At 70.9% G+C, this 56388-nt stretch carries 56 protein-coding genes (1 of these 56 cut by a window edge); 31 read left to right on the top strand and 25 right to left on the bottom strand.

Annotated elements, in window-relative coordinates; translation table 11 throughout:
• Nucleotides 1-41: 41 nt before the first annotated feature.
• Nucleotides 42-1286, bottom strand: a complete 1245-nt coding sequence (locus IH68_RS0128690) for a histidine kinase (protein ID WP_420719012.1) — start codon at nt 1284-1286, stop codon at nt 42-44.
• 177 nt (nt 1287-1463) lie between these two features.
• Here IH68_RS0128690 and IH68_RS0128685 point away from each other — a divergent pair, with 177 nt between their 5' ends.
• Complete coding sequence (locus IH68_RS0128685; RefSeq protein WP_030940591.1) at nt 1464-1664, top strand: hypothetical protein; 201 nt, start codon at nt 1464-1466, stop codon at nt 1662-1664.
• A 63-nt stretch (nt 1665-1727) separates the two neighbouring features.
• On the opposite strand, the gene IH68_RS0128680 is transcribed toward IH68_RS0128685, so the two are convergent.
• From IH68_RS0128680 to IH68_RS0128665, 4 genes are all read right to left on the bottom strand, one after another.
• Complete coding sequence (locus IH68_RS0128680; protein WP_030940590.1) at nt 1728-2123, bottom strand: ribonuclease domain-containing protein; 396 nt, start codon at nt 2121-2123, stop codon at nt 1728-1730.
• An 85-nt stretch (nt 2124-2208) separates the two neighbouring features.
• The gene (locus IH68_RS0128675) at nt 2209-3114 is read right to left on the bottom strand and encodes a DMT family transporter (protein ID WP_030940586.1); all 906 of its coding nucleotides are present in this window, start codon (nt 3112-3114) and stop codon (nt 2209-2211) included.
• A 91-nt stretch (nt 3115-3205) separates the two neighbouring features.
• Nucleotides 3206-3832: a dihydrofolate reductase family protein gene (locus IH68_RS0128670; protein WP_030940584.1), complete on the bottom strand. Its 627-nt coding sequence runs from the start codon at nt 3830-3832 to the stop codon at nt 3206-3208.
• A gap of 94 nt (nt 3833-3926) precedes the next feature.
• A complete protein-coding gene (locus IH68_RS0128665) occupies nt 3927-4742 on the bottom strand; it encodes an AIM24 family protein (protein WP_030940582.1) in 816 nt (271 codons plus the stop codon).
• A 113-nt stretch (nt 4743-4855) separates the two neighbouring features.
• Between IH68_RS0128665 and IH68_RS0128660 the strand changes: the two genes are divergently transcribed.
• The gene (locus IH68_RS0128660) at nt 4856-5602 is read left to right on the top strand and encodes an SDR family oxidoreductase (RefSeq protein WP_030940579.1); all 747 of its coding nucleotides are present in this window, start codon (nt 4856-4858) and stop codon (nt 5600-5602) included.
• A gap of 3 nt (nt 5603-5605) precedes the next feature.
• Here the strand turns inward: IH68_RS0128660 and IH68_RS0128655 are convergent, their stop codons facing one another.
• Genes IH68_RS0128655 through allB form a run of 3 tightly spaced genes read right to left on the bottom strand, consistent with a single transcriptional unit; the run spans nt 5606 to nt 9205 of the window.
• The gene (locus IH68_RS0128655; RefSeq protein WP_159403732.1) at nt 5606-6631 is read right to left on the bottom strand and encodes a hypothetical protein; all 1026 of its coding nucleotides are present in this window, start codon (nt 6629-6631) and stop codon (nt 5606-5608) included.
• A 50-nt stretch (nt 6632-6681) separates the two neighbouring features.
• Complete coding sequence (gene alc / locus IH68_RS0128650; protein ID WP_030940575.1) at nt 6682-7812, bottom strand: allantoicase; 1131 nt, start codon at nt 7810-7812, stop codon at nt 6682-6684.
• A gap of 52 nt (nt 7813-7864) precedes the next feature.
• A complete protein-coding gene (allB, locus tag IH68_RS0128645) occupies nt 7865-9205 on the bottom strand; it encodes an allantoinase AllB (protein ID WP_030940574.1) in 1341 nt (446 codons plus the stop codon).
• Nucleotides 9206-9458: 253 nt separating this feature from the next.
• Between allB and IH68_RS0128640 the strand changes: the two genes are divergently transcribed.
• A complete protein-coding gene (locus IH68_RS0128640) occupies nt 9459-10253 on the top strand; it encodes an IclR family transcriptional regulator (RefSeq protein ID WP_030940573.1) in 795 nt (264 codons plus the stop codon).
• 187 nt (nt 10254-10440) lie between these two features.
• On the opposite strand, the gene IH68_RS0128635 is transcribed toward IH68_RS0128640, so the two are convergent.
• Nucleotides 10441-10725, bottom strand: coding sequence for a DUF5955 family protein (locus IH68_RS0128635; RefSeq protein WP_030940572.1), 285 nt, complete (start codon nt 10723-10725; stop codon nt 10441-10443).
• 213 nt (nt 10726-10938) lie between these two features.
• On the opposite strand from IH68_RS0128635, the gene IH68_RS0128630 reads away from it, so the two are divergent.
• Both IH68_RS0128630 and aceB read left to right on the top strand, forming a co-directional pair.
• Complete coding sequence (locus IH68_RS0128630) at nt 10939-11538, top strand: nucleotidyltransferase family protein (RefSeq protein ID WP_030940570.1); 600 nt, start codon at nt 10939-10941, stop codon at nt 11536-11538.
• A 195-nt stretch (nt 11539-11733) separates the two neighbouring features.
• A complete protein-coding gene (aceB, locus tag IH68_RS0128625; protein ID WP_030940569.1) occupies nt 11734-13359 on the top strand; it encodes a malate synthase A in 1626 nt (541 codons plus the stop codon).
• A 1-nt stretch (nt 13360) separates the two neighbouring features.
• Here the strand turns inward: aceB and IH68_RS0128620 are convergent, their stop codons facing one another.
• Genes IH68_RS0128620 through IH68_RS0128610 form a run of 3 tightly spaced genes read right to left on the bottom strand, consistent with a single transcriptional unit; the run spans nt 13361 to nt 16085 of the window.
• Nucleotides 13361-13642: a SelT/SelW/SelH family protein gene (locus IH68_RS0128620; RefSeq protein WP_199931934.1), complete on the bottom strand. Its 282-nt coding sequence runs from the start codon at nt 13640-13642 to the stop codon at nt 13361-13363.
• 5 nt (nt 13643-13647) lie between these two features.
• Complete coding sequence (locus IH68_RS0128615; protein ID WP_030940567.1) at nt 13648-14562, bottom strand: HipA family kinase; 915 nt, start codon at nt 14560-14562, stop codon at nt 13648-13650.
• Nucleotides 14563-14588: 26 nt separating this feature from the next.
• Nucleotides 14589-16085 (bottom strand): IucA/IucC family protein, encoded by a 1497-nt coding sequence (locus IH68_RS0128610; protein ID WP_078912637.1) that lies wholly within the window; start codon nt 16083-16085, stop codon nt 14589-14591.
• 564 nt (nt 16086-16649) lie between these two features.
• Between IH68_RS0128610 and IH68_RS0128605 the strand changes: the two genes are divergently transcribed.
• From IH68_RS0128605 to IH68_RS0128595, 3 genes are read left to right on the top strand one after another with little or no spacing between them, the layout of a single operon-like run.
• Nucleotides 16650-18161 carry an IucA/IucC family protein gene (locus IH68_RS0128605; protein WP_030940563.1) on the top strand — a complete coding sequence of 504 codons (1512 nt, stop codon included), beginning with the start codon at nt 16650-16652 and terminating at the stop codon, nt 18159-18161.
• Between the two features lie 44 nt (nt 18162-18205).
• The gene (locus IH68_RS0128600) at nt 18206-19480 is read left to right on the top strand and encodes a VWA domain-containing protein (protein ID WP_030940560.1); all 1275 of its coding nucleotides are present in this window, start codon (nt 18206-18208) and stop codon (nt 19478-19480) included.
• Nucleotides 19480-20289: a hypothetical protein gene (locus tag IH68_RS0128595; protein WP_030940557.1), complete on the top strand. Its 810-nt coding sequence runs from the start codon at nt 19480-19482 to the stop codon at nt 20287-20289. The genes IH68_RS0128600 and IH68_RS0128595 overlap by 1 nt, the downstream gene beginning before the upstream one ends.
• Nucleotides 20290-20331: 42 nt before the next feature.
• Here IH68_RS0128595 and IH68_RS0128590 read toward each other — a convergent pair whose 3' ends face one another.
• Complete coding sequence (locus tag IH68_RS0128590; protein WP_030940555.1) at nt 20332-20958, bottom strand: winged helix-turn-helix transcriptional regulator; 627 nt, start codon at nt 20956-20958, stop codon at nt 20332-20334.
• 87 nt (nt 20959-21045) lie between these two features.
• Between IH68_RS0128590 and IH68_RS0128585 the strand changes: the two genes are divergently transcribed.
• The 5 genes from IH68_RS0128585 to IH68_RS0128565 all read left to right on the top strand — a co-directional run bounded on the left by IH68_RS0128585 (nt 21046) and on the right by IH68_RS0128565 (nt 25496).
• Nucleotides 21046-22254 carry a pyridoxal phosphate-dependent aminotransferase gene (locus IH68_RS0128585; RefSeq protein ID WP_030940553.1) on the top strand — a complete coding sequence of 403 codons (1209 nt, stop codon included), beginning with the start codon at nt 21046-21048 and terminating at the stop codon, nt 22252-22254.
• A 67-nt stretch (nt 22255-22321) separates the two neighbouring features.
• Nucleotides 22322-23479 carry an EstA family serine hydrolase gene (locus IH68_RS0128580; protein WP_030940551.1) on the top strand — a complete coding sequence of 386 codons (1158 nt, stop codon included), beginning with the start codon at nt 22322-22324 and terminating at the stop codon, nt 23477-23479.
• A gap of 187 nt (nt 23480-23666) precedes the next feature.
• Nucleotides 23667-24266, top strand: coding sequence for a histidine phosphatase family protein (locus tag IH68_RS0128575; protein ID WP_030940549.1), 600 nt, complete (start codon nt 23667-23669; stop codon nt 24264-24266).
• Nucleotides 24267-24359: 93 nt separating this feature from the next.
• Complete coding sequence (locus tag IH68_RS0128570) at nt 24360-24995, top strand: hypothetical protein (RefSeq protein ID WP_030940547.1); 636 nt, start codon at nt 24360-24362, stop codon at nt 24993-24995.
• A 78-nt stretch (nt 24996-25073) separates the two neighbouring features.
• Entirely contained in the window at nt 25074-25496 is a 423-nt protein-coding gene (locus IH68_RS0128565; RefSeq protein WP_030940544.1) for an acyl-CoA thioesterase, read from the top strand.
• Nucleotides 25497-25508: 12 nt separating this feature from the next.
• On the opposite strand, the gene IH68_RS0128560 is transcribed toward IH68_RS0128565, so the two are convergent.
• On the bottom strand, nt 25509-26363 hold the full coding sequence (locus tag IH68_RS0128560) for an NAD(P)H-binding protein (protein WP_030940541.1): 855 nt from the start codon (nt 26361-26363) through the stop codon (nt 25509-25511).
• Between the two features lie 96 nt (nt 26364-26459).
• On the opposite strand from IH68_RS0128560, the gene IH68_RS0128555 reads away from it, so the two are divergent.
• The gene (locus IH68_RS0128555) at nt 26460-27257 is read left to right on the top strand and encodes a helix-turn-helix domain-containing protein (RefSeq protein WP_030940539.1); all 798 of its coding nucleotides are present in this window, start codon (nt 26460-26462) and stop codon (nt 27255-27257) included.
• Between the two features lie 44 nt (nt 27258-27301).
• The gene (locus IH68_RS0128550) at nt 27302-27916 is read left to right on the top strand and encodes a 3'-5' exoribonuclease domain-containing protein (protein ID WP_030940537.1); all 615 of its coding nucleotides are present in this window, start codon (nt 27302-27304) and stop codon (nt 27914-27916) included.
• Here the strand turns inward: IH68_RS0128550 and IH68_RS0128545 are convergent.
• The 11 genes from IH68_RS0128545 to polX form a co-directional block, all read right to left on the bottom strand.
• Nucleotides 27870-28490 (bottom strand): TMEM175 family protein, encoded by a 621-nt coding sequence (locus tag IH68_RS0128545; protein ID WP_037885281.1) that lies wholly within the window; start codon nt 28488-28490, stop codon nt 27870-27872. The two genes, IH68_RS0128550 and IH68_RS0128545, sit on opposite strands and share 47 nt — an antisense overlap.
• A gap of 63 nt (nt 28491-28553) precedes the next feature.
• A complete protein-coding gene (locus IH68_RS0128540) occupies nt 28554-29921 on the bottom strand; it encodes a nucleobase:cation symporter-2 family protein (protein ID WP_030940532.1) in 1368 nt (455 codons plus the stop codon).
• Nucleotides 29922-30166: 245 nt separating this feature from the next.
• Nucleotides 30167-31546 carry an 8-oxoguanine deaminase gene (locus tag IH68_RS0128535; protein ID WP_030940529.1) on the bottom strand — a complete coding sequence of 460 codons (1380 nt, stop codon included), beginning with the start codon at nt 31544-31546 and terminating at the stop codon, nt 30167-30169.
• A gap of 129 nt (nt 31547-31675) precedes the next feature.
• Nucleotides 31676-32599: a factor-independent urate hydroxylase gene (pucL, locus tag IH68_RS0128530; RefSeq protein WP_030940526.1), complete on the bottom strand. Its 924-nt coding sequence runs from the start codon at nt 32597-32599 to the stop codon at nt 31676-31678.
• 5 nt (nt 32600-32604) lie between these two features.
• Complete coding sequence (uraH, locus tag IH68_RS0128525; protein WP_030940524.1) at nt 32605-32994, bottom strand: hydroxyisourate hydrolase; 390 nt, start codon at nt 32992-32994, stop codon at nt 32605-32607.
• A 4-nt stretch (nt 32995-32998) separates the two neighbouring features.
• Nucleotides 32999-33511, bottom strand: coding sequence for a 2-oxo-4-hydroxy-4-carboxy-5-ureidoimidazoline decarboxylase (gene uraD / locus IH68_RS0128520; RefSeq protein WP_030940521.1), 513 nt, complete (start codon nt 33509-33511; stop codon nt 32999-33001).
• 141 nt (nt 33512-33652) lie between these two features.
• The gene (locus tag IH68_RS0128515; protein WP_030940519.1) at nt 33653-34021 is read right to left on the bottom strand and encodes a helix-turn-helix domain-containing protein; all 369 of its coding nucleotides are present in this window, start codon (nt 34019-34021) and stop codon (nt 33653-33655) included.
• Nucleotides 34018-34278 carry a thiamine-binding protein gene (locus IH68_RS0128510; protein ID WP_037885278.1) on the bottom strand — a complete coding sequence of 87 codons (261 nt, stop codon included), beginning with the start codon at nt 34276-34278 and terminating at the stop codon, nt 34018-34020. Before IH68_RS0128510 ends, IH68_RS0128515 begins: the two co-directional genes overlap by 4 nt.
• A gap of 59 nt (nt 34279-34337) precedes the next feature.
• Nucleotides 34338-34778 carry a hypothetical protein gene (locus IH68_RS0128505; RefSeq protein WP_063763551.1) on the bottom strand — a complete coding sequence of 147 codons (441 nt, stop codon included), beginning with the start codon at nt 34776-34778 and terminating at the stop codon, nt 34338-34340.
• A gap of 217 nt (nt 34779-34995) precedes the next feature.
• Entirely contained in the window at nt 34996-37635 is a 2640-nt protein-coding gene (locus IH68_RS0128500) for a hypothetical protein (protein ID WP_030940510.1), read from the bottom strand.
• Nucleotides 37636-37749: 114 nt separating this feature from the next.
• Nucleotides 37750-39498, bottom strand: a complete 1749-nt coding sequence (polX, locus tag IH68_RS0128495) for a DNA polymerase/3'-5' exonuclease PolX (protein ID WP_030940507.1) — start codon at nt 39496-39498, stop codon at nt 37750-37752.
• 124 nt (nt 39499-39622) lie between these two features.
• Here polX and IH68_RS50270 point away from each other — a divergent pair, with 124 nt between their 5' ends.
• The 16 genes from IH68_RS50270 to IH68_RS0128415 form a co-directional block, all read left to right on the top strand.
• Complete coding sequence (locus IH68_RS50270; RefSeq protein ID WP_234341631.1) at nt 39623-40600, top strand: lytic transglycosylase domain-containing protein; 978 nt, start codon at nt 39623-39625, stop codon at nt 40598-40600.
• Nucleotides 40601-40717: 117 nt separating this feature from the next.
• Nucleotides 40718-41737 (top strand): RNA polymerase sigma factor, encoded by a 1020-nt coding sequence (locus tag IH68_RS0128485; RefSeq protein ID WP_030940505.1) that lies wholly within the window; start codon nt 40718-40720, stop codon nt 41735-41737.
• 347 nt (nt 41738-42084) lie between these two features.
• Nucleotides 42085-43026 (top strand): ABC transporter ATP-binding protein, encoded by a 942-nt coding sequence (locus tag IH68_RS0128480; protein WP_030940502.1) that lies wholly within the window; start codon nt 42085-42087, stop codon nt 43024-43026.
• Nucleotides 43023-43793 (top strand): MlaE family ABC transporter permease, encoded by a 771-nt coding sequence (locus tag IH68_RS0128475; protein ID WP_030940500.1) that lies wholly within the window; start codon nt 43023-43025, stop codon nt 43791-43793. Before IH68_RS0128480 ends, IH68_RS0128475 begins: the two co-directional genes overlap by 4 nt.
• Before the next feature lie 9 nt (nt 43794-43802).
• Nucleotides 43803-44606: an MlaE family ABC transporter permease gene (locus IH68_RS0128470; RefSeq protein ID WP_030940498.1), complete on the top strand. Its 804-nt coding sequence runs from the start codon at nt 43803-43805 to the stop codon at nt 44604-44606.
• A 5-nt stretch (nt 44607-44611) separates the two neighbouring features.
• Nucleotides 44612-45847 (top strand): MCE family protein, encoded by a 1236-nt coding sequence (locus IH68_RS0128465; protein WP_030940496.1) that lies wholly within the window; start codon nt 44612-44614, stop codon nt 45845-45847.
• Nucleotides 45844-46881, top strand: a complete 1038-nt coding sequence (locus IH68_RS0128460) for an MCE family protein (RefSeq protein WP_030940494.1) — start codon at nt 45844-45846, stop codon at nt 46879-46881. Before IH68_RS0128465 ends, IH68_RS0128460 begins: the two co-directional genes overlap by 4 nt.
• 254 nt (nt 46882-47135) lie before the next feature.
• A complete protein-coding gene (locus IH68_RS0128455; protein ID WP_030940492.1) occupies nt 47136-48116 on the top strand; it encodes an MCE family protein in 981 nt (326 codons plus the stop codon).
• Nucleotides 48113-49240: an MCE family protein gene (locus IH68_RS0128450; RefSeq protein WP_234341629.1), complete on the top strand. Its 1128-nt coding sequence runs from the start codon at nt 48113-48115 to the stop codon at nt 49238-49240. The genes IH68_RS0128455 and IH68_RS0128450 overlap by 4 nt, the downstream gene beginning before the upstream one ends.
• Entirely contained in the window at nt 49237-50508 is a 1272-nt protein-coding gene (locus tag IH68_RS0128445) for an MCE family protein (protein ID WP_030940488.1), read from the top strand. The genes IH68_RS0128450 and IH68_RS0128445 overlap by 4 nt, the downstream gene beginning before the upstream one ends.
• Nucleotides 50505-51776 (top strand): MCE family protein, encoded by a 1272-nt coding sequence (locus IH68_RS0128440; protein WP_030940485.1) that lies wholly within the window; start codon nt 50505-50507, stop codon nt 51774-51776. Before IH68_RS0128445 ends, IH68_RS0128440 begins: the two co-directional genes overlap by 4 nt.
• On the top strand, nt 51749-52249 hold the full coding sequence (locus IH68_RS0128435; RefSeq protein ID WP_051833767.1) for a hypothetical protein: 501 nt from the start codon (nt 51749-51751) through the stop codon (nt 52247-52249). Before IH68_RS0128440 ends, IH68_RS0128435 begins: the two co-directional genes overlap by 28 nt.
• Nucleotides 52250-52273: 24 nt before the next feature.
• A complete protein-coding gene (locus IH68_RS0128430; protein WP_030940480.1) occupies nt 52274-52957 on the top strand; it encodes a hypothetical protein in 684 nt (227 codons plus the stop codon).
• Nucleotides 52958-53136: 179 nt separating this feature from the next.
• Nucleotides 53137-53976, top strand: a complete 840-nt coding sequence (locus IH68_RS0128425) for a TIM barrel protein (RefSeq protein WP_030940478.1) — start codon at nt 53137-53139, stop codon at nt 53974-53976.
• Nucleotides 53977-54119: 143 nt separating this feature from the next.
• Nucleotides 54120-55010 carry a 2-hydroxy-3-oxopropionate reductase gene (locus tag IH68_RS0128420; protein WP_030940475.1) on the top strand — a complete coding sequence of 297 codons (891 nt, stop codon included), beginning with the start codon at nt 54120-54122 and terminating at the stop codon, nt 55008-55010.
• A gap of 177 nt (nt 55011-55187) precedes the next feature.
• Nucleotides 55188-56388 carry the 5' portion of a catalase gene (locus IH68_RS0128415; protein WP_030940472.1) on the top strand. The gene runs 257 nt beyond the window's last position, so 1201 of the gene's 1458 nt are visible here — the first part of the coding sequence; its start codon is at nt 55188-55190; the stop codon falls past the right edge of the window.

The following is a 56388-nucleotide window of genomic DNA, read 5'->3' as shown; positions in this document are numbered from 1 at the left end:
TACGTAATCACGGCGGGCGGGGCCGCCGCGCCCGGGTCGCCTCATCCCCAGGGCAGCCAGGCCCGCACCCGGAACCCGCCGTCCGATTCCGGCCCGTGCTCGAGCCGGCCGCCGGTCAGGGTGGCCCGTTCCGTCAGCCCGATCAGGCCCTGCCCGGAGCCAGGCACGGCGGGCACCTCCCCCTCCGGGGCGGGGTTGCGCACGTCCACGACGAGCCCCTCGCCCGGGGTGCCCGTGACGGAGACGGTGACCTCCGTGCCGGGAGCGTGTTTGCGGGCGTTGGTCAGGGCCTCCTGAGCGATGCGGTAAGCGGTGCGGCCGACGGAGGACGGGACGGCGGCGGGGTCGGTGACGCGGCTTGCGAGGGTGACCTTCATGCCGGCCTCGCGGCACTCGGTGACCAGCGCGTCCAGCGCGGCGAGCGTCGGCTGCGGACGGCCCGCGTCGTCGGGCTCGCCCGCGCGCAGGACACCGATGATCTCCCGCAGGTCCTGGAGTGCCTCGTGCGCACTCTCACGGATGACACCGGCCGCCCGCGCGACCTCCTCCCGAGGTGCGTCGGGCCGGAACTCCAGAGCGCCCGCGTGCACGCTCAGCAGCGTCAGCCGGTGCGCGAGGACGTCGTGCATCTCGCGGGCGATGGCCTCGCGGGCGAGCCGCTGCGCCTGCTCGGCGCGCAGCTGCGCCTCCGTCTCGGCCCGCCGGGCGCGGTCGCGCAGGCTCACCATGAGCTGGCGCTTGGACCGTACGAACATGCCCCAGCCGATGACGGCGAGACTGAACAGCTCCGCGAACGCGACCGCCCCCGCGTACGGCAGGTCCGGGTCCGGGCGCAGCCAGAAGAACAACGGGATCAGCGCGACGGAGATGCCACCGATCCAGGCGACGTACCGGAAGGGCCGGTGCACGGCGAGGGTGAAGATCGCGATCATGCCGGCGCCGCCCGCCGTGTTCGACAGCAGGCCGACGGGGATCATCGCGACGGCGAGCCCGAGCGGCCAGCGGCGGCGCGCCCACACCGCGGCGCAGGCCAGCGCACCGAGCAACTGGTCGACGACGGCGAGGGCGTGCGGGGTGTGCGTGTCGCTGTTCAGGGTGTCGGCGGCCGCCAGACCGATGGCCACGGCGAGCAGGAAGCAGGTGAAATCGACGACCCAGTCCCGCACGGTGCGCCGGGGCCGCCCGGACCGCCCGGCGTCGGGGTCGATCTCGTGCAGTACGGCCGACGGGAACAGCCATCTGCGGCCGATGACCCTTGCGGCCGGTGTCGGCTTGTCATCCCTCACGGTCGCCAAATCTACGCAGTGAGGCGTGCCGCCACCCCTCCATGCGGAGGATCCCCGACCAAAGTCGCACCACTGGAGACTTTCGGCGCGCGCCGCCGCCGGACGGTGGACTTCCGGCGGGGACGACTCGCCCCGCGGCCGATGTCTGTGGGGGGTCCGCGGGGCGAGGGTCGGAGCATGAAGCAGCTGCTGGAGCTACTCGGATTCATCGCCCTGGTGCAGGGCGTGCTGGGCCTGGTGCACGAGTTCACCGACTGGCATGTGGGCCTCGTGCAACGGCTCGGCCTCCTCGACGGCTACGGGGTCTACACGAGCGTCGCGCTGCTGGTGCTGGCGTTCGCGCTGTTCGCCGCCGCGGAGAGCCGGAAGTCCGGATGAGCGCCGACCGGACTTCCGGCTGGTCGCACTGTTCCCTCGGAGTGACTGAGCGGGGGAAGTCGCTCAGCAGCCGAAGTCGATCAGGTCGAACGTGGCGTAGTGGTCCGAGGTGTAGTAGTCCTCCTGGGACTGCTCGCCGGTCACGATGCGGCGAGCTCCGCGCGTGGACGAACCGGGCGTGATGACCGTGTACTCGTGGTAGTACCCGGACGACTGGCTGGGCAGGACGCCTTCACGGTTCGAGAAGACGGTGCCGTCCTGCGAGTACGGGTAGGGCCCGCCCTGCGCGATCAGGTCGAGGGTGTCGTGGGCCTGGGAGGGCAGGGAGTTGTAGCAGATGCTGCCGACGGAGTCGGCGGCGGCGTCCGCAGTGGTGGCGGTGACGGCGCCGCCCACGAGGAGGGCGGACAGAAGAACGGCTGCGGCACCGATGCGAGTGGTGCGTGTGGGGGATGTCATGCCGTCATGATGACGCGCGTAGACAGTGGCATGTCAATGTCAAGTCCGGAGAATTTCCCGTCAAGTCCGATGAGTTTTCCGCACGTTAACTTGCAGCCCTTCGTCCCCACGCGGTCCCCACAAGCACCAGCGCGCCACCCGCCAGTCCGACCACCCCGAGCCGTTCCCCGCCGAGCGCGATGCCGGCCCCGGCGGCCCACAGGGGTTCGGTGCCGAGCAGCAGGCTGACGCGCGAGGGGGACGTCCGGCGCACGGCCCACATCTGCACGAAGAACGCGAACAACGTGCAGCACACGGACAGGAAGAGCAGCCCGGCCCACTCCCGCGCCCCGAAGCCGGCCGCCGCGCCCCACGGCGTGGTGTCGGCGCCCGCGGACAGGACCGCGAACACCACGACGGCGGCGCCCAGTTGGACCGTGGTGAGCGACAGCGCGTCGGCGCCCCGGACGGCCCTGATGCGGGACATGGCGAGGACGTGCACGGTACGGGCGAGGGCGGCGAACAGCATCAGCAGGTCGCCGAGGGAGGGGCGGGTGAAGCCGCCGCCCTGGGTGAGCAGCACGACGCCGAGCACGGAGAGACCGGCCGCAGTAAGGAATGCCCGCGGGGGCCGGACGCGCGTGACGGCGGCCTCGGCGAGCGGGGTGAAGATCATCGTGAGGCTGATGACGAGGCCGGCGTTGGTCGCCGAGGTGTGGACGACGCCGTACGTCTCCAGCAGGAAGATCCCGCCGAGGATCAGCCCGAGCAGAGCGGCGCCGCGCCACTGGGCGGCGGTGAGGGCACGCAGGGAGCGCCGTGCGACGACGGCGAGCACGGGCAGGACGACGGCGAAACGCAGCACCAGGACGGCGAGCACCGTCCGCGCGGTGGTGATGTCCTTGGCGGCGAGGTAGCTCGAGCCCCACACGACCGCGACGAGAAGCACGGGCAGGTCGGTGAGCCAGGCCCGGCGGGGGGCGAACGGGCGTGGTACGGCGATCGACGACATGGGGGCGGCTCTCCCGGTCTCCGGCGGGTGTGCGGAGACCTCGGCGGCTCCCACGGGGAGCGATCACCGTACCGGCGCGGGTGATCTTCGGCTAGGCGTTTTCCGGGAGCTCGTACGAGCCGTAGTCGGGTCGTCCGGCCACGTCGTACGACTGGATGGAGACCCCGGCAGGGGTGGTGCGGCCGCCCGTGTGGCGGAACTTGGTCGGTACGGCGCCCTCCCTGAAGAGACGGAGGCCCGTGCCGAGCACCACCGGGAACGTCACCAGGTGGAGGGTGTCGACGAGGCCGAGGTCCAGCAGGGACTGGACGAGGGCGCCACTGCCGTGCACCTGGAGCTCGCCCTCGGTGCGCTCCTTGAGGGCGGTGACCTCCTTGGCGAGGTCGCCGCTGATCACCGTCGTGCCGGACCAGGCGGGGTCGCTGAGGGTGGACGACGGGACGTACTTCGGCAGCGCGTTCAGCTGGGAGGCGATGCGGTTGGCGGGGTCGGTCACCTTCGGCCAGTACGAGGCGAAGATGTCGTACGTGCGGCGGCCGAGGAGGAACGCGGCGGGGCGCTCGAAGACCTCGCCGACGAACCGGCCGAAGTCGTCGTCGCCGTAGACGAAACTCCAGCCGCCGTGCTCGAAGCCGCCCCGGGTGTCCTCCTGGGGGCCGCCGGGTGCCTGGTAGACGCCGTCGAGGGTGACGAAGATCGTGGAGACGAGCTTGCCCATGGCGGGTGCCTGCTTCCTGGTGTGGGGTCTGTTGTCATCACCTCAGACCCCACCGGCGCCCGCAACTCATCGGTCGGTCGTACGGCGCTCCGGCCTACCCGGCGTGCGTCGAGAACAGACCGCCCGTCGGGCCCTGCTTGTCGCCGCCCTGGGCCTTCTTCAGGGCATTCGCCAGGCTCTCGATGGTGAGGGACTGCAGGATCACCCGGCCGTTGCCCTCCAGGGTGGCCAGGGACAGGCCCTCGCCGCCGAAGACGGCGTTCATCATGCCCTGGCGGTTGAGCCCGCCGATGCGCTGGACGCCGTACTGGATGCCCTCCTCGAAGGCGACGACGCAGCCCGTGTCGACCTCGATGCGGCCGCCGAAGTCGGCGGGGTTCAGGTCGATGAAGTTGCCGGCGCCCGCGATGATCACCGTGCCGTGCCCGGTGAACTTCTCCAGGATGAAGCCCTCGCCGCCGCTCATGCCGGTGCGGCCGCCCTGGAAGGCGATGCCGAAGTCGACGGTGGACTCGGCGGCGACGAAGGCGTCCTTCTCGGCGAACCACGCGCGCGTGCCGTCGAGTTCCAGGGCGCGCATCTCGCCCGGGAGCACGCCCGCGAAGCCGACGGTGCCCTCGCCGCCCTGCGCGCTGAAGTACTGGAACGCCATCGACTCGCCCGCGAGCATGCGCTGGCCGACCTGCATGGCCGTGCCCATGGCCTGGCGCAGCATGCCGCCCATGCCGCCGCCTGAGCCGCCTTGGGACTGCCCGCCGCCGTTCGACGGACCGGACAGGCGGGTCTCCATGGTCACGTTCGTGGTCTTGAACAGGAACTTTCCGGCTTCGCAGTACACGGTCTGGCCGGGGTGCAGGTTGACGACCGCCATCTGCATGGCGTTGCCGACGATCTCTTGCTGAAGTGTCACGTGGGCAGAACGTCGGAGGTGGAGGAAAGAGTTCCGGCCACTCGATCCGGTCACTCGATCTCGGTGTCCGTTCGCCGCCAGCACCCTGGTGCGGGCGGCGCTGGGATGGACCCATGACAACGACTTACGGAACCCTGAACGGCAAGGCGGCTCTGGTGACCGGCGGCAGCCGCGGCATCGGCGCGGCGACCGCACTTCGGCTCGCCCGGGACGGCGCGGACGTGGCCGTCACCTACGTGAACGGCAAGGAGGCGGCCGAAGACGTCGTACGGCGGATCGAAGCGCTGGGGCGCCGGGCGGTGGCCCTGCGTGCGGACTCCGGGGACGCGGAGGAGGCTGCGAGGGCGGCGGAACATACCGCTCAGGCGCTGGGCCGGCTCGACGTGCTGGTGAACAACGCCGGGGTGGGCGTGCTGGGTCCACTGGAGGGCCTGACCCTCGCCGACGTCGACCGCGTGCTGGCGGTGAACGTGCGCGGGGTGTTTCTGACCTCGCAGGCGGCGGCCGCACGGATGCCGTCCGGCGGGCGGATCATCACGATCGGTACGTGCATGACCCAGCGTGTGCCGGGGCCGGGCGGAACGCTGTACGCGACCAGCAAGGCCGCGCTGATCGGCCTGACAAAGGCACTGGCCCGGGAGTTGGGCGGGCGCGGGATCACGGCGAACATCGTGCATCCGGGTCCGGTCGACACGGACATGAATCCGGCGGACGGACCGTCCGCCGCCGACCAGGCGGCGATGACGGCGATGGGGCGTTTCGGGGCGGCCCACGAGGTGGCCTCGACGGTCGCGTATCTGGCGGCGGCGGATTACGTCACCGGAGCGGAGTTCGCGGTGGACGGTGGCTTCGCGGCGTGACGGTCAGGTGAATGTCTCTCTCGCCCGGTGCAGGTAGCTGAAGTCGTGGCCCTCGCGGGCCCTGGCAAGGGGGCGTATCTCGCGGGTGGCCACGTTCAGTGCGATGCCGCCCACGGCCGACAGGGCCCAGCCCAGACCGGGCTGCGCCACTTCACCGGCCCCGGCGGCCAGACCCACGGTCACCATCACCGACCGTTCCACCCAGGCCATACGGCTGCTCTTCGCCGCCTTGCGGTAGTCATCGACGGACTGCTCGATCTCGCGGCGCAGCTGGGCCAGGACGTCGGCCGGGTGCTCGTAGTCGCGGCGGAGGTTGCCGAGCAGTCGGTGCAGGGCGCGCATCAGCCGGTCGCGTTCGTCGCTGTGGCTTTCGCGGAAGGCGAGGACGTTGGCGGTCTCCGTGCCCGGAGCGGGAACGGGCAGGAGACGGCCGAGTTCCACCTCCCAGGCGGCCACGGACAGCTCGGGCGCGCTCAAGGACAGGCGGTAGGCGTCCGCACGATCGGTGTACGGGGTGTACGAGACGTCGGCGTGCCGGGCCAGTTCACGCGCCATGGCGCCTACGACGATTTCCTGGACCCGGTTCGGCACACCCACCGTCCAACGACGCTCGTCGCGCGATGTGGCCAGACCGAGCCGCTGCAGCTCCCAGGGCAGCCAACTGCTCATCTTCGACTCGTAGAGAAAGGATTGCGGTGGAAACGACAAGCGAGGCCGGTCCGGACTGGCCGCCAGACGCCGCAGCTCGCGTCTCAGCGCCAGGGAGGCCGCACACCGCTGTTCCTCGGCATCCAGCCAAGGGAGGATGTCGTCGGGATCCCTGAGGATGTCCATGTACTGCCCGGTCAGCCCCAACGGCGTGTAGAGGCCACGATCCTTCAGGTCCTTCAACTCCCGAGGCACGGCGGCCTCGTAGACCTGCGGATCCGCGGGTACGACCGAACCGATGCCGTCCCAGTACAGCAGCGCCTGATGCAGCACCTCCGTCGGTGGCTTCACCAACGGGTAGTAGAGCAGAACCGCCAACACGCCTCCCCGTGAACACCCCGTTCGCCATGGGGTGTTCACGGTAGCGCAGGTCAGCCGCCCAGCTCCTGGTGGCGGGCGGAGAGACGGTTCGCCCCCTCCTCCGTCAGTGAGCCGTGCAGCCGCAGGCGCGAGATGCCCCCGTCGGGGTAGATGTCCACGCGCGCGTGCGTGCCGACTGCCGGGGCCGGCAGGACGAAGCGGTGGTTGGTGTCGGGCTGCAGACGGGTGCGCGGGAGGATCTCGCGCCAGTCACCGTCCTCGCCGTCCTTCACCGACACCGACGCCCAGCCCGCGCTGTTGCCCTTCAGATACGCCGTGTCGATCTCGATCGCGCGGATCTGGGACTGGGCCGCCAGGCGGTAGCGGATCCAGTCGTTGCCCTGGTCGCGCCGGCGGCGGGTCTCCCAGCCGTCGTCCATCTTGCGGGAGCGGCCCGGCTGGATGGTGTTCGTGGCCGGGGAGTAGAAGAGGTTGGAGGCGTCCTCGGCCTGGCCGCCGTTCTCCAGGGCGACGACGTCGAAGGTGCCCAGGGTCGCCAGCCACTCGGGGTCCGGGACGACCTCGCCGTACACGCGCAGGCGCGCGATGCCGCCGTCGGGGTGCTGGTTGACGCGCAGGTGGGTGAAACGCTGTTCGGCCGAGACGGCGAAGCCGTTGGCCGCGTGGCCGCCGACCGGGGTGCGCGGGACGAGGGTCGTCCACTTCACGTCGTCGCCCAGGAGCTCCTCCGGGGACGGGGAACCGGGTACCGAGGTGCCCTCGACCGACACCGCCTGCGGGTAGTTGCCGCGGAAGTGGGCCGTGTCGACCACGATCCCCCGTACGACACCCGGCGCTCCCAGCCGGACCAGCGCCCAGTCGTGGTCCTCGGCCGTCGGCCACGGGTGGTCGGCGGAGGCTCCACGGCGGCGGCGCGTCTCCCAGCCGTCCATGATCTTGCCCTTGTGCCCGAAGTGCTCGGGGTCGAACTCGGCCTGCTCGGGCACCAGCAGGTTCTCGCGCTGGGCGAAGAACTCGTCGTTGGCGGCGATCACTCCGGCGCCGAGGCGCCGGTCGGCGAGGTTGGCGTACTGGGTGAAGGGGAAGTCGGCGGTGCGGTAGTCGGCGTACGGGTCACCGCCTCCGTACGGGTTCGCGTCGCCGGTGAAACTGGCCAAACGGGATGGATGCTGCGCCGTCACGGTGATCAGATCGTCCTTTCGGGGTCGGCCGCTGCGGGTGCGGGAGGTTCGGTCAGTGGTCGCGGGTGAGCAGCTGCCCCTTCGGCTCGGTGAACTCGCCGTCCGCGACGACGCGCTCGCCGCGCAGCCAGGTCGACTTCACGACGCCGTACAGGGTCTTGCCCGCGTACGCCGTCACGCGGTTGCGGTGCTGGAGGGCCGCCGGGTCCACGGTGAACGTCTCGTCGGGTGCGAGGACCGCGAAATCGGCGTCGCGGCCCGCTTTGATGGCGCCCTTGCGTGCGTCCAGGCCCACCAGTTCCGCCGTGCGCGAGGACATCCAGCGGACCACGTCCTCCAGGCCGTGCCCGCGTCTGCGCGCCTCGGTCCACACCGCGGCCAGGCTCAGCTGGAGTCCGGAGATGCCGCCCCAGGCGGTCGCGAAGTCGTCCGTCTTGAGGTCGGCCGTGGACGGGGAGTGGTCGGTGACCACGCAGTCGATGGTGCCCTCCGCCAGCGCCTGCCACAGCCGGTCCTGGTTGGCGGCCTCGCGGATGGGCGGGCAGCACTTGAACTCGCTTGCGCCGTCCGGTACTTCCTCGGCGGTGAGGGTGAGGTAGTGGGGGCAGGTCTCGACCGTGATGCGCACGCCCTCGGCCTTCGCCTCGGCGATCAGCGGGAGCGCGTCGCTCGACGACAGGTGCAGTACGTGCACGCGCGCGCCCAGGCGTTTCGCCTGGGCGATGAGCTGGGCGATCGCCGTGTCCTCGGCGTCGCGCGGGCGGGAGGCCAGGAAGTCGGCGTACTTGGGGCCGCCGTGCTGCGGGGCCGCGTCCAGGTGGTGCGGGTCCTCGGCGTGCACGATCAGCAGGCCGCCGAAGGAGGCGATCTCGGCCAGGGACTGGGCGAGCCGCTCCTGGTCGAGGTGCGGGAACTCGTCCACCCCGGACGGCGACAGGAACGCCTTGAAGCCGAAGACGCCGGCCTCGTGCAGCGGGCGCAGGTCCTTGACGTTGTCGGGCAGGGCGCCGCCCCAGAAGCCGACGTCGATGTGCGCCTTGTCGGCGGCGACGTCCTTCTTCGTACGGAGGTTGTCGACCGTCGTCGTCGGCGGGAGGGAGTTGAGCGGCATGTCGACGAGGGTGGTGATGCCGCCGGCCGCCGCCGCGCGGGTCGCGGTCCAAAAGCCTTCCCACTCGGTGCGGCCGGGGTCGTTGACATGCACGTGCGTGTCGACCAGGCCGGGCAGCAGGACGTCGTCGCCGAAGTCCTCGAACCGGACGCCCGAGGGTACGGCGGCGACGTACGGCAGTACGGCCGTGATCCTGCCGCCCGCGACCGTGACCGTGGCGGGACGCGTTCCCTCGGGTGTGATGACGCGCGTCGAGCGCAGCACCAGCTCTGTGTCGGACACCCGGACCCCTCTCAGCCGCCGCGATTTACTTCCACGTAACGGAATTCAACTTTCTGTTGAAGGAGTCTTCACTCCCGCTTCCGCGCCGTCAAGGGCACACTTCTCCACAGTGCACCCCCCGAGCCCACTCTGGACGTTTCCACAAAGCGGAATTAGAATTCCAGCAAGCAGAACGGAGCTACGCACAAGCGGGGAGTCAACCGACCGGCGGGTAGGCTTCTGCCCTTCCCGCCAGTCCCGAAAGGAACGCGCCGTGCCGACGTCCAGCGCCAGCACCACCGACGCCGCCAAATCCAACGGCGGCGGCGTCCAGTCCCTCGAGCGCGCCTTCGATCTGCTGGAACGGATGGCGGACGCGGGCGGCGAGGTCGGGCTGAGCGAGCTCTCCGCGAGCAGCGGACTGCCGCTGCCCACCATTCACCGACTGATGCGCACACTCGTGGCCTGCGGATACGTCCGCCAGCAGGCCAACCGCCGGTATGCACTCGGCCCGCGCCTGATCCGTCTCGGCGAGTCCGCCGCCCGGCTGCTCGGCACCTGGGCGCGCCCCTATCTGGCCCGCCTGGTCGAGGAGACCGGCGAGACGGCGAACATGGCGCTGCTCGACGGCGACGAGATCGTCTACGTCGCCCAGGTGCCGTCCAAGCACTCGATGCGGATGTTCACCGAGGTCGGCCGCCGGGTCCTCCCGCACTCCACGGGCGTCGGCAAGGCCCTGCTCGCGAACACCCCGGACGACGAGGTCCGCGCCCTGCTCTCCCGCACCGGCATGCCCGCCGCGACGGACAGGACGATCACCACGCCGGAGGGCTTCCTCGCCGCCCTGGAGGACGTGCGCCGGGACGGCTACGCGGTCGACGACAACGAGCAGGAGATGGGGGTGCGCTGCCTCGCCGTCTCCGTGCCCAACTCCCCCACCGCCGCCGCCATTTCGATCTCGGGACCCGCGGGCCGGGTCACGGAGGCGGCGACGGACAAGATCGTGCCGGTGCTGCAGCAGGTGGCGGCGGAGCTGTCGGAGGCACTGGTCAGCCAGAATCCGGCGTGAGGGCGCCGCGACGCCGGCGCGGCCCCCGGCGGGGGCCCTTGCAGCACGTCGTGTTCGACGGGTGGCCGGGGCCCGGCGATGAAGACATCCGCCCTCGGTCCGGCGGCAGCTGACACTTGATCAGCCAAGGGCAACCCCGCACCAGCCTGCAGCCGCCGCACACCTGATCCGGCACCCCGCGCAGCACTCAGCGCGGTGGTTCCCCGAACAGGTCCACTGCGTTGCGTACGTCCGACAACCCCCTGGCCAGCGCGCTCACGGAGCCGATCGCCCCGGCGATCAGCAGCAGGGACCGGCGCAGGCGGGGGATTTCGGGGGCGCCGTCGATCGTCATCGCGGCGAGGGCGGCGAGTTCGTCCTCGGCTATGCCACGGTCGGGGAACTCGGCGGGGTGCGCGGCGAGTTCGCGGCGCAGCCGGGACACCGCGGTCCGCAGTTCCGCCACTCTCGGGTCCTCGTCGCTGCCGGTCACTGGCCTCTGCCCCAAGCTCCGCAACACAGCTCTCCCCCTTGCACGCCCTCGTGCGCAGTCTCCTCGTGCACCCGCAAAAGCCCCGTGGCGCTGGTCGGGCGCCGGGGGACGCGGGTCAGTAAACGCCACCCGATACCCGGTGCGCCACTGTGCGGACGGAAATTCAGCCCCCGGAAACCGGGCACTCGCCCTGGCGTCAGGTATGCAGGACCCATGACGGAGAACGAACAGCAGGTGGCCGGGCTGGTCCTCGCCGCCGGCGGCGGGCGGCGGCTCGGCGGACGCCCCAAGGCGCTGCTTCAGCACCATGGACGGCCGCTGGTCGAGCACGCCGTCGGCGTGCTGCTCGCGGCCGGCTGCACCCGCGTCCACGTGGTCCTGGGGGCGCGGGCCGAGGCCGTACGGGAGCAGGCGGAACTGGAGGGGTGCGTGCTCGTGGAGAACCCGCAGTGGGAGCAGGGCATGGGGACCTCGCTGCGGGCCGGGCTGGACTCGCTCGCCGGGACGGGGGCCCGGGCCGCCCTCGTCTCGCTCGTCGACCAGCCGGGGATCGGACCCGAGGCAGCAGGGCGGGTACTGGCCGCGTACCGGGACGAGACGTCCCTCGCCTCGGCCGCCTACGACGGCGTACGCGGCCATCCCGTCCTCTTCGGCAGCGCCCACTGGGCACAGATCGCCGAGACCGCGACCGGGGAGCGCGGGGCCCGCGCCTATCTGAAGGCGCACGAGCCGGCGATCACGCTCATCGAGTGCGGGGACGTGGCACAGCCGTACGACATCGACACGGAAGCCGATCTGGTCCACCTTGAGTGAACCTTGAGTGAGCAGGGTGGCACTGAGCGCCACCTTCCCTCGACCCGGAGAATCTCGACATCAACAAACCATTGAACTTCCACAATGAGGAAACTAGTATCCACTGTTCAGAAGCGCCCTACCGCTCCAGGGGCGCCGCTCGCCGTACCCGGTTCGACTGGCACCCGGTGCCACCGCTGAAGGAAGTGACAGCTCATGTCCGCACCAGCGCCGTCCCCGCTGGCCATCGTCGACGCCGAGCCGCTGCCGCGGCAGGAGGAGGTCCTCACGGAGGCGGCCCTGGCCTTCGTGGCCGAGCTGCACCGGCGGTTCACGCCCCGGCGTGACGAACTCCTCGCCCGCCGCGCGGAGCGCCGCGCCGAGATCGCCCGCACCTCCGCGCTCGACTTCCTCCCGGAGACGGCCGCCATCCGCGCGGACGACTCCTGGAAGGTGGCCCCCTCCCCCGCCGCCCTGAACGACCGCCGGGTGGAGATCACCGGCCCCACCGACCGCAAGATGACCATCAACGCCCTCAACTCGGGCGCCAGGGTCTGGCTCGCGGACTTCGAGGACGCCTCCGCGCCGACCTGGGAGAACGTGGTCCTCGGTCAGGTCAACCTGGCCGACGCGTACACCCGCAACATCGACTTCACCGACCCGGCGAGCGGCAAGTCGTACGCCCTGCGCCCGAACGAGGAGCTGGCGACGGTCGTCATGCGCCCGCGCGGCTGGCATCTGAACGAGCGCCACCTCGTCGACGCCGACGGCAAGCAGGTCCCGGGCGCCTTCGTCGACTTCGGCCTGTACTTCTTCCACAACGCCCAGCGGCTGCTCGACCTCGGCAAGGGCCCCTACTTCTACCTCCCGAAGACGGAGTCCCACCTCGAAGCCCGCCTGTGGAACGAGGTGTTCGTCTTCGCGCAGGACTACGTCGGCATCCCCCAGGGCACCATCCGCGCCACCGTTCTGATCGAGACGATCACGGCCGCGTACGAGATGGAGGAGATCCTCTACGAACTCCGCGACCACGCCTCGGGGTTGAACGCGGGCCGCTGGGACTACCTGTTCTCGATCGTCAAGAACTTCCGTGACGGCGGAGCCAAGTTCGTCCTGCCGGACCGCAACGCGGTGACGATGACGGCGCCGTTCATGCGGGCGTACACCGAACTCCTCGTCCGCACCTGCCACAAGCGCGGGGCGCACGCGATCGGCGGCATGGCGGCCTTCATCCCGTCCCGCCGGGACGCCGAGGTCAACAAGGTCGCGTTCGAGAAGGTCCGCGCCGACAAGGACCGCGAGGCGGGCGACGGCTTCGACGGCTCCTGGGTCGCGCACCCGGACCTGGTCCCGATCGCCATGGAGTCCTTCGACAGGGTGCTCGGCGACAAGCCCAACCAGAAGGACCGTCTGCGCGAGGACGTCCACGTCGAGGCCGCCGACCTGATCGCCGTCGACTCGCTGGACGCCAGGCCGACGTACAACGGCCTGGTCAACGCCGTACAGGTCGGCATCCGTTACATCGAGGCCTGGCTGCGCGGTCTCGGCGCGGTCGCCATCTTCAACCTCATGGAGGACGCGGCGACCGCCGAGATCTCCCGCTCGCAGATCTGGCAGTGGATCAACGCGGGCGTCGAGTTCGAGAACGGCGAGAAGGCCACCCCGGAGCTGGCCCGCAAGGTCGCCGCCGAGGAGCTCTCCAACATCCGCCAGGAGATCGGCGAGGAGGCCTTCGCGGCCGGTCACTGGCAGCAGGCCCACGACCTGCTGCTGCAGGTCTCCCTGGACGACAACTACGCGGACTTCCTCACGCTGCCCGCGTACGAGCAGCTCAAGGGCTGACCTACTCCTGAGACGCCTTGTCCGAGTGGCCCAGGGACCTTCCCGGGGCCACTCGGTCGCGTACGGCCTGCTTCACGGCCGTCGGCTCCGGGAAGCCCTGTTCGCGGCGGTCCCAGACCACCTCGTCGTTGACCCGCACCACGAAGACACCGCCGGTTCCGGGCTTGAGCGACAGCTCGGTCAGCTCCGCCTCGAAGGTGGTGAGCAGCTCCTGTGCCAGCCAGGCCGCGCGGGGCAGCCAGCGGCACTGGGTGCAGTACTCGATCTGTACTACCTGTCCCACGCGGTTCATCCGAGGTGCACCGACCAATCCTGTTCCGCCGCCGGTTTGCCGTGCAGGTCGGGGACCCGCTTCAGCCACTTCGGGCGGCCTTCCTGTGTGCGCGCCGTCCGCAGGGCCTCCTCGGCGGCGAGTTCCTCCCGGGTGGGGAAGTCGGTGGGGAGCCAGGCCGCGGAGGCCTCCACGCGCGCGTGGAGGTAGTCCACGTACGCGGCCCGGATGTCGTCCGGGGTCGCGAAGCCCTCCTCCCCGGCCAGCCAGGCGTCGGGGACCTCCGCGGCGATGTCCCGCAGCAGCTCCCGCGTGACCTTCGGCGCCAGCTCCGCGTCGGCCGCCCGCACGTCGGGGGCGTAGTGGCCGAGGGCGTGATGCCGGAAGTCGTACGCCTTGGTGGGGTCCGAGCTGTCCCAGCGGTGGTGGAAGACGAGGGCCGCCCCGTGGTCGATCAGCCACAGGCGCGGGGGCGCGATCCCGAGCGTCGGCCAGACCATCAGGTTCGAGCTGTGGACCGTGCGGTCCACGTTCACGGTCAGCGCGTCGAGCCAGACGATCCGGCCCGCCTCCAGGGCATCGACCGGGAACGACTTCGCGACCTCCGGGGTGAAGTCCCTCGCGCCCGGCAGGTAGTCCATGCCGAGGTTGATGCCCGCGCTGGCGCTGTGGAGCTCCCGCACCTCCTGGTGGGGCTCGCCGTCGGCGATCGCCGGGTCGAAGTGCACAAGGACCAGCTCGGGGAAGCGCAGCCCGAGCGCGCGGGCCAGCTCGCCCACGATCACCTCGGCGACCAGCGCCTTGCGGCCCTGCGCGGACCCGGTGAACTTCACCACGTACGTCCCCAGGTCATCGGCCTCGACGACTCCGGGTACGGAGCCGCCGGACCGCAACGGGGTCACGTATCGAACAGCAGTCACATCGCGCAGCACACCCGCCAGGGTATGTAGGTCGGCCCTCACCCGGCCAGCGGATTCGGCAGCGGCAGGTAGCGGGCGTCCGCGCCGTCCGCGCCCGTCCAGCGCAGCAGCAGGTTCGTCTTGCCGGGGAGAGTCGGTGCGGTGAGCAGGGCGGCGGTCTCGGGGAGGTCGTGGCGGGCGAGTGCGCGGCGTGCGGCGGGCCAGGGGTCGAGGCCGGGGTGGCGTTCGGCCAGGGCGGCGGCGACCTCCGCGAGGTGGTTGACGACCAGGCAGTAGACCAGCCGTTCCCAGCCGGCCGCGCGCGAGACGTCCGGCAGCAGCTTCACGCCCTCGGCGTCCCGGAACAGCGCCTGTACCGGGGTGCCGTCCGTGTCGACGGCGACCAGCGTGTTCTGCAGGTGGGCTTCGAGTACGACGCCGTGGTCGGCGAAGGCGGCCAGGGCCGGAGGCACGACGACCCTCAGGTACGCCTCCCACCAGGCCTCCGGGTCGGAGGTCCCGTCGAGCGGGCTGCCCGCGAAGCCCTCCACCAGGCCCGCGGCGAGCAGCGGGGTCGCGCCGGGCAGCAGATGGGGGCGCAGTCCGTCGCGGACCAGGACGGCGAGTTCCTCGAAGGCGAAGTCGGCGGTGCGGTAGCCGCGGTCGCCGAGCCAGGCCGCCGGGCCGTCCGTTGCGGCGAGGGCGGCGGCCGCCGCCGCGTCCGTCCGGCGGAGCTTCAGCAGGTCGTGGCGCCACAGCCGCCGGATGTCGTTGGTGATGCGGACGTCGAGGCTGAACTTCAGGAAGAGGTCACGCCCGGGGACGTGGAGGGTGCGGATCGCGGCCGTCGGCCAGGCCTCGAAGCCGGTCGTCCCCAGCCGGATCAGGCGGCCGTCGGCGAAGGCGGGCTCGAGGTCCAGGAGGTCGAGCTGCCAGGGGTGGGCGGGCAGCAGGCGGTAGCCGGGCGGGGCCTCGCCGAGGGCGTCCAGCGCCGCGGTGTCGCCCTCCTCGACGACCAGGTCCTCGCGCACGCCGAGCAGCACCAGCGGGAAGCGGGCGTGGGCCTCGGGGGCGTACGGCAGCCAGCCGGCGACCGGGCCGCCGCCGCGTGCCTTGGGGGCCGGGTGGTAGGGATGGCCCGTGATCAGGGACTGCTCGGAGCGCTGGTACGGGTCCTCGGGCGCCGTCGCCCCGGCTCGGGCGGCCAGCAGTGCGGCCACGGCGTCCCGGCTGTCGATCATCTCGGCGGGGAGTTCGTGGTTCGACAGGCCCGTGTGACGGCGCAGCTCCTCGGCGACGAGCTTGACGAGTTCGGTGTGCCCGATGTGGTGCCAGTGGCCGGCGGCGAAGACCTCGGGGTCGGCGGGCCGCCGCTCCCCGCGCACCCGCAGCAGGCGGCCGCTGCCGCGCAGACGGTAGGTGCGAAGTGCGCGGGTGTCCGAGCCGGACGGCCCGGACGCACCGCAGGCTCCCGTCTCGGAGCCGGACCGCGCGGCCGCACCATCGGCCCCCGCCTCGCAACCACACCGCCCAGACGCACCGCAGACCCCAGCCACGCAACCACATCGCCCGGACCCACCGCAGCCCCCCGCTTCGGAGCCGGACCGCCCAGACGCACCGCAGCCCCCCGCCTCGGAGCCGGATCGCGCGGGCGCACCATCGGCCCCCGCCTCGCAACCACACCGCCCAGACGCACCGCAGACCCCCGCCACGCAACCACATCGCCCGGACCCACCGCAGCCCCCCGCTTCGGAGCCGGACCGCCCAGACGCACCGCAGCCCCCCGCCTCGGAGCCGGATCGTGCGGGCGCACCGCAGGCCTCCGCCTCGGAGCCGGATCGCGCGGGCGCACCGTCAGCCCCGGCAGTCGCGCCGGACAGCCCGGACGGGCGGGGGGCACCAGGTTCCGTGACCGGCTCTGCGACCTCGCGCAGCAGACAGTTGAGGAGCGGTGCGGCCGCGTATGCGTCGGCACTGCGGGCGGGGTCGTCACAGGTGTGCGGGGGGATGAGATCCACGCGATCCACTCGTTCCCTGAGGTCCGTTCGGGCGGAGACGATCAGTATGTATGCCGTCACCTCCCGTCCGTGACGCCCTACTCGTACCCGAGGAGCCCGCCCGTGCACCGTCCCCACCCGGCGGAGGCCGACGTCGCCGACGAGCTGGCCGCCGTACGCCCCGCGCTTGAGTCACGGTACGCGGCCGAGCTGCCCGGTGCCCGGGCGGCCGTGCTGACCCGGCTGTGGCGGGCGCTCGCCCATGAGCCACTGCCGTGGATCACCGGCCGGGACCGGGACCGGGAGGGCCTGACCCTGCGCCTTCGCGACGGGCGCCGGCTGCACGGGCCGGCCGCGGATCCGTACGCCACCGCCGCCTACGTCACCGCCGTACATCTGGACAGCGTGGCGTACGACCATCCGGCGCAGCTGATGACCGACCTCGCCGTGCCGCACTGCGTGGACTTCGCGGCCGAACTCGGGCACAGCGTGGCATCGTTGGCGCTGTCGCGGGCCGATCAGGAGCGCCCCACGGACGAGTGGCCCGCGCAGGACTGGGAGTGGGAGCAGCGGGTGGTCGACGGGCATCCCTTCCATCCGGGCTGCCGTTCCCGGCCCGGCTTCTCGGTGGCCGAGCAGCTGGCCTACGGGCCGGAGCACCGGCCGCGGGTCGAGCTGGGGATGCTGCCGGTCCGGGTCGACGAGTGCCTGGTGACGGGGGTGTGGCCGGACGACATGCGGGACGGGGAACGGCTGTTGCTGCCGGTGCACCCGTGGCAGGCGGCGCATGTGCTGAAGCGGACCTGCGACGAGCGGCTCACCGCGCATCCGCTGATGTCCCTGCGCACGCTCGCGGTGCCCGGCGGTCCACATGTCAAGACGGCCCTGAGTGCCCGGCTGACGTCCTCGGTGCGGGACATCTCGCTCTACTCGATCGCGCTGTCGGCGACGTTGTCGGCGTTCGCGGAGTCACTGGCCGCGCGCTCCGACGGCCTCCTGCACGTCACACGCACCTGGGGTGCGGCCGCGGCCGAGTCCGCGGACCTCGCCGCCGTGGTGCGGGAGTCGCCGCAGACGTACGCCTCGACGGCCCGCGGCGAGCGGGTCGTGCCGGTGGCCGCGCTCGCCACCACCGCGCTGCCCGAATCCCCCGCCTGGCTCGCCGACTTCACCCGCCTCACCCTCACCGTCGGCCTGCGCCTGCTGGAGCTGGGTGTGGCTCTTGAGGCGCACGGCCAGAACCTCCTCGTCGTCCTCTCGGCGACGGGTGCCCCGCTGCGGCTGGTCTACCGCGACCTCGCCGACATCCGCGTCAGCCCGGCGCGGCTGGCCCGGCACGGCATCCCGGTCCCGGACCTGGCCGGACGGATCGTCACGGACGACGTGACGACGCTGCGGCGCAAGCTGTTCGGGTCGCTGGTGGCGGGCGCCCTCGCCGGTACGGCGGGTTCGGCGCCGGTGCTCGGAACGGCGCTGGAGACGGCCGTACGGGATCTGCCGCACACCCCCGACCTGCTCGCGCTGCTCGAAGAACCGCTGCCCGCGAAGGCTCTGACACTGATGCGGATGTCACCGGGGACGCCCGGCGACCAGTGGGCCGAGCTGCCCAATCCCCTGCGCCCGCAGGCCCGCTGACGCTCGTTTTGGAGCGCGGCACCTCTGATCAATAAGATCCGCCGATGATCAGAAGACAACGGCTGGCGGCAGGGGTGTGCGCCCTGCTCGCCGCCCTGGCGGCCGGGATTGCTTTCCCGGCCGCGGCGACCGCCGGCGAACCCACGGGCGAGGCCACCGCGAAGGTCGATCTCGTCCTCGACGTCAGTGGTTCCATGCGGACCCGGGACATCGACGGCGGGACCCGGATGGCCGCGGCGAAGCAGGCGTTCAACGAGGTCCTCGACGCGACGCCCGAGGAGGTCCAGCTCGGCATCCGCACGCTCGGCGCCAACTACCCGGGCAACGACCGGCAGACGGGCTGCAAGGACACCGCGCAGCTCTACCCGGTCAGCACGCTGGACCGGACCGAGGCGAAGACGGCGGTCGCGACGCTCTCGCCCACCGGCTGGACCCCGATCGGCCCGGCCCTCCTGAAGGCGGCCGGCGACCTGCAGGCCGGCGACGGCTCCAAGCGGATCGTGCTGATCACCGACGGCGAGGACACCTGCGCCCCCCTCGACCCGTGCGAGGTGGCCCGCGAGATCGCCGCCAAGGGCATCGGGATGACCATCGACACCCTCGGCCTGGTCCCGAACACCAAGCTGAACAAGCAGCTCAGCTGCATCGCCGAGGCGACCGGCGGCACCTACACCTCGGTCGAGCACACCGACGAACTCACCGACAAGGTCAACCAGTTGGTGGACCGGGCGGCCGACCCGGTGGTGACGCCGGTCGCCACCGAGGGCGCCGCGCAGTGCACGGACGCGCCGACCCTGAAGTCGGGCCTGTTCACCGACCGCGAGGAGTTCGGGCAGGAGCGCTGGTACCGCGTGGAGGTCATGGCGGGCCAGGAGCTGCGCGCCTCGGTGAGTGTGGCGGCCGACCGGGCCGTCGGTCCGGACTACGGGGCTCTGCTGCGGGCCGTCACCGTGCACGGCCGCGAGATCGTGCGCGGGGAGGCCGCGGGCAACGGGCGCACGGACGTCATCTCCACCGGCCTGCGCTATCCGAAGCCCGAACGGGACGACGACGACAGCGACAAGCCCGCCGCGGAGACCGTGTGCCTTCAGGTCACCAACTCCTTCTCGGCGGCCTCCGGTGTGAAGACCACGCCCGGTCTGCCGCTGGAGCTGACCGTGGACGTGGTCGACGGCCCGTCCCACTCGGGCGACGTGGCCTCCTTCGGCCTCGGCCGCGGTTGGTGGCTGCTCGGCGTACTGGTGCTGGTCGGTTTCCTGGCCGGTCTGATCTGGGGCTGGCTGTCGCGCTGGCGGGTCGCGGTCTGGAGGACCAACTGATGCGGATCACACATGTGTTGAGCGCGGCCCTGCTGACGCTGGGGCTGGCGGCCGCTCCCGCGGCGGCCGACTCCTCGCCCTCGCCCAGTGCCTCCGACGGCAGCTCGGCGCCGACCTCGGCGGGTACGTCCTTCCGTACGGCGACCGAGTTCGAGCAGGGGCAGCAGGCCACGGCGGTCGGCTCCACGGGCGACTACCTGTACTGGTCGTTCCCCGCGGACGCCGGTCAGCGCCCCACCGTCGAGGCGACGGTGAAGCTGCCGGCCACGCATGCCGCGCAGACCTGGCAGATCGACGTGTACGACGGACTGCGGCGCCGCCAGGCCTGCCAGTACGGGGCGCAGACCCGCACCGCGGCCCAGGGCACGGCCAGGGTCGACCTGGCCTGCACCCTGCGTACCGTGCGCGCCTGGTCGGAGCCGTGGGCCGATGACCCGCTGCCGGGGACGTACTACATACGGCTGACGGTGGTGAACCTGGCGCCGGCCGACCTCGGCCAGCCGATCCGCGCCTCGGTCCGGGTCGGCTCCAAGGACGTCGGCGGCTCGGCGGCGGTGGACGGCTCGCTGGCGAAGCCGCTGGTACCGGGGATCGCGGTGACCTCCAAGTCCGAGGCGGAAGACGGGGATTCGTCCAAGTCCGCCGTGCTGTCGAGCATCGAGCCCGAGGACGGCTGGGCATCCGGCTGGTGGTCGGACCGGTGGGTGTGGACCGCGATCGGCGGCATGCTGGCCGCGCTCGCCGGCGTCGGCGGGTATGCGCTGACGCGCGGTCCGGGACGGCCCTCTCGGGTGCCGCCGGGCGCCTGACACCCCAGCAGAAGGCCCGCCCCGAGCGGGCCTTCTGCCGTCTCAGACCTCGCGCAGCCCCTTCGCCAGGGTGCCGTCGCCGGTGACGGTGACCCGCCCCTGCCGCACCGCGTCGGCCAGGCTCAGCTCCCCGCGTGCGAGGGCCCCACCTGTCTCCGCGTCCAAGGCCAGCCGCGCGTCGGGTTCCCCGGGGGCGGGCCCGTCGCCGTACAACGGCCCGTCCTCGGCACCGACGTACAGATGGAAGTCCCCCTCCTCCAGCCGGACCTCGACGAGCCCCTCGCCCTCCAGCGAGCGCAGCAACGGCAGCGCGAACCAGTGGGCGCGCAGGGCGTCCGTGGGCCGCCGCTCCCCCAGCTCTTCCTGGCCCCACACGCTCAGCGCCTGCAGCACGGGCAGCAACTCCCGCCCCCGTGAGGTGAGTTCGTAGACGTATGCCGCGCCGGGCGGGGGCAGCCGGCGGCGAGTGCTGAGCCCGTCGCGTTCCATGTCCTTCAGCCGTGAGGCGAGTACGTCTGTGCTGACGCCCGGCAGATCCGCGTGCAGGTCCGTGTAGCGGCGCGGGCCCGCCAGGAGCTCGCGGACGATCAGCAGGGTCCAGCGGTCGCCGACGAGATCGAGGGCGCGGGCGGCGGAACAGTACTGGTCGTAGCTTCGGCGTCGTGACATGCGACGCAGTCTAGACATGTTGTTGGACTTTCCAAGCTCGAACTTGGTAAAACCAAGCAACACACGAAAGCGGAGGGGCGAGCGAGCATGGAGTTCCGGCAGTCGAACAAGCTCAGCGAGGTCTGTTACGAGATCCGCGGCCCGGTGATCGAGCACGCCAACGCACTGGAGGAGGCGGGCCACAGTGTGCTGCGCCTGAACACCGGCAACCCCGCGGTGTTCGGCTTCGAGGCGCCGGAGGAGATCCTCCAGGACATGATCCGGATGCTCCCGCAGGCGCACGGCTACACGGACTCCCGCGGCATCCTCTCCGCCCGCCGCGCGGTCGCCCAGCGCTACCAGACCCTGGGCCTGGCAGTCGACGTCGACGACGTCTTCCTCGGCAACGGCGTCTCCGAGCTGGTCTCGATGGCCGTACAGGCACTGGTCGAGGACGGCGACGAAATCCTCATCCCCGCCCCGGACTTCCCCCTCTGGACCGCGGTGACGACCCTCGCCGGCGGCAAGGCCGTCCACTACCTCTGCGACGAACAGGCCGACTGGTACCCGGACCTGGACGACATGGCCTCGAAGATCACCGACCGCACCAAGGCCGTCGTCATCATCAACCCGAACAATCCCACTGGCGCGGTCTACCCCAAGGAGATCATCGAGGGCATCCTCGACCTCGCCCGCCGCCACGGGCTGATGGTCTTCGCCGACGAGATCTACGACCAGATCCTCTACGACGACGCCGTGCACCACTCGGCCGCGGCGCTCGCCCCCGACCTGGTGGTCCTCACCTTCTGCGGCCTGTCGAAGACGTACCGGGTGGCCGGATTCCGCTCGGGCTGGCTGGTGGTGACCGGCCCGAAGCAGCACGCGCGCAACTACCTGGAGGGCCTGACGATGCTGGCCTCCATGCGGCTGTGCGCCAACGCGCCCGCCCAGTACGCCATCCAGGCCGCGCTCGGCGGCCGCCAGTCGATCCGCGAACTGACCACCTCCGGTGGGCGGTTGTACGAGCAGCGCAACGTGGCCTGGGAGAAGCTGAACGAGATCCCGGGCGTGTCCTGTGTGAAACCGAAGGGCGCGCTGTACGCGTTCCCGCGCATCGACCCCAAGGTGCACAGGATCCACGACGACGAGAAGTTCGTCCTGGACCTGCTGCTCCGGGAGAAGATCCAGGTGGTGCAGGGCACCGGCTTCAACTGGCCGACACCGGACCACTTCCGCATCTTGACGCTTCCCTACGCGGACGATCTGGAGGCGGCGATCGGGCGGATCGGACGGTTCCTGAGCGGATACCGGCAGTAGCGGGAATGCCGTGCCGAGGCCCTCTGTTGGTGGATTCCGTATCCGATCACCGAACAGGGGGCTTTGCATGTCGCACGACGTACAGGGAACGGTGTCCGAGGGATTCGAGGGCGTGCTCGAGGAGTTCGCAGCCTTCCTCGCCGGGGAGCGGCACGAGCCCGGCGCACAGCTGGTGGCGTACCACCACGGGCGGCGGGTGGTGGACCTGTGGGCCGGGGAGGGGATCGACGGGTCCTCGCTGACCAGCCTGTTCTCCATCACCAAGGGCGCGGCGCATCTGGTCGTCGCGCTGCTGGTGCAGGACGGCGTACTGGATCTGGACCGTGAAGTGGCCGCGTACTGGCCCGAGTTCGGGGTGGAGGGCAAGGAACGGCTGACGCTGCGCGAGCTGCTGGAGCACCGGGCCGGGCTGGTCGGCATCCCCGACGGCGGTTTCAGCACCGAGGAGTTGGCCGACGACCGGCTCATGGCGGCACGCCTCGCCGGGCAGAAGCCGCTGTGGGACCCGGAGAGCGGATACGGCTACCACGGGCTCGTCATCGGTGCGCTCACCGGCGAGGTGGTGCGCCGGGCCACCGGGAAGTCGATCCAGGAGCTGTACGAGGAGCGCGTCCGGGCGCCCTACGGCCTCGACTTCCACCTCGGCCAGCCCGAGGCGCTGGAGCCTCGGTGGCTGGAGGTGCAGCCGCTCCTTCCCACTCCCGAGGAGGCCGCCGCGCTGGCGGCCCGGGCGGCCGCCCCCGGGAGCATCCGGTACATCGCCTTCAACCTGAACGCCCCCGAGCCCACCGACCTGCTCTCCTTCGCGAACGACCGCCGGACGCGGGCCCTCGGCCCGGCCTCCTCGGGCGGTGTGGGCAACGCGCGCGGGGTGGCCGGGATGTACGCGGCCGCGATCAGCACGGTGGACGGCAGGGCGCCCCTGCTCACCCGCGAGACGGCGGCCCTGTTCGGCGGGCTGCGGACGCCCGGCCCCGACCTGGTGACCGGCGGCGACGACCACTTCGCGGTGGGCTTCGAGTACCTGGCCGGCCGCTATCCGCTCCTCGGCGAGGACTCCTTCGGACACAGCGGCGCCACGGGCTCGCTCGCCTTCGCCGACCCGGCGAGCGGGGTGGCCTACGCCTACACACGGCGCCGCTTCGCCTTCCCCTCGGGCGTCGGCGCGTCCCCCGAGAACGGCCGTCTGGCCGATGCCGTACTGCGGGCGGCCTCGGGCGTGTGACACGGTGCCGGTAGAGCCTGTGTCACATCCCCGGCCGGATGAGCGCGCGGCGTCATGGGCCCCCTCGCGAGGTTGTTCGAGCGTGGGGAGCGTGCGTGCCGGGCGTCGTGCGCCCGGCCGGGGATGTGACCAGGCTGCAAGGCCTGGACGGCCGTGTCCGGTGGAGCCGAGCGGGAAGGGTGCGGGCATGAGTGACGTGTTTCTCGTCCGGCACGGTGAGACCGAGTGGTCGCGGTCCGGGCGGCACACCGGCTGGACGGACGTGCCGCTGACCGAGCGCGGCCGCGCGGAGGCCCGGCAGCTGGTGCCGCTGATCCGCTCGCACCGGATCGGGGCCGCGTTCGCCAGTCCACTGCAGCGGGCACGGGAGACGGCGGAGCTGATCGGCCTGCGGGACGTGCGGCTCGACCCGGATCTGCGGGAGTGGGACTACGGCGGCTACGAGGGGATCACGACCGTCGAGATCCAGCGCACCCGGCCGGACTGGTTCCTGTTCCGGGACGGGGTGGAGCCCGGGCCGCCGGACCACCCCGGGGAGACCCCCGAGCAGGTCGGCGAGCGCGCGGACCGCATGCTGGCCAAGGTGGACGCGGCCCTCGCCAACACGGAGGGCTGTGTGGTCCTCGTGGCGCACGGTCATTTTCTACGGGTGCTCACGGCCCGTCGGCTTGGGCTGCCGCCCTCGGGCGGGGCCCTGTTCCAGCTGGCCACGGGGACCGTGTGCCGGCTGGGGACGGAGCACGGGCGGCCGGTGATCGCCGGCTGGAACGTGCGGCCCGGGGCGTGAGCGCCGGTCACCGGCCGCACCGGCGTTGTCAGACCCTCGTCGTAGCCTCGGAGGAGGTGGGAGAGGGGGCCCGGCGACGGGAAGGAGCATGCCGTGACACGACCGCCGACCGCCGCTCAGCGGCGTGTGATCGATGCCGCCGATCCGGTGACCGGGCGGCTGCGGGGTACGGAGGCGCAGCTGGCGGCACTGGTGAAGTGGGGGTTCGCCTTCCGGCATCCGCGGCCCCCGCACGACCACTTTCTGACGCCCGCCGGGCATCGGATACGGGAGACCGAGGAGCCGGGGACACCTGAGCCGGGCCCCGAGCCCAAGCCCGCCGCCACCGGTGTGTTCGCCGCGCGCGTCGGCGGCGAGGAGGAGCCGCCGCAGGCCGGTCCCGCCCGCGAGCGCGAGGTACGCAGCGCCTGGGAGGGGTTGCTGGAGTTGCGTCGCATGACGAATCCGGACGGGGCCATGGACCGGCCGTGCGGCTGGGAGCGTACGCATCTGGTGCAGGCCGCCGCGCTCGCCCTGGAGGCGGCCGGTCGCCGTCCCGCTGGTGCGGACATGGTCGGGTACCGGGTGCGCGCCACCCCGCAGCCGGAGGCCGTCGCCGTGCACGAGCCGGATCCGGGGGCGCTGCGGGAGTGCGCGGCCACGCTGGAGGCGGCGGGATGGCAGGTCGGCGAGCACAACGACCCCCGTTCCAGGGCGCGTTATGTGCTGGCGTCGCCCCGCCGCGCATAGCCGGGCATGCCAAGATCGGTCGGTCACATCGTCCATCAGTGCGAGCTGTACTGCGAGCTGTTCAAGGAGAGAAAGCAAGTGACCGAACCGTTTTCCGTCCCGGTGACCGTGCGCGGGTACGAGACCGATGTACTGGGGCACCTCAACCAGGCCGTGTACCTGAACTACGCGGAGCACGCCCGCTGGTCGTTACTGCATGCGGCCGGTGTGACCCAGGCGAAGCTGGTGGCCAAGGGTGTGGGCCCGGCGGCCCTGGAGACCACCCTGCGCTTCAGGCGTGAGCTGGTCGCAGGCGACGAGGTCGAGGTGACCTGCGCCTTCGAGTGGGGCGGCGGCAAGACCTTCCACATCGAGCAGACGATACGGAAGGCCGACGGCACGGTGGCGGCGGAGGTCACCGCGGTCGTCGGCCTGATGGACCTGAAGCAGCGACGGCTGGTGCCGAACCCGCGGGAGTTCTTCAAGGAACTCTCCGCGGACCCGGCGCTGTTCGGGCTGTGACGCCCCCTCGTCTCAGGCCTCCCCAAACGCCCCCTTGTGGTCCTCGGCCCACTCCCGGTAGGTCCGCGCCCGCCGCCCCAGGACCTCCCGTACGTCCTCGGTGACGATGTCGTTGCCGCCGTCCTCGATGAACCGGGCGGCGGCCATGAGGCTGTCCGCGTACGTCTCGCCCAGACCGGCCGCGAGCGCCTGTTCGCGGCGTTCGGCGGGCGAGAGGTCGTGGAGCGGCACCGGGCGGCCGAGCACCTCACCGAGGACGGTGGCCTGCTCGTGGGCGCTGAGGGTCTCGGGGCCGGTCAGGGTGTACGTGCGTCCCGCGTGGCCGAGGTCGAGCAGTGCGGCCACGGCGATCTCGGCCACGTCCCGCGGGTCCACGACACCCTGCTTGCCGTCGCCCATCATGTTCGGCGCGGCAGTGCCCTCGCGGACGGCCGCGGCCCAGGTCAGGGTGTTGGAGGCGAAGGAGGAGGGGCGCAGGACCGTCCACTGCAGGCCGCTGTCCCGTACGGCCTGCTCGCCGGGCATGTGCCAGGTCGCGAACACTCCCAGGTCGGGGTCGCCGGTGCCGATCGAGGAGAGCTTCACGATGCGCCGTACACCCGCGGCCCGCGCCGCCTCCACCAGCCCGCGGTCGTGCTCGGCGTCGTCCGGCCCGAACACCCCCACCAGGAAGGCGGCTTCCGCACCCGCCATCGCGGCCTCCACCGAGACCCGGTCGCGGTGGTGGCCCGGCGCGGTCTCCACTCCAGACGGCACCTGCGCCTGCGCCGGCTCCCGGGTCAGGGCGCGGACCTTCTCGCCGCGTGCCGCGAGCTGTCGTACGACTTCACTGCCGATGGTGCCCGTGGCACCCGTCACAAGGATCATGTCCACCACGGTGGGCTGCGGTCGGCCCGGAACTCTTGGAAAATCCGGCACGGTTGCGGGGCCCGGACGGCCGTGCGGCGCGCCTACGGTGGAGGGGTGACGAACATCGTGTCCCGAGAGGTCCTGCCCACTCCCGAGGTGCTGCGCCCGTGGATCGCGGGCATCGGGTTCGTGACCGTCGGCGACGTGCCGACGGAGCCCTTCATCCGTCTCCCCGAGGCCGCCACCAAGGTGGTCGTCCGCACCGGGGAACACGGCACCCGCAGCGTCCTGGTCGTGGGCCCGCGCGCCCGTGCCTCCTACCACCGGGGCAAGCCTCGCACGTCCTGCGTGGAGCTGCGGCTCGCGCCGGGAACCGTCCGTCCTCTGCTCGGCATCCCGGCCGTCGACCTCGTCGGCCGTGCGGTGCGATTGGACGAGCTTCCGACTTCGTCGGCTCGCCAACTGGCCGATGTATTGCGGAAGTTGGAGCCCGAGGAGGCCCTGGACCACCTCGCTGAGGTGCTTCCCGAGTGGCTCGCGGCCGCCGCGGACCGTTCGCGCACCGAGCTGGTGCGCGCCGGCGTCGACGCGATGTCGGTCCGCACCGGTCGCACCCCCGCCCCGGTGGGCGACGTGGCGCGCGAACTCGCCGTCAGCGAGCGGCAGTTGCGCAACCTGTTCGCCGAGGGCGTCGGCCTCTCCCCCAAGCACTACGCCCGTATCAACCGGGTGCGCACGGTACTGGACTTCGCCGCCACCTGCCCGTGGGCCGAACTGGCGGCCGCCATCGGTTACTACGACCAGTCTCACATGACGACCGACTTCCGCACCCTGATGGGCGTACCGCCGCGCTCGTACTTCACCGGCCGACTGCCGGACGCGACGCCGTGCCAGGCATTCCGCCGGGGCTGAATTCGGATGCGGGCAACCCCGCCCACCTGCGATGCTCCACCCTCATGGCCGCACGACGTATCAGACCCAGCCGCTACATCTCCCTCGACATCGAGGCGGACGGCCCCATCCCCGGCCCGTACTCGATGCTGAGCTTCGGCGCGTCGGTGGCGGGGACACAGGAAGCCGACGGGTTCACGGCTGTCGACCCGCAGCTGCAGACCTTCTACCGCGAACTGCGTCCGATCAGCGAGGAGTTCGTCCCGGAGGCGCTTTCGGTCAGCGGGCTCGACCGGGAGCGCCTGAAGAGCGAAGGCGCCGAACCTGCCGTCGCGCTGGGCGAGTTCAGCGACTGGGTGCGCGAGGTGAGCGCGGGCGCGCAGCCCGTGATGTGCGGCTACCCGGCCTCGTACGACTGGACGTTCCTGTACTGGTACCTGATCCGCTTCACCGGGGCGAGCCCCTTCGGGCACTCGGGCTGCCTGGACATGAAGACGCTGTATGCGACGAAGGCGGGGCTGCCGCTGCGGGCAGTGGCCAAGGGCACGATGCCTCGCCACCTACTGTCCCGGCGGCGGCATACGCACCATGCTCTGGACGACGCGATCGAGCAGGCCGAGCTGCTCGCCAACCTCATGAACTGGCCGGGTCCTGCCGGGTCGGCACCGGTACCTGGTTGAAGCCGTAGTACAGGGCGAGCAGGCCGTGGGCCGCCAGGGTCAGCGGAGCCGAGACGAAGGCGAGACCCACCGTGACCGGGTATCCCAGGGAACCCAGGGCGAAGCGGGCGCGGGTGGCTCTGGCCGCCGGGAGGTCGACACGGGAGTCGAAGAGGTGACCGGTGCGGGTCAGATGCCACCACAGAGCCTGGAAGGTGAGCGCCATCAGGACCATGACCAGGCTGTAGACGGCCGCCGCCACATGCGAGGCCGCGTCCTCGCGCAGATACTCGGCGAGCATCGCGGTCGGCCACGGCACCGCGGCCACCACCATCAGGACCAGCAGGTTCAGGAACATCAGCGTGCGGTCGACGCGGGCGACGTAGCTGAACAGCTGGTGGTGGTTGATCCACATGATGCCGATGACCAGGAAGCTCACGACGTAGGCGGCGTACGAGGGCCACTGGGCGCCCAGTGCATGCCACAGACCGCCGTGTTCGCCGACCTCGGGGACCTTGATCTCCAGGATGAGCAGGGTGATGGCGATGGCGAACACGCCGTCGCTGAAGGCCTCGACGCGACCGGACTCATTCATGGGAGACAGCCTGCCCCATCGCCGGCGCGGGGCACGGCCAAAACCGTGCCCCGCCGCAGCGGATCAGTGGGCGGCGGCGATCTGCTCGCCGGCCTCCATGGGATGGGTGACGTCCTGGTCGTCACGGTTCCTGCCGAGGTGGTTGAAGACCAGGTTCAGCAGCACCGCCGCCACGCAGCCCGTGGAGATGCCCGAGTCGAGGACGATCTTCGCGGTCTGCGGGAAGGCGTGGTAGAAGTCCGGCGCGGTGATCGGGATCATGCCGACGGCCAGCGACACGGCGACGATCAGGACGTTGTTGTCCTTGTCCAGGCCGGCCTTGACGAGGGTCTGGATGCCGCTGGCCGCGACCGAGCCGAACAGGACCACGCCCGCGCCGCCGAGGACCGGGCGCGGTACGACGGCGATGAGTGAGGCGGCCATCGGGCACAGGCCCATCAGGACCAGGAAGCCGCCGCCGGTGGCGACGACGTAGCGGCTGCGGATCCTCGTCATCGCGACCAGGCCGATGTTCTGGGCGAAGGCGCTGCACATGAAGCCGTTGAACAGGGGGCTGAGCGCCGAGCCGAGGGTGTCGGCGCGCAGGCCCGCGGCGATGGTTTTCTCGTCCGCCGGGCGTTCGACGATCTCGCCCAACGCCAGCATGTCCGCGGTCGATTCGGTCATCGAGACCACCATCACCACGCACAGGGAGAGGATCGCGGCGAGCTGGAACCGGGGCGCCCCGAAGTGGAACGGGGTGGGGAAGCCGATGACGGCTGCGTCGGTGACGGGCCCGAAGTCCGTGGCACCGAGGGGGATCGCAAGCAGCGTGCCGGCGACCAGGCCGAGCAGCACGGCGATCTGTTTGACGAAGCCGCGGGTGAAGCGGCGCAGCACCAGCACGATCAGGAGCGTTGCGGCTGCCAGGCCGAGGTTGGTCGTGGAGCCGTAGTCGTCGGCGGTGGGGACGGGCCCCTGCGCCCAGCCGAAGGCGACCGGCAGCAGGGACACGCCTATGAGCGTGATGACCGTGCCGGTGACGACCGGTGGGAAGAAGCGGACCGCCTTGCTGAAGAAGGGGGCGGCGATGAAGCCGAGCAGCCCGGCGACGATGACCGCGCCGAAGATGATCGGCAGGGCGTCGGACTTGTCCTTGGTGGAGGCGACCACCGCGGTCATGGGGGCGACACCGGCGAAGGTGACGCCGTTGACGAAGGGCAGCCGGGCGCCGATCTTCCAGATGCCGAGGGTCTGCAGGAAGGTGGCGAGGCCCGCGGTGAAGAGGCAGGCACCGGTGAGAAAGGTGAGTTCGCTGCCGGTCAGGCCGATGGCCGCGCCGACGATCAGGGGCGGGGCGACGACCCCCGCGTACATGGCGGCCACGTGCTGGAGGCCGGTGGTGGCCATTTTGAGTGCGGGGAGTTTTTCGTCGACGGGGTGGGCGGTCACGGCGGTTCCTCCGGGTCAGCTAACACGTCGGCTCTGACGTGGGTTTCTTGGAGGTGGTGCGCGGTCATGGGGGCACCTCCCGCTCGAGCGAATTCGAGAGTGGGGGAGGGACCGGGGGTGCCTGACGGTGACCGTTCCGGGGCGCGCACGTCGATGCGCGCCCCGGAGACGGCCGCCATGGAACCACCTGGGGTCCACGGCTACCGGTCGAGGGCCGTCCCCCTCGACCGGAGATCTTCGACCGCTCAGGCCTGCGCGGTGATCTGCGCCAGGCGCTGGGCCTCGGCCCGTGTGGAGCGGGCGATGGCGTCCTCGTCGACATGCAGCAGGCGGCCCGCCTCGACGATCTGCCGGCCGTTCACGAAGGAGGCGGTGACCGGGGCGGCCGCGCCGAAGACCAGCGCGGTGACCGGGTCGGCGATGGAGGCGTGGGCGATGGTGTCCAGCTTCCACAGCACCAGGTCGGCCAGCTTGCCGGCCTCCAGGGAGCCGATCTCGGCGCTGCGGCCGAGGACCTGGGCGCCGCCGTAGGTGCCCAGGCGCAGCGCCTGGCGGGCGTTCAGGGCGGCCTCGCGGTGGGCGCCGAGACGGTTGATGAGCAGGGCGTTGCGCAGCTCGGTGTGCAGCTCGCCGGACTCGTTGGACGCCGTACCGTCGACGCCGAGGCCGACCGGGACGCCGGCCGCCAGCATGTCGGGGACCCGCGCGATACCGGCCGCGAGGCGGGCGTTGGAGGACGGGCAGTGGGCGACACCGGTCTTCGTACGGGCGAAGGCGGCGATGTCGGAGTCGTTCATGTGGACGCAGTGCGCCATCCACACGTCCTCGCCGAGCCAGCCGGTGGACTCGAAGTAGTCGGTCGGGCCCATGCCGAACAGCTCCTTGCAGAACTGCTCCTCCTCGACGGTCTCCGAGCCGTGGGTGTGCAGGCGCACACCGAGACGGCGGGCCAACTGGGCACCCTCACGCAGGAGTTCGGTGGAGACGGAGAAGGGCGAGCAGGGCGCGACGGCCACCTGGGTCATCGCGTCGAAGGAGGCGTCGTGGTGCTCCTTGACGGTCGCCTCGGTGGCGGCGAGGGCACCTTCGAGGGTCTCGACGGCGAAGTCCGGGGGCAGGCCGCCGTCCTTCTCGCTGCGGTCCATGGAGCCGCGGGCGAGGGTGAAGCGGACGCCCATCTCGCGGGCGGCGCGGATGATGGCGCCGGACAGGTCGCCGGAGTCCTTCGGGAAGACGTAGTGGTGGTCCATGGCGGTGGTCACGCCACCGCGGGCCATCATTCCCAGGGAACCCTGGGCCGCCGAGTAGCACATCTGCTCGTCGATGCGCGCCCAGGTCGGATACAGGGCGACCAGCCAGTTGAACAGGTTGTGGTCGGTCGCCAGGCCCCGGGTGATCCACTGGTAGAAGTGGTGGTGGGTGTTGACCAGGCCGGGGGTCACCAGATGGCCGGAGGCGTCGATACGGCGTACGACGTTCTCCAGGCCCTCGGGGGCCTTGCCCGCGCCGAGCGCCTCGATGCGGTTGCCGGCGATGACGACGTAGCCGTTGGCGTACTCGGTGTCGTTGGCGTCGACCGTTGCGATCGAACAGTTCTCGATGACGATGCGCTGGGCTGCTGCCATGATTCGTCCTTTTCGCTCAGTGGACTTTGTGGAGAGGGCACGGCAGGACCCTAGGAGTTTTGAGTGCCGTGACCGGGGAGGCGGGTTCCCCGGTCACGGGTGCCGAATATCGAGCTGCCCGGAAGGTGCTCAGAGGTTGGTGAGGTCCACCGGGATCTTCGGCTCGCAGCCGTCCCGCAGGATCGTCGCCTCGATCAGGCCGTAGGGGCGGTCGGCGGCGAAGTACACCTCGTTGTCGTTCTTCAGCCCGAAGGGCTCCAGATCGACCAGGAAGTGGTGCTTGTTCGGCAGCGAGAAGCGGACCTCGTCGATCTCGCTGCGGTTGTTGATGATCCGCGAACCCATTTGGTAGAGGGTCTGCTGCAGCGAGAGCGAGTACGTCTCGGCGAAGGCCTGGAGCATGTGCTTCCTGGTCTGCTCGTAGGACTTCTCCCAGTTGGGCATCCGCTGCTCGTCGTCGGTCCAGTTGAACCGCCAGCGGGCCGAGACCGACGTGGCCAGGATGCGGTCGTACGCCTCCTGCAGCGTCGTGTACTTGTCCTTGACGTAGCCCCAGAACTCGGAGTTGGTCGAGTTCATCACCGTCAGGTCCTTGAGACCGGAGACGACCTCCCACGACGAGCCGTCGTAGGTGATCTGGGTCAGCCGGGTCTCCTGGCCCTTGCGGACGAAGGAGTGCTTGACCTCGTCCGCGCCGATGAACTGGGAGTTGGCGTCGGACGCGGCGATCCGCTCCCAGGCGTACTCCTCGATTCGGATCCGGGCCGTCTGGATGGGCTCCTGGCTGGTCACGAAGTGCCTGGCCAGGTGGATGCCGAACTGCTCGGCCGACTCGATGCCGTGCTCCTTGGCGAACGCGTACACCGTGTTCTTGGTGGTGTCGGTCGGCAGCACGTTGGCGTTGGAGCCGGAGTAGTGGACCTCGTCCATGTCGCCGCTCAGCGCGACGGACACGTTCAGGTCCTTGATGTGGTGGGTGGCGCCGTCCCGCGTGATCTTTACGACTCGGTTCTCGGCCTTGCCGTACTGGTTCTGTCCCAGGATCGTGGGCATGTCTGCTAGCTCCCTCGGTAAACGGAGTAGCCGAACGGGTTGAGCAGCAGCGGTACGTGGTAGTGCTCGCCGGGCTTGACGGCGAAGGTGATCGCTACCTCTGGAAAAAACGCACCGCTGTCCCGATTCGCGGGGGCGTCCTGCTGCGCATCGGCTTGCTTCTTCTCGAAGTACGGCTCCACCGCGAAGTCGAGCCGTACGTGGGTCGTCCCTTCCGGCAGCGCCGGCAGGTCCTTGCACCGTCCGTCCGCGTCGGTCGCGGAACCGCCGAGCGCCTGCCACGAGGCGTCCCGCCCACTGCGGGCGGAGAGCTCGATGGCGACGCCCTCGGCGGGGCGGCCGATGCTGGTGTCCAGAATGTGCGTGGACACGGAGGCGGTGGTGCTGGTGCTCATGGTGTCAGGCTTCCTCTTCGACGAGTCGGGCCAGTCGGATGCGGTTGATCTTGCCCAGCTCGGTGCGGACGATCTCCCGCTCCTGCTCCGGCGAGTTGCCGATCCGCTCCTTGACCGCGTCCCGCATCTGCTCGCCGGTCCGGCCGGTGGCGCAGATGAGGAAGACATGGCCGAACCTGTCCTGGTAGGCCAGGTTCAGTTCGAGCATCTCCGACTGGAGTTCCTCGGACGCGCCGGCCATGCCGCGCTGCTCCCGGGCCGAGGTGGGGTCCCCCGGCTTGGGGCGGCCGATCGGCGGGTGTCCGGCCATCGCCTCGGCCAGGTCCTCGGCGCCCAGGTCGGCCATGGCGGCGTCACTGGCGGCGAAGAGGTCGTCGGCGGTGGCGTACGGGCGGGCGGCGAGCAGCCGCCGCGCCCAGGTGGTGGAGGCACACGCCTCGTGGAGGACGGCGAAGGCCGCGTGCTCCTCCAGTACGTTGAACCGGGCCAGGCCCGGGGGCGTGGAAGTCGACGTCACGGGTGCCTCCGTGGCCGCGAGAACGGCCTTCGTGCTGAACTGGCTGCCGTTAGCTAACGCCCCCACACAACACCACGTCAACACTTTGTTGAAAATTCGGGGTAACAAACCCGTCCGGGCGGCGACCCTCCGGAGGCTGCCTCAGCCCTCCTTCTCCCGGTTCAGGTAGTTGTAGACCGTGAACCGGCTGACGCCGAGCGCGCCCGCGACGGTCTCCACGCCGTGCCGTACCGAGAAGGCGCCGCGCGCCTCGAGTATCCGTACGACCTCCTGCTTGGCCTTGCGGTCCAGGTCGGCCAGGGGCTTGCCCTGTTTGCGCTCCATCGCGGCGAGGATGTGGTCGAGGGAGTCGGCCAGCTGGGGCAGGCGCACGGCGACCACGTCGGCGCCCTCCCAGGCGAGCACGACGTCGTCGGGCCCGGCCTCGTCGGGCGGGAGCAGCTCGCCTCCCATGGCGTCGACCAGTGGTTTCACGGCCGTGATGAACGGCTCGTCCCCGGTGCCGGTCACTCCGCGTCCCCCTCGCCCGCGCCGACGACGTTGACCTGCAGCGAGACCCGGGTGGCACCGGCCTGGAGCGTCTGGCGGAGCAGCGCCTCCACGGCGGTCAGCACGGCGTCGGCGGCACCCTCCGCCGTGTTGCCGAACGGGCCGACGTCCACCTCGTCCAGCTCGGCAGCCTCGATGACCTGGCGGGCGACCACCGCGTGCGCGGGCGCCTCGTCGAGGTCGAAGGGCTCGGTCGTGAACTCCACTCTCAATCGCACTGTGCCCCCAGAGCACCACCGCAGGCCGACAGATTCACTGCGCCGAGCCGGTTCGTCCGTCACGAGGCGACCCTAACCGACCAGGGCATCCCTCCGCCCCGCAGTCGCCACGCCGCCCTCGCCCGGGAAGCCACGCACGCTTTCGGACGCGGGGATAACCCCGCGCGCTCCCTCTCCACGGGCAGCTCGGCCGGCCGCCACTCCGGCATTCCGTCCACCAGCAGCAGCGCCCGGCGGCCGCGTGCGTGCAGCAGTCGTACGGCGTCGTGGGCGAGCACGCCGGCCTCGTCCCCCGCGGCGGGCCGCACGTCCAGGACGACGACCTCGCCGCCCGCCACACGGGCGAGCGGCTCCTCGCGGCCGGCCTCCTCCCCGTCGGCGGGACCGAGGCAGGCGGTCCGGGCAGGCTCGACCGCGTCCTGGTGGGCCCGGGCGACATGGCGGAGCAAGGCGTACAGGGCGGCGACGTCGTCGCCCGCGAGCCGGTAGTGGATGCGCACGCCGTCCCGCCGGGCGGCGACCGGACCGGCCTGCTTGAGGGTCTGCAGGTGCGCCGAGGCGGTCGTCAGATGCAGGCCGGCGGCCTGGGCGAGGGCGTCGGCGGTGCGCTCCCCCTGGCCCGGCAGATCGAGCAGCTCCAGGCGCTTTCCGCTGCTCAGCGCGGGAGGGGTGCCCCCGAGAAACCGGGAGGCACCCCTCTCACCATGCGGTCGTGCGTCAGTCGCAGTCGCGCACCTTGATGGTGTAGATACCGCGACCGTGGGTGGCCGCGTACAGGGTGCTGCCGTCGGGGCCCAGCTTCAGCTGGAGGACGGCGACGGCCGGGAGGTTTCCGACGCGCTGCCACTTGGTGTGGCCCGGGGCGCGGTAGACGACGCCCAGGTCGGTCGCGACGGCGAGGCCGCCGTTGGGCGTGACGATCGCGGAGTTGGTCGGCACGTCGGGCAGGTTCGCGGAGATGTCCTTCCAGGTGGTGCCGCCGTCGGCGGACTCGAAGACATGGCCGACGCCGGCGCCGGGGCCCTCCGTCCAGTGCCGGGAGAAGCCGTTGACGGCCAGGAAGACGTGGTCGGCGTTCTTCGGGTCGACGGCGAAGCCGCTGAGGTAGCGGTTCGGTACGGTCCCGTCGACGGGCAGGGTGATGTCGTGCCAGCCGGTGCCGTCCGCGTTGCCGACGGAGATGCCGCGGGCGAAGCCCTGGTTGTTGCACGGCCCGCACCAGGCCGCGTACACCTTGCCGCCCGATGCCGCCACGGCGGTCGCGGTGCGGCCGGCGCCGAGGTCGTACAGGCTCGTCCACTCCTTGCCGCTGCGGATGCCGTAGCCGTGGGTCTGCACCCACACATGGCGTCCGCCCGCGATCCATGTCGAGGAGCTCTTCAGGTCGGTCGCGAGCGGGGCGATGAAGCGGGCCTCGTTGGTGGCGTTGTCGGCCGGGGCGACGTTGTACGAGGTGGCCTTGCTCGCGTCGGTGGTCCAACTGCCGTCGTTGACCGCGCAGTTCTGGGTCACCTGGATCGCGAGGTAGACGTACTCCTCGGCGATGTTGCAGCCGTTGGCGGGGTCGGTGAGCGTGTCGCCGCCGTCGCCGCCGAAGTTGGAGCCCATCACCTTGTCGTTGCTGCGCAGGACGGACTGGCCGTTGTCCTGCAGGCCGCCGGTGACGGAGACACCGCCGTGGTCGAGGTCCTTGCCGATGCCCACCGAGTAGTACTGGAGGGTGTCGATGGTGCCGTCGTTGAGGGAGGTCCAGTCGGTGGCGTGACCGGAGGCGTCCTGGGCGCCGGAGACCGGGCGCTTGTAGACGCCGCCGTCGTTGCCCACGTACACGAAGCTCTTGCCGTGGTAGCTGCCGATCGCGACGCCGTGCTGGTCGGAGTGGGTGGTCTGGTTGCAGTCACCGGTCTGCTTGGCCGGGTCGACGGACCAGCAGGAGAAGGTGAAGTTCCAGTACGGGCCCACGGTCGACCAGGTGGTGCCGCCGTCCTTGGTCTCGTAGACCTCCTCCAGGCCCGCATAGACGTGCTTGGGGTCGCTCGGGTCCACGGTCAGGAACTGGTTGTACCAGGCCTGTACGCCGGGCATGTAGCCGCTGGTGGTCAGCGCGGAGCCGTCGGCGGCCAGACCCTTGTAGTCGGCGATCTTCGTCCAGGGGCCGAACGGCGAGGCGGAGCTGTAGATGCCCTCGAGTCCGCTGTCAGGGTTGGTGTTCAGCTGCTCCGGCGACTGGTCGATGGCGTAGTAGCGCGAGCCGTCGGCGGAGCGGGCGAAGGTGACGTTGCCGACGTTGTCCGCGTCGGTCGGCAGGTCGCCGAAGCCGCTGGTGATCCGCGTCCAGGCGCCGCTCGAGTCCTTGGTGTAGAAGCCGTTGTAGTCGTCACCGCTGCGCCAGCCGACCGCCAGGATCACCTTGGAGGGATCCTTGGGGTCGATCGCGATGTCGTTGGCGATGTTCTTGTACGCGGCCGAGTCGTCCGTCGCCTTCGAACCGCCCGGCAGATAGTCGGGGTTGGGCGCGAACTCCAGCTTCCAGGCGCCCTTGAGCGTCTTCGTGGAGTGACTCCACACGCCCTCGCTGGTCGCCGCCCACACCTTGCCGCCGCCGAAGCGCAGTTCGTGGATGGTGGTGGACTCCAGCTCGTCGCCGCCGACCCGGCTGCGGGCGGAGAAGGTGCCGTGGTGCGGGTGGGACAGGACGTAGACGCCGCTGCCGAGATACGCGTCCGCGTTGGTGGTCGCCTCGCCGGTGCCCAGCCACAGTCGTCCGCCGCCGTCCAGCGCGAGCGCGCCGGTGGACTGCGAGGGCAGTCTGTCGCTGATGGGCTTCCAGTGCCCACCGCCGCGCTTGGACCGCCATACGCCGCCGCCCGCACTGCCGGCGTACACGTACCCGTCGTCGTCTGCGGCGATCGCGGCCATACGGCCGGTGACATTGCCCGAGCCGCCACTGGAGTTGGAGTCGATGTCGCGGTAGCGGGAGTCGTCGGAGTTGTACGGCAGGTCGGTGATGTCGCGCCAACTGCCGCCGCTGCTCGGCAGGTTGGTCAGGCTCGTCCAGGCGGCGCCGTACGCGCCGGGGGCGACGATGCCGGGTGAGGTGCGGGCCTCGGCGTACTGGTCCGCGCCCTCGGCTATCTCGTCCGCCTCATTGCCGTCGTCGCCGTCCTCGCCCTTCAGCCGCGGGCTCATGGTGCCGACCGACTGCGTCCGCTCGGCGGCGAGTTGAGAAAGGTTGCGGGCTCCGAAGGGAGTCTTCGTCCTGCCGGACGCGGCGCCTGCGGGTATCGCCACGAGTGCGGCGGACGCGGTGATGGCACAGATCGTGAACCATCGTCTCTTACGGGTTGGTGCGGACACCAGATCCTCCCAAACGGGTGGTCGTACAGCCGTCGCAGGAGACCCGATCATGAGCGGTGATAGACGTCCGCTTTTTGGACAAGCCTTGACCAGAACCTGTCACCTACAGGCCGTTCAGGGGGCCTGCCGCCCTTTCCGCAGGAAGCTCCGCAGTCGGCGCTCCGGCCAGGTGTTGACCACGTCCTCCCGGGTGAGCCGGCCGCGCTGGGCGGTGCCGATGCCGTAGCGCATGTTGGCCAGGTGGGGGACGGCGTGGGCGTCGCTGTCGACGGCGAACTTCACGCCGTGCCGCGCGGCCCGCAGGATGTCCTCGTCACGCAGGTCGAGGCGGTCCGGGTGGGCGTTGACCTCCAGGGCCGTGCCGGTGCGGGCGCAGGCGGCGAAGATCGCGTCGAGGTCGGCGTCGATGCCGGGCCGCTTGCCGATGATGCGGGTGGTGGGGTGGCCGATGATGTTGACGTACGGGTTCTCGCAGGCCCTTACGATCCGCCGGGTCAGGGCCTCGCGCCCCTGGTTGAAGTGCGAGTGCACGGAGGCCACGCAGAGGTCGAAGCCGGCGAGGAATTCCTCGGGCCAGTCCACCTCGCCGTCCGGGCCGATGTTCAGCTCGACGCCGTGCAGCAGCCGCAGACCGCCGCGCCTGCCCCGGGTGGCGTACGTCCCGTCGAGCTCGCGCACGCGTTCGCGCTGGGCCAGGATCCGCTCGTCGGTCATGCGCTGCATGGCCATGTCCGGGCCGTGGTCGGTGATCGCGTAGTAGGCCCAGCCCCGCGCGGCTGCGGCCTGCGCCATCTCCTCCAGCGGGGCCAGGCCGTCGGTGAGGTCGGTGTGCGAGTGCAGATCGCCGTGCAGGTCCGCCTCCGTCACCAGGTCGGGCAGTTCGCCGTGCAGCCCGGCCTCGATCTCCCCGCGGTCCTCGCGCAGCGCCGGCGGGATCCAGGGCAGCCCGAGCCGGGCGTACACCTCCTCCTCGGTCTCGGAGACGATCTTCTTGCCGCTCTCGACGTCGAAGAGCCCGTACTCGGAGAGCTTCAGCTTCTGGTGCACGGCCAGTTCGCGGGTACGGATGTTGTGCGCCTTGGAGCCGGTGAAGTACTGCAGTGCCGCACCCCAGGAGTCCGGCGGTACGACCCGCAGATCGACGTTGAGGCCTTTGCTGGTGCGCACGGACGTCTTCTTCTCGCCCGTGCCGATCACCTCGGTGACGTACGGCAGCTCGGTGAACGCCCGCATGATCGGGGCCGGTTTCGTGGCCGCGGCGAGGATGTCGATGTCGCCGATCGTCTCGCGCATCCGCCGCAGCGACCCCGCGTAGGCACAGCGGAGGCAGCCCGGCACGGCGGACAGCTCGGCGACGATGTCGTCGGCGAGGCCCATGGCCAGGTCGATGTGGACGCGTCCCCCGGAGGACTGCAGGAGCGAGATGCCGTGGAGGATGTTCTCCTCCGTTTTCGGCCCGAAGCCCTTCAGGTCGCGCAGCCGCTCCTCGTGGATGGCGTCGGCGAGTTCGTCGACCGAGGAGATGCCCAGCTCCTCGTAGACCGTCAGGGCCTTCTTCGGGCCGAGCGTGGGGATGGCGGTCAGCCGCCGGACCCCGGCGGGGATCTTCGCGCGCAGTTCCTCGACGGCCGAGACGCTTCCGTTGTCGAAGTACTCCAGCACCTTCTGCGCGATCGACTTCCCGACGTTCGGGATCTGCTGCAGGCCCTTGAGGTCGAGCGTGGCGACGTCGCCGTGGTGGCCGCCGACCGACCGGGCAGCCTTCTCGTAGACGCGTGCCTTGAACGCGTCTCCTCCGGTGATCGAGATCAGGTCCGCGTACTCCTGCAGCAGCGCGGCGACCTCGTCGTTGGACCGGGCCACACCTTCAGGGTAGGCATGCCGCGACGGACGTGCCGTCCTCCCCCGTAGAGCAGATGACAGGAGCTCTCAGGGAGGGGACCGCAAGGTGACAGGGCGCAGGGCCAGACGAGTCAGGGGTACGGCAGTGGCAGCGGCGGCGATGGCGGCGCTGACCGCGTCGCAGGCGCCGGGGGCGACCCCGGCAGGGGCACAGGCGCCGGTGGCGCAGCCCGCGGAGCACGGGCCGAGCGTGTCCGGCGACGCCCCGTACCGCACGGAGCTGCCCCCGCTCGCGCGGAAGCACAAGGGCCACGAGGGCGGGGCACCGGCGGTCGCGGGCGGCGCGGTGCCCGCGACGGTCTTCGCCGCGTACCGCCGGGCCGAGGCGGAGCTCGCGCGTACCGCGCCCGGCTGCGGGCTGCGCTGGCAGCTGCTGGCCGCGATCGGGCAGGTGGAGTCGGGGCAGGCGGACGGCGGCCGGGTGAGAGCGGACGGCACGACCGTGACGCCGATCCTGGGTCCGCGTCTGGACGGGGGTGCCTTCGCCGTCGTACCGGACACGGACGGTGGCGCGTACGACGGGGACACGGTGTACGACCGTGCGGTGGGCCCGATGCAGTTCATTCCGTCCACCTGGGCCCGCTGGGGAGCGGACGGAAACGGCGACGGGCGGGCCGACCCGGGCAACGTCTTCGACGCGGCGCTCGCTGCCGGGCGGTATCTGTGCGCGGCCGGAGGGGATCTGTCCGAGCCCGCGGGACTGGACCGGGCGATCCTCGGCTACAACCACTCGGAGGCCTATCTGCGCACGGTGAGGGCTTGGTACGCGTACTTCCTGGAGGGGCACACGGTGGTGCCGGACGGCTCCGCGGGTCCGTCGGTACGGTCCTCGGCGCGTCCCGAACCCTCGCACCCCGCGAAACCCGCCCCGGCCCCGAAACCGACCCGGGAGCCGTCCCGTCGGCCGAGCACCACCCCGTCCGCGCCCGCCTCCCCGACCCCCTCCAACTCCCGTCCGGTAACCGGCACTTCACCCGAGCCCATCGCCCCGATGCCCACCCCGTCCATCGCCCTGCCGACCGAGAACGTGCTGCCCAGCGGCCTCCCGCTGACCAGTGGCTGACCAGTAACGGCGCGGACTCGATGACCGCTCCCCCCTCCACAACCGCCGCTACCGGGCGGTAATGTCGCCCTCCGCCGGGCTGGGACGAGACCGGTGGGTGAGCGCAAAGGGGCCCTCATGGCGACGGAGATGCCTGCGGAGGCAAGAGCTGCCGACGAACGTTGGCGCCGCATGTGGAGCCACCGTGAGCAGTTGCTCAGGGTGGCCCGGCGCAGGTCGATGAGCCAGGAGGACGCCGAGGACGCGGTGCACGAGGCCATGCTGCGCGCGGCCGAGCGGCCGGACCTGGACGACGAGCGGCTCGGGGCGTGGCTGACGACGGTGACCATGCGGTTGTGCGTGGACCGGTACCGGCAGGTCAACCGGGAGGCCGAGGTCCGCACCAGCCCGACGCTGATCGCGCCCGGACCGGTGCCGGTGGAGGAGGCCGTGTGCGACCGGGCGGAGGCCAGGTGGCTGGCGGTGCGCAGCGGTGAGCTGCCTGCGCGGCAGGCGGAGGCGCTGCGGCTGAAGTCCGAGGACCTGGACGTGAGCCAGGTCGCCGTGCGGATGGGGCTGAGCTACCGGACCGTCGAGTCGCTGCTGGCCCGGGCCCGGCGGACGTTGCGCGCCTCGCTCGCCGGGACGCTCGGGTTCGTGCTGTTCCTGTTCGGGCGGGGGCGGCTGCGGGCGGGCGGCAAGGCGCAGGCGGTGGCGGCCGCGTCGACGGCGGCCACGCTGGCGGTGGCGGGTTTCGTCCTGCCGTACGCCCTGGACGGCGGCCGCCCGGCCACGACCAGCCCGCCTGCCACGTCCCCCGCCCCCGGGAAGGCCGCCGAAACGGTACGCCCCGAAAACGCCGGCCGCACGCCCGCCGCGAACGCCCGCGAACTGTCGACCACGTCGGCACCGTCGACCGGCACCCACGACCGCTCTCTGCTCCCCCTGTCGGTACCGCCGCTCCCGAAGGCGTCACTGTCACCGGTCCCGGCCGTCCCCGAGGTCCCCGGCGTCCCGGCCCTGCCGAGCGCACCCGACCTCTCCCCCCTGCCGGACGTCCCCACCCCGACTGCGGCCCTGCCCAGCCTCCCCTCAACTCCCGCCGCCCCGTCCCTACCGGTCTCGGTCCCCACACCGACGCCGCCCGACCTGCCGTAACGCCCCCACTCCTCCGGAGTCCCCCGCACCTCCGCAACAGACCGCAGCAACCCCGCTCGATGCCGCGCCCTGCCAGGGGGCCTGGCTGCGACCGGCCCGAGCCATCCCTGCGTTCGGGGTGCGTCGAACCTGCCGAGTGCGCCCGGCCCGGCCCGCCTGTCAGCACCACCCCTGCCGGGCCCCGGGCCGTTACGCACATCCGGCGTACCGAACCAGCCGACCGCACCCGCCCGCCAGCCCTGCCGGACGCCCCCTCTGAAAAAAATCCTCCTCCCCCGCGACGGACCCCCCGCCCCTCCCCGTAGAGCAGATGTCGGAGCTGCTCCACGGGCCGAGAGGTGGACCGGATGGGTGTCGAGATCTGTGTGGAAGGGCTGACCAAGTCCTTCGGTCACCAGGTCATCTGGCAGGACGTCTCGCTGACGCTGCCCGCCGGGGAGGTGTCCGTCATGCTCGGTCCCTCCGGCACCGGCAAGTCGGTGTTCCTCAAGACGCTCGTCGGGCTGCTGAAGCCGGACCGGGGCAGCGTGAAGATCGCGGGTCGGGACATCACACGGCTGCGCGAGCACGAGCTGTACGAGGTGCGGAAGCTGTTCGGTGTGCTGTTCCAGGACGGCGCACTGTTCGGCTCGATGAACCTCTACGACAACATCGCGTTCCCGCTGCGCGAGCACACCCGTAAGTCCGAGAGCGAGATCCGGCGCATCGTGCTGGAGAAGATGGACATGGTCGGGCTCATCGGAGCGGAGCCGAAGCTGCCCGGGGAGATATCCGGGGGCATGCGCAAGCGGGCGGGGCTGGCGCGGGCACTGGTCCTCGACCCCGAGATCATTCTTTTCGACGAGCCCGACTCCGGGCTCGACCCTGTCCGCGTCGCCTATCTCAACCAGCTCATCGTCGACCTCAACGCCCAGATCGACGCGACCTTCCTGATCGTCACGCACGACATCGCCTCCGCCCGCCAGGTACCGGACAACATCGGGCTGCTGTTCCGCCGCGAGCTGGTCATGTTCGGGCCGCGGGAGGAGCTGCTGACCAGTGACGAGCCGGTCGTCAGGCAGTTCCTGAACGGGCGGATGCAGGGTCCCATCGGCATGGCGGAGGAGAAGGACGCGGCCCAGGTCGAACAGGAGCTGGCGCAACTGGGTGACCCCACACAGACACCCGGCAGCCAGGCTCTGACTCCCCGCCTGCTGCCGGGGCCCGCCATCACCCGGCCACCACGCTGGGAGGCGATCGCCCGGCGGGAGGCGGAGCTCAGGCGCCGTAAGGCGGTGGCGGACGTATGAGACTGTCGCCGACCGGAGCGCTGCGGCAGTCGGGGAACCTGTTCGCGATGGCGCTGGACGTCGTCCGGACGATGCCCCGACGGCCGTTCCAGGCAAGGGAGTTCATCCAGCAGGCCTGGTTCGTCGCCAGTGTGACCATCCTGCCGACGGCACTTGTGTCGATCCCCTTCGGGGCGGTCATCGCGCTGCAGATCGGCAGCCTCACCCGGCAGCTCGGCGCCCAGTCCTTCTCCGGGGCCGCCTCCGTTCTGGCGGTGCTGCGCGAGGCCTCGCCGATCGTGACCGCTCTGCTGATCGCGGGCGCCGGCGGCACCGCCATCTGCGCGGACCTCGGGGCCCGGAAGATCCGCGACGAGATCGACGCCATGCAGGTCCTCGGCATCGATCCCATCCATCGGCTGGTCGTGCCACGGGTGCTGGCCTCGATGGTGGTGGCGGTGCTGCTCAACGGGCTGGTGTCGGTGGTCGGCGTCGCCGGCGGCTACTTCTTCAACGTCGTCCTGCAGAACGGCACCCCGGGCGCCTACCTCGCCTCCTTCACCACCCTCGCCCAGCTCTCCGACCTGTGGGCGGCCGAGATCAAGGCGCTGGTCTTCGGGGCGATCGCGGCGATCGTCGCCTCGTACAAGGGACTGACCGCGAAGGGCGGTCCGAAGGGTGTGGGCGACGCCGTGAACCAGTCGGTGGTGATCACCTTCATGTTGCTGTTCGTGACGAACTTCGTGATGACCGCGGTGTATTTCCAGGTCGTCCCGCAGAGGGGCTGAGGCACAGACATGGCAGTCTTGAGGAGCCTGGAGGAGCTCGGCCGTCAACTCTCCTTCTACGGGCGGTCGTTGGCGTGGACGGGCCGTACCGTGCGCCGGTACAAGAAGGAGATCCTGCGGCTGCTCGCCGAGGTGAGCTTCGGCCGTGGTGCCCTCGCCGTCGTGGGCGGCACGGTGGGTGTGATCGCCTTCCTGTCCTTCTTCACCGGCACCGAGGTGGGGCTCCAGGGGTACGCGGCGCTCAACCAGCTCGGCACCTCCAACTTCGTGGCGTTCCTCTCGGCGTACTTCAACACGCGGGAGATCGCCCCGCTGGTCGCCGGACTCGCGCTGTCCGCGACCGTCGGCGCCGGCTTCACCGCCCAGCTCGGCGCGATGCGGATCAGCGAGGAGACCGACGCCCTGGAGGTCATGGGCGTGCCCTCGCTGCCGTTCCTGGTGACCACACGGATGATCGCCGGGTTCGTCGCCGTGATCCCGCTGTACGTGATCGGGCTGCTGTCCTCCTACCTCGCCGCGCGCACCATCACCACCGGCTACTACGGGCAGTCGGCGGGCACCTACGACCACTACTTCCAGCAGTACCTGCCGCCGGTCGACGTGCTGTGGTCCTTCGGGAAGGTGCTGGTCTTCGCCGTCCTGATCATCCTCGTGCACTGCTTCTACGGCTACTACGCCAGCGGCGGCCCGGCGGGTGTCGGCGTCGCGGTGGGGCGTGCCGTGCGGACCTCGATCGTGGCGATCAACGTCCTCGACTTCTTCCTTTCGTTGGCCATCTGGGGCGCCAACACGACCGTGCGGATTGCGGGGTGAACCGTATGAGGGTGTGGAGACTGCGGTTGTACGGCGTGGTGTTCCTCGCCGTACTCGCCCTGCTGCTGTCGTTGTCCGTCGCCGTGTACCGGCAGGCGTTCACCCCGGCCGTGCGGATCAGGCTGGAGGCCGACCGCCTGGGCAACCAGCTCGACCCGCGCGCCGACGTCAAACTGCGCGGCCTGCTGGTCGGCGAAGTGCGCTCGGTGCATGCCGACGGGCGGAGGGCGACGCTCGACATCGCGCTGAAGCCGGAGTACGCCGCCGACATCCCGTCGGACGTGCGGGCCCGGCTGCTGCCCAAGACGCTGTTCGGCGAGAAGTACGTCGACCTGGTCGCGCCCGCCCGTTCCTCGGCCCGGCCCATCCGCGCCGGTGACGTCATCACCCAGGACCGCACCCGCGTCGGCATCGAACTGCAGCAGGTGATGAACGACCTGCTGCCGCTGCTGCGGACCGTGCAGCCCGGCAAGCTCAACGCCACGCTCTCCGCGTTCGCCACCGCCCTCGAAGGCCGCGGCGACCGGATCGGCGACAACCTCACGCGCGTGGAGGACTATCTGCACCGCCTCAATCCTCATCTGCCGTCCCTCACCGAGGACTTCGCCCGGCTGGCCGAGGTCGCCCAGGTGTACGGCGACGCGGCGCCGGACCTGATGGAGATCCTGCGCAACACCGTGACCACCAGCCGCACGCTGGTCGCGGAGCGGGACCGGCTCGCGACTGCCCTCACCACGACAGCCGGCGCCGCCGGCACCGCTCAGGACTTCCTCGACGCGAACGGCGACCGGTTGATCACTCTGGGGCGGGTCTCCCGCCCGACCCTCGAACTCTTCGCCCGCTACTCCCCCGAGTACCCGTGCCTCTTCGCGGGCCTGGTCCACGAGGAGCAGGCCTCCGAGCAGGCGTTCCGGGGCGGCAAGATGCACATCACGCTCGAGGTCGTACGGCAGCAGGGGGCGTACCGGCCCGGCGAGGAGCCTCGGTACGCGGACCGGTCCGGGCCGAACTGCCGGGATCTGCCGCACCCTTCGGTGCCCGCACCGGGGTTCCACCTCAACGACGGCTCCCGGAGGGGCAGTTCGTCCGGTCCGCTCGGTGTCTCCGCCACCCGGGCCGAACAGCGGGCCGTCGGCTCGCTCGTGTCGCCCGTGCTGGGGGTGCCCGCCGACGAAGTGCCGCCGGTCGCGACGCTGCTGTTCGGGCCGATGGCCCGCGGGACGGCGGTGAGCGTCGTATGAGGACCTCGGCAGCGCGGCAGACCGCCGCTCCCCTCATCAAGTTCAGCCTCTTCGCACTGGTGACGATCGTGGCGACGGCCCTGCTCGCCGCCACCATCGTGAACCTCTCGTTCACGCCCGACCGCACCTACCGTGCCGTCTTCAGCGATGTCACCGGCCTGGAGAAGGGCGACGACATCCGGGTCGCCGGAGTGCGGGTCGGCCAGGTCCAGGGCATCCGGATCAAGGACCGTACGCTGGCGGAGATCACCTTCACCGTCGGTGCCCACCGGCCGCTGCTCACCAGCACCCATGCCGTCATCCGCTACCGCAACCTGGTCGGGCAGCGGTACGTCGCCCTCACCGAGGGTGCGGGCGACGGCACCCCGCTGAAGCCGGGCGGCACGATCCCGCTGAAGCGGACACAGCCCGCGCTGGACCTGAACGCGCTGCTGAACGGCTTCAAGCCGCTGTTCGCCGCGCTCAGCCCGTCGGACGTCAACCAGCTCGCCACCGAGATCATCAAGACGCTGCAGGGCGAGGGCGGCACGGTCAACAGCCTGCTGGCACACACGGCTTCCCTCACCACGACCCTGGCCGGCCGGGACAAGCTGATCGGGTCGGTGATCGACAACCTCAACACCGTGCTGAAGACGCTCGACAAGCGCGGCACGCGCTTCTCCGAACTGCTCCAGCAGCTGCGGCGGGTGATCTCCGGTCTGTCCGCCGACCGGGGGCCCATCGGCCAGTCGCTGGCGAACATCGGCGATCTGACGGACGCCACCTCGGGGCTGCTGAAGGACGCGCGGCCGCCGCTGAAGGACGACATCGCCCGGCTGACGGATCTCACCGGCACGCTGAACGACAACGAGAAGACCGTGGAGGGCGTCCTGCAGCGGCTGCCGAACAAGCTCAACGCACTGACGGGGACCGCGTCCTACGGCTCCTGGTTCAACTTCTACCTCTGCGACTTCGACGGCCGGATCGTGCTGCCGAAGACGAAGCAGGCGCTCACCCCCGACCTGCACGTGGCGAGGGCGAGGTGCGGCTCATGACCCGCAGGAACCGCCCGGAACCGCTGGTGAAGGTGCGTATCGACCCGCCGAAGCTACCGAGGCCACGGCTGCCCCGGCGTGCGCCCCGGCCGCGCAAGCCGGAACCGTTGATGAAGGTGCGCATCGAGCCGCCTCGCCTACGGCTCCGGAAACCACGGCCGCTGCCGCCCCGTGCGACGCCGCGCCCGCAGCCCATGATGAAGGTGCGCATCGACCCGCCCAAGCTGCCGCGCATACGGATACGGCGGCCACACCTGATCCCGTTCCGCGAACGAAACCCGGTCGTCATCGGAGCCGTCGGTCTCACCGTCCTCGCGCTGCTGACCGTGGCCGCGTTCAACGCCGACAGCCTGCCGTTCATCGGCGGCGGGAACACGTACAGCGCGGCCTTCTCGGAGGCGGGCGGGCTCAAGCCCGGTGACGAGGTGCGGATCGCCGGGGTGAAGGTCGGCAAGGTCGAGACCGTCGACCTGGACGGCGACCATGTCAAGGTCACCTTCAAGGTCAAGGGCGATCCGCGCTTCGGCACCGACACCGGCGCGTCGATCCGCATCAAGACGATCCTCGGCGCCAAGTACCTCGCGCTGCAGCCCCAGGGGCCGGGCCAGTTGCGGCCGGGCAGCGAGATCCCGCTCAGGCGCACCGTCCCGGCGTACGACGTCGTGCAGGCGTTCAGCGACCTGACCACCACCACGGAGAAGGTCGACACCGGGCGGCTGGCGAAGGCCCTGGACACCATCTCGACCACCTTCCAGGACTCGCCCGCCGAGGTGCGCGCGTCCATCAAGGGCCTGTCGGAGATCTCCCGCACGGTCGCCTCCCGCGACCAGGCCCTCGGTGAACTCCTCGACCACGCGAGGGGCACGACCGGCGTGCTCGCCGACCGCTCCAAGGACTTCACCGCCCTGGTCAAGGACGGCGACCAGCTGTTCAAGGAGATCAGCAGGCGGCGCGAGGCCATCCACAAGCTGCTGAAGACCTCCGCCGCGCTCGGCATCGAGCTCTCCGGCCTGGTCCAGGACAACGAGAAGGAGATCGGGCCCGCGCTGCAGGGCCTGAAGCGTGTGGTGCAGATGCTCGAACGCAACCAGGCAAGCCTCGACCGCAGCGTGCAGTTGCTCGCTCCGTATGTGCGGGTCTTCACCAACGCCCTGGGCAACGGCCGTTGGTTCGACTCCTACGTCCAGAACCTCGTCGCCGCTCCGGTGACGCCGCGGACGGGAGGCACCCCGTGAAGCGCCTGACGAGACGACTGGCGGTGCTGACCGCACTGGTCCTGGTCGCCGCCCTCACCTATGTGCTGTGGCCGCGGCCCGAGCCGGTGCAGGTCACCGCGTACTTCCCGCGGACCGTCGGCATCTACCCCGGCTCGGACGTCCGCGTCCTCGGCGTCCGCATCGGCGAGGTCAAGAAGATCACGCCCGAGGGAGAGCGGGTGCGGGTGGAGCTGGAGTACGACCACGGGCGCAAGGTCCCCGCCGGCGCCCGGGCCGCGATCATCAACTCCTCGGTGGTCAGCGACCGTTACGTGCAGCTCCTGCCGGTGTACCGGAAGGGCCCGGTCATGCACAGCGGTACCGTCATCCCCGAGAACCGCACCGCCGTACCCGTGGAACTGGACCGGATCTTCGACAGCCTGCACACCACGGCCGAGGCGCTGGGCCCCAAGGGCGCCAACAAGGACGGCTCCCTCTCCCGGCTGCTCGGGGTGAGCGCCGACAACCTCGACGGGCAGGGCGCGAACCTCAACCGGACCGTCCAGGACCTGTCGCAGGCCGTCACCACCCTGTCCGACGGCCGCAAGGACCTGTTCGGGACGGTGCGGAACCTCCAGGTGTTCACCGCCGCACTCGCGGCCGACGACAAGAGCGTGCGGTCCTTCAACACCAGTCTCGCCGACGTCGCGCAGCAGCTCTCGGGCGAGCGTCAGGACCTCGCGGACGCGCTGACGAACCTGGGGACAGCGCTCGGCGACGTGTCCGCGTTCGTGAAGAACAACAAGAAGTCGCTGACCACGGACGTGAAGGGGCTCAGCAAGGTGACCAAGGTGCTCGTCACCCAACGGGCCGCCCTGGACGAGCTGTTGCGGGTCGCGCCCACGGGCATGTCGAACCTCAACAACGCCTACAACCCGTCCTCCGGCACCCTCGACACCCGCAACAACGCCCAGCAGGCTCAGGACCCGGCCTCGCTGCTGTGCTCGATCCTGCGGACGACCGGCGACGAGGGCGGCAGGAACCCCGACTGCAAGGAGCTGAAGAAGCTCTTCGACTCGCTGCCCGAACTGCCCACGCAGGGCACCGCGGTGACGGGCACCGTCGACCGGACGCTCGGCGGGATCCTGGGGGCGAGCGCATGAGCGTACGACGCAAGGCCGGGACGCTCGCCTGGGCGGCGGTGGGGTCGCTGCTGCTGTCCGGCTGCGAGTTCAACGGCTGGTACGACGTCCCATTGCCAGGGGGTGCCGCCGACGACGGGCACGCCTACCACGTCACCGTCGACTTCCGTGACGTCCTCGACCTGGTGCCGCAGTCGGCGGTGAAGGTCGACGACGTCACCGTGGGCGCGGTGGAGAAGGTGGAGCTGGACGGCTGGCACGCGCGTGTACGGCTGCGGGTCGCCGACTCGGTGAAGCTGCCCGCGAACGCGGTCGCCGAGCTGCGGCAGACCAGTCTGCTCGGCGAGAAGTACGTGGCGCTCGCGGCCCCGGCCGGCACCGCCCCCGTGGGCCGGCTCCGCGACGGCGACCGCATCCCGCTCTCCCGCAGCGGCCGCAACCCGGAGGTCGAGGAGGTGCTGTCCGCACTGTCCGCCCTGCTCAACGGGGGTGGGGTCGCCCAGCTGAAGACGATCACCGTGGAGCTGAACAAGGCCCTGGACGGCCGGGAGAACCGGGTCAGGTCACTGCTGAAGGAGCTGAACACGTTCGTCGGCGGACTGGACAAGCAGAAGGCGGACATCGTCCGCGCGATCAAGGCCGTCGACCGGCTCGCGGGGCGGCTCGGCAAGGAGAAGAAGACCATCGCCGAGGCCGTCGACACGATGCCGCCCGCCCTGAAGGTCCTGGCCGACCAGCGGCGCAACCTGACGAAGATGCTCACCTCCCTGTCGAAGCTCGGCAAGGCGGGCACCAAGGTGGTCGATGCCTCGCACGACGACACGGTCGCGAACCTCAAAAAGCTCCGGCCGATCCTGCAACAGCTGAACAAGTCGGGCAACGACCTGCCCAACTCCCTTGAGCTGCTGACCACTTACCCGTTCCCGCGCAATGCCGTGGACGCCGTCAAGGGCGACTACGTCAACCTGCACATCACCGCGGATCTCGATCTGGCGGACCTGTACGGGAATGTGGCGGACGGCAACTCCGGCCACGGCAACGGCAGTTCGCCGACACCCGGCAGCTCGGCCCCGCCGGGCCTCCCGGATGTGCCGAGCGTCCCGACGCCGGCCCCGCTGCCGAGCACACCGAGCCTGCCGTCGTCGCCCTCCGTGCCGTCGTCACCCTCGGGCGGCGGCGGGCCGCTGTGTCCGCCGGTGTGCACGAGCAGCTACACCACCGGAGCGAAGCCGCCCGAGGGCATCGACCTCGCGCTCGCCGAGCTGATGCTGAAGGGGGTCCAGCCGTGATCACTCGTACGGTCAAGGCCCAGCTGGTGGCCTTCGCAGCCGTCACCGCGGTCGGGGTGTCCTACGTCGGCGCCGAGTACACCGGCCTGGTGGACGACGTCCTGGGCCGCGGCTACACCGTGCGGGCCGACTTCGCCGACTCCGGGGGCATCTTCCCCGGCGCGGAGGTCACCTACCGCGGGGTGCCCGTGGGCAAGGTCGGCGCGCTGCGGCTGAGCGGCGCCGACGGCGTCTCGGTCGCCCTCGACATCAAGGACGGGGCGCCGCGCATCCCGGCGGACACCCTGGCCGTGGTGGCGGACCGGTCGGCGGTGGGCGAGCAGTACGTCGATCTGCAGCCGCGCACCTCCCACGGCCCGTATCTCCTCGACGGCAGCGCCATCCCGCGCGGCAGCACCCGCGTGCCGCTGCCCACCACCGACCTGGTCCTCAGCCTGGACCGGCTGGTGAACTCGGTCGGCAAGAACGACCTGCGGGTCACCGTCGACGAGCTGGGCAAGGCCTTCGACGGCACCGGCCCCGACCTGAGCCGCCTGGTGGACTCGGGCAACGCGCTCGTGGAGTCGGCGTCCCAGTCCCTGCCCGAGACGATCTCGCTGATCGAGAACTCGCGTAAGGTCCTGAAGACGCAGGCCGACCAGGGCTCGTCCATCAAGTCGTTCGCGCACGATCTGGCGGCGCTCAGCGCGCAGTTGAAATCGAGCGACGGGGACCTGCGCAAGGTGATCGGCAACGCGACACCGGCCGCCCAGCAGGTCGACTCGCTGCTGAAGTCGACCGGCCCCGGGCTGTCGGTCCTACTGGCCAACCTGATCAGCGGCGGCCGGGTCACGCTGGCGCACCTGCCCGGCGTGGAGCAGGCCCTCGTCACCTTCCCGGCGCTGGTCGCGGGCAGCTACACGGTCGTCCCGGGCGACGGGACCACCCACTTCGGGCTGGTGGTGAACGCGGGCGACCCGCCGCCGTGCACCAAGGGATACGGCACCACCTGGCGGGACCCCTCGGACACCAGTACCCGTGCGGCCGACACCGACGCGCACTGCGCCGCCCCGCGCGGCGGCAAGACGTCGGTGCGGGGCGCACAGAACGCCCCCGGCGCGTCGTCCGGCGGCGCGAACCAGGCGGCGTACATCACGCCGTACGACCCGGACACCGGCACCGCGACCGGTCCGGACGGAAGGCCCGTCGAGATCGGCTCGACGGGCGGCCAGCAGACGGTGTTCGGAAAGGAGTCGTGGCAATGGCTGCTCGTCGGCCCGATGGCATGAACAGGGTCCTCGCGGTGGGGCTGGTCGTGGCGACCGTCCTCACCGCCGCGGTCGCGGGATGGCTGGGCTTCGCCCTGCACGACCGGCACGAGACGGAACAGCGGCGCCAGGACATCCTGGCCGCGGCCCGTCAGTCCGCGCTGAACTTCACCTCGCTCGACTACCGGCACTACGACCGGGACAGCGCGAACGTCCTCAAGGGCGCCACCGGTGACTTCAAGAAGCAGTTCACCGCGCAGACGGCACAGCTGACCAAGCTCGTCGCCGAGAACAAATCGGTGTCCGAGGGGCAGGTCCTGGATGCCGGCATCGTCCGCTCCGACGCACACTCGGGCCGCGTCCTGGTGGTCGCCGACAGCAAGGTCACCAACACCGCCGCGCCCCAGGGGGAGGCGCGCACCTACCGGCTGCAGCTCGACCTGGTGTACCGGGGCGGGCGCTGGCTGACGTCCGACGTCGAGTTCGTGGGCTGACGGGCCCCAGTGAGGAGTACGACCATGGCGAACCCGACCACCCGGAGCCGCACGATGAGCGCGGCCGCCCGTGCGGCGGCCAAGCGCGCCAAGCGGGTGGAGTACCTGAAGCGGCCCGAGCCGCCGGCCCCGGACAGCTGGGAAGACCCGCCGGCGCCCTCGCCGGAGACTCTGGAACAGGACCCGGACACCTTGGCGGAGCCGGAGGGCAGCGCGCCTGCGCCCCGGTCCGGGCGGAGGCTGCTCACCGTGGTCCTCGGCGTCCTGCTGGTCGCGGCTCTGGTCGCCGCCTCGTTGCTCGGCCGGCAGTACGCGCAGGGACAGCATGCGGAGAGCGCGCGGTCGCAGGCGCTCGCGGCCGCGAAGAAGGCGGCGCCGGTCGTGCTGTCGTACGACTACCGGCATCTGGATCAGGACTTCGCCCGGGCCCGCACGCTGCTGAACGGGCACTTCAAGGACCAGTACGGCAAGACCACTAGGACGGTGGTCGGGCCGACGGCGAAGAAGTACCACGGGGTGGTGAAGGCGACCGTTCCCGCGGCCTCCGTCGCCTCTGCGTCACCGGACAAGGTCACCGTCCTGCTCTTCGTCAACCAGGTCACGCAGAGCACCCAGGTCTCGGGCTCCCGGCTGGATCTGAACCGGGTGCGGATGACGATGAGCCGTACCTCCGAGGGCTGGAAGGTGAGCGCCGTCGACGCCCTGTGATCAGCCGCTTCACCGTGCCCCCGCGCATTCCGCGCGGGGGCACTTTTTTGTCGGCCCTTCGGCGGGCGCTCTTGACAGTCCTCCCTGTCCACAGGCAGTCTTCCATTAAGCAGAAATCAACTTCCGCTATACGGAATAGCCGAGCAGCCACAGTCGCCACGGAAGGGAGCGCCGACCCCATGGGATTTGCAGAGCAGCGCTTCAACGTCAACCTGTCGATCCTCTTCACGGAACTCCCGCTTCTGGAGCGCCCCGCGGCCGCCGCCGCCGCCGGCTTCACGGCGGTCGAGCTGTGGTGGCCCTGGGTCGACTCCCCCACCCCCGAGCTGTCCGAGCTCGACGCCCTGAAGAAGGCGATCGAGGACGCGGGCGTCCAGCTCACGGGCCTGAACTTCTACGCCGGACAGCTCCCCGGCCCCGACCGCGGCGCCCTGTCGATCCCGGGTGAGGAGTCGGAGAAGTTCCGCGCCAACATCGAGGTGGCCGCGGGCTTCGCCCAGTCGCTCGGCACCAAGGCACTCAACGCGTTGTACGGCAACCGCGTCGAGGGCGTGGACCCGGCCGAACAGGACGCGCTGGCCCTGGAGAACCTGGTCCTCGCGGCCCGTGCCGCCGACCGCATCGGCGCGGTCCTGCTGATCGAGACGCTCAACCAGCCCGAGTCGCCGCTCTACCCGCTGGTGTCCGCTCCGGCCGGCATCGGCATCGTCGACAAGGTCAACGCTGCGACGGGGCTCGGCAACGCCAAGTTCCTCATGGACCTGTACCACCTGTCCATGAACGGCGAGGACCTCCCGTCGGTGATCGAGCAGTACGCGGCACAGACGGGTCACGTGCAGATCGCGGACAACCCGGGCCGCGGGGCGCCGGGAACGGGCTCGCTCCCGCTGGAGGAACTCCTCGACCAGCTGAAGAAGTCCGGTTACGAGGGGTGGGTCGGGCTGGAGTACAAGCCGGGCGACCGGCCCAGTGCGGAGGCCTTCGGCTGGCTGCCGGTGGAGCACCGCGCCGCCCGCTGACTTGCCGTCGTCTGGGGGCTGCCGCCCCCAGACCCCCGCTTTTCGGCCTGAACGGCCTCGTCCTCAATCGCCGGACGGGCTGGGTTTCACCAACCGGCGTCAATTCACTGACGTAGCAGTGCAGTTCAGAGAGGTACCCCATCATGAGCACCCTCCCCAAGATCGCCTGGATCGGCCTCGGCATCATGGGCTCCCCCATGTCCGAGAACCTGATCAAGGCGGGTTACGACGTCACCGGCTTCACCCTGGAGCAGGACAAGCTGGACCGCCTGGCGGCCGCCGGCGGTACCGTTGCCGGTTCGATCGCCGAGGCCGTGCGGGACGCCGACGTGATCATCACGATGGTGCCCGCGTCGCCGCAGGTCGAGGCGATCGCGTACGGTCCCGACGGCATCCTGGAGAACGCGCGCTCCGGCGCGCTGCTGATCGACATGTCGTCCATCACGCCGCAGACCTCCGTCGACCTGGCGAAGGCCGCCAAGGACAAGGGCATCCGGGTACTGGACGCGCCGGTGTCCGGCGGTGAGGCCGGGGCCGTCGAGGCCGTACTGTCGATCATGGTCGGTGGCGAGCAGGCCGACTTCGACCTGGCGAAGCCGATCCTCGAGGCGCTCGGCAAGACCATCGTGCTGTGCGGTCCGCACGGCTCCGGCCAGACCGTGAAGGCCGCCAACCAGCTGATCGTCGCCGTGAACATCCAGGCGTGCGCCGAGGCCGTGGTCTTCCTGGAGAAGTCCGGCGTGGACCTCAAGGCCGCGCTGGACGTCCTCAACGGCGGCCTCGCGGGCTCGACCGTGCTGACCCGGAAGAAGGACAACTTCCTCGCCCGCGACTTCAAGCCGGGCTTCCGCATCGACCTGCACCACAAGGACATGGGCATCGTCACCGACGCCGCCCGCAACGTCGGCGCCGCCCTGCCCGTCGGCGCCGTGGTCGCCCAGCTGGTCGCCAGCCTGCGTGCGCAGGGCGACGGCGGCCTGGACCACTCGGCCCTGCTGCGGGCCGTGGAGCGCCTCTCCGGCGCTCAGCTCTGAGACTTCCGGGTCGCGGCGCCGCTGACATCTGTCCTGTCGCGCCCAGGTGGCGCCGCGGCCCGGAATCAACTTCAACAAACTGTTGACGTTCGGTTTCTCCCACTCCTAGGCTCCACCAAGCGGAAGAAGTTTTCCGCTGCCACCCGCACGGAAGTGCTACCGCACGGAAGGTCCACGATGTCGAAGCGCGTGCTCACGACCGAGTCCGGCGCCCCGGTCGCCGACAACCAGAATTCCGCCTCCGCCGGCATCGGCGGACCGCTCCTCCTCCAGGACCAGCACCTCCTGGAGAAGCTGGCGCGCTTCAACCGCGAGCGCATCCCGGAGCGCGTGGTGCACGCCCGCGGCTCGGGCGCATACGGCTACTTCGAGGTGACGGACGACGTCACCGGGTTCACGTACGCCGACTTCCTGGGCACGGTCGGCAAGCGCACCGAGGTCTTCCTGCGCTTCTCGACGGTGGCCGACTCGCTGGGCGGTGCGGACGCGGTCCGCGACCCGCGCGGCTTCGCGGTCAAGTTCTATACGGAAGAGGGCAATTACGACCTCGTCGGGAACAACACCCCGGTGTTCTTCATCAAGGACCCGATCAAGTTCCCGGACTTCATCCACTCGCAGAAGCGCGACCCGTTCACCGGCCGCCAGGAGCCGGACAACGTCTGGGACTTCTGGGCGCACGCCCCCGAGGCCACGCACCAGGTGACCTGGCTGATGGGCGACCGCGGCATCCCGGCCTCGTACCGCCACATGAACGGCTACGGCTCGCACACCTACCAGTGGACGAACGCCGAGGGTGAGGCCTTCTTCGTCAAGTACCACTTCAAGACCAACCAGGGCGTCCGCTCCCTGTCCTCCGAGCAGGCCGCCGAGATCGCGGGCAAGGACCCGAACTCGCACCAGACGGACCTGCTGCAGGCCATCGAGCGCGGGGTGAACCCGTCCTGGACGCTGTACGTGCAGGTCATGCCGGCGGCCGAGGCGGCGGACTACCGCTTCAACCCCTTCGACCTCACCAAGGTGTGGCCGCACAAGGACTACCCGCTGCAGCGCGTGGGCCGCCTGGTCCTCGACCGCAACCCGGACAACGTCTTCGCCGAGGTCGAGCAGGCAGCGTTCTCCCCGAACAACTTCGTCCCGGGCATCGGCCCCTCGCCGGACAAGATGCTCCAGGGCCGCCTGTTCGCCTACGCGGACGCCCACCGCTACCGCCTGGGCGTCAACCACACCCTGCTCGCGGTGAACGCGCCGAAGGCGACGACCGCGCAGAACTACGGCCGCGACGGCTTCATGGCGACCAACTCCCAGGGCCGCGGGGCGAAGAACTACGAGCCGAACTCCTACGACGGCCCGGTGGAGACCGGCCGACCCCTGTCGGCCC

The sequence above is a fragment of the Streptomyces sp. NRRL S-646 genome, from assembly GCF_000720765.1.
GTDB lineage: Bacteria > Actinomycetota > Actinomycetes > Streptomycetales > Streptomycetaceae > Streptomyces.
Note: the sequence above shows the minus strand (reverse complement) of the source record. Positions and strands in the feature narration are given on the sequence as shown.

Bases quoted from the DNA above. Each gene is read 5' to 3' on its own strand.
- IH68_RS0128460 (WP_030940494.1), top strand. From the start codon at position 45,844: ATGAGGACCTCGGCAGCGCGGCAGACCGCCGCTCCCCTCATCAAGTTC.
- IH68_RS0128475 (WP_030940500.1), top strand. From the start codon at position 43,023: ATGAGACTGTCGCCGACCGGAGCGCTGCGGCAGTCGGGGAACCTGTTC.
- IH68_RS0128430 (WP_030940480.1), top strand. From the start codon at position 52,274: ATGGCGAACCCGACCACCCGGAGCCGCACGATGAGCGCGGCCGCCCGT.
- IH68_RS0128595 (WP_030940557.1), top strand. From the start codon at position 19,480: ATGCGGATCACACATGTGTTGAGCGCGGCCCTGCTGACGCTGGGGCTG.
- IH68_RS0128590 (WP_030940555.1), bottom strand. From the start codon at position 20,958: ATGTCACGACGCCGAAGCTACGACCAGTACTGTTCCGCCGCCCGCGCC.
- IH68_RS0128670 (WP_030940584.1), bottom strand. From the start codon at position 3,832: ATGGGCAAGCTCGTCTCCACGATCTTCGTCACCCTCGACGGCGTCTAC.
- IH68_RS0128585 (WP_030940553.1), top strand. From the start codon at position 21,046: ATGGAGTTCCGGCAGTCGAACAAGCTCAGCGAGGTCTGTTACGAGATC.
- IH68_RS0128630 (WP_030940570.1), top strand. From the start codon at position 10,939: ATGACGGAGAACGAACAGCAGGTGGCCGGGCTGGTCCTCGCCGCCGGC.
- IH68_RS0128580 (WP_030940551.1), top strand. From the start codon at position 22,322: ATGTCGCACGACGTACAGGGAACGGTGTCCGAGGGATTCGAGGGCGTG.
- aceB (WP_030940569.1), top strand. From the start codon at position 11,734: ATGTCCGCACCAGCGCCGTCCCCGCTGGCCATCGTCGACGCCGAGCCG.
- IH68_RS0128685 (WP_030940591.1), top strand. From the start codon at position 1,464: ATGAAGCAGCTGCTGGAGCTACTCGGATTCATCGCCCTGGTGCAGGGC.
- IH68_RS0128465 (WP_030940496.1), top strand. From the start codon at position 44,612: ATGAGGGTGTGGAGACTGCGGTTGTACGGCGTGGTGTTCCTCGCCGTA.
- IH68_RS0128420 (WP_030940475.1), top strand. From the start codon at position 54,120: ATGAGCACCCTCCCCAAGATCGCCTGGATCGGCCTCGGCATCATGGGC.
- IH68_RS0128600 (WP_030940560.1), top strand. From the start codon at position 18,206: ATGATCAGAAGACAACGGCTGGCGGCAGGGGTGTGCGCCCTGCTCGCC.
- IH68_RS0128425 (WP_030940478.1), top strand. From the start codon at position 53,137: ATGGGATTTGCAGAGCAGCGCTTCAACGTCAACCTGTCGATCCTCTTC.
- IH68_RS0128435 (WP_051833767.1), top strand. From the start codon at position 51,749: ATGGCTGCTCGTCGGCCCGATGGCATGAACAGGGTCCTCGCGGTGGGG.
- uraH (WP_030940524.1), bottom strand. From the start codon at position 32,994: ATGAGCACCAGCACCACCGCCTCCGTGTCCACGCACATTCTGGACACC.
- IH68_RS0128485 (WP_030940505.1), top strand. From the start codon at position 40,718: ATGGCGACGGAGATGCCTGCGGAGGCAAGAGCTGCCGACGAACGTTGG.
- IH68_RS0128660 (WP_030940579.1), top strand. From the start codon at position 4,856: ATGACAACGACTTACGGAACCCTGAACGGCAAGGCGGCTCTGGTGACC.
- IH68_RS0128445 (WP_030940488.1), top strand. From the start codon at position 49,237: ATGAGCGTACGACGCAAGGCCGGGACGCTCGCCTGGGCGGCGGTGGGG.
- IH68_RS0128550 (WP_030940537.1), top strand. From the start codon at position 27,302: ATGGCCGCACGACGTATCAGACCCAGCCGCTACATCTCCCTCGACATC.
- IH68_RS0128470 (WP_030940498.1), top strand. From the start codon at position 43,803: ATGGCAGTCTTGAGGAGCCTGGAGGAGCTCGGCCGTCAACTCTCCTTC.
- IH68_RS0128535 (WP_030940529.1), bottom strand. From the start codon at position 31,546: ATGGCAGCAGCCCAGCGCATCGTCATCGAGAACTGTTCGATCGCAACG.
- IH68_RS0128545 (WP_037885281.1), bottom strand. From the start codon at position 28,490: ATGAATGAGTCCGGTCGCGTCGAGGCCTTCAGCGACGGCGTGTTCGCC.
- IH68_RS0128560 (WP_030940541.1), bottom strand. From the start codon at position 26,363: ATGATCCTTGTGACGGGTGCCACGGGCACCATCGGCAGTGAAGTCGTA.
- IH68_RS0128480 (WP_030940502.1), top strand. From the start codon at position 42,085: ATGGGTGTCGAGATCTGTGTGGAAGGGCTGACCAAGTCCTTCGGTCAC.
- IH68_RS0128680 (WP_030940590.1), bottom strand. From the start codon at position 2,123: ATGACATCCCCCACACGCACCACTCGCATCGGTGCCGCAGCCGTTCTT.
- IH68_RS0128675 (WP_030940586.1), bottom strand. From the start codon at position 3,114: ATGTCGTCGATCGCCGTACCACGCCCGTTCGCCCCCCGCCGGGCCTGG.
- IH68_RS0128575 (WP_030940549.1), top strand. From the start codon at position 23,667: ATGAGTGACGTGTTTCTCGTCCGGCACGGTGAGACCGAGTGGTCGCGG.
- pucL (WP_030940526.1), bottom strand. From the start codon at position 32,599: ATGCCCACGATCCTGGGACAGAACCAGTACGGCAAGGCCGAGAACCGA.